This window comes from Ruegeria sp. F5 (assembly GCF_056533845.1).
Window position 1 is genome coordinate 1 of record NZ_JBQFOU010000010.1, and the last position, 55,109, is coordinate 55,109.

Below are 55,109 nucleotides of genomic sequence, written 5' to 3' on the forward strand. Positions count from 1 at the left end.
CAAAGGATACTGAACAGGCATCTCCCAACCCGCAAAATCAACCAGCTTGCCACCCAACTCAACATGCAAAGCGTAGAGAGGCGTGCGTTTCGGTGCGTCTGTCATGTCGGATACCTTCTTTTTCGTATCTAATGGTCGGAACGCGTACCCGTCAGTCTGCCCCAAGCCGCATAGAATGCAACGATTCAGCCCTGAATTTCGGCAATTCGCATCCGCCACAGCAGGTTTGCATACGGGTGTATGCACCTGAAATGTTCCTATAGGAAACTTTTTTCCGTTAGGCAACAAACTTCGTTTCAAAGCTGATTGATCGCGCCGAACCCCGCGAGACCCACCGTACGGGCTTCGCTTATGCCAAGGCAACCTGTTGGAAAATCTGTATTTTCGACCTGCCTTATCACACGGGGTTGCCCAGCGACGAAACGGCATGTTCCAGCGCATGGAGACCGGTGATCAGGTCCTCCTCGGCCGTATCCTCGGCGAAATCGTGGCTGATTCCGTTGATCGAGGGCACGAATAGCATCGCCACCGGCATCAGGCGCGATACATTGGTGGCATCATGCAGCGCGCCCGAGGGCATCATGCGCCACCGGTCCGGCGCCACGGCCTGCGCGCCCGCTTCCAGCGCGCCGCGCAGGGTCGGGTCCGTGCGGACAGGCTCCAGCCCCAGCATCTGGCCAAAGCTCAGCATCATGCCCATGCGGTCCGCGACCTCTTGCGCCGTGTCGCGGATGATCTGTTCCATCCGCAGCAGACGGTCGGCCTCAGCATCCCGCCACTGCATCGAGAACCGGGCGCGGCCCGGCACGATGGACGAGGCGTTGGGATGCAACTCCACATGCCCGACGGTCCAGACGGTTTGCGGGGTAACGACGTTCCGGAACCGCGTATTGATCTGAGCGTTGAACAGGGAAAGCGCCTGAAACGCATCGCGGCGCAAATGCATCGGTGTGGTTCCGGCGTGGTTCTGTTGCCCTTCGAAACAGATCACCATATCGCGGATGCCGACGATATCGGTCACAACGCCGATTACATCGCCTTCGGCATCCAGTGCCGGGCCCTGTTCGATATGCATCTCGATAAAACCGGTGAACTGAGCGGGATCGACGAAATCCTGCGTCAGGCCCTGCATCGAGGCGCGGGCCGCCGCCAGCGTTATGCCCGAATGATCGGTCAGCGCATCGGCTTTGGACAGGGGCAACCCGCCCGACCAGATCGCCGAGCCCGTGGTGACCCCGAACCGGCCTTCTTCGTCCTGAAAGCTGACAACCGATATGGGCCGGCCGCTGGCGCGCGCGACCTCGAGCGCTGCGATCACGCCCAACGCGCCATCCAGCCAGCCGCCCTCGGGCTGGCTGTCGGAATGCGAGCCCATCAGCAGGGATGGCCCTTGTGCCAGACCGAACAGGTTGCCGACCGGGTCGAAACGGGGCCGCAAACCGGCCTCCTCCATCCGTCCGGCCAGCCAGCGGCGGGCGGCGATATCGGCTTCGGAATAGGCCGGGCGCACCACGCCCTTGCCCACGCCCGATGCCCCGAAGGTGCGCAGCTTGTGCAGATCGGCCAGAAACCGTTTCTCATCAACCGCCATCGCGCCCCCGCTCGTTCCCCGATACGGGAACAATACGCCCGGCGCGCGGCCGCGCAAGCGCCCTGCGGTGAATATTGACGCGACCGGACAAACCCCTCTGGCCCCGGCCCGCAACCTGCCCTAAGACTTCGCCCCAAGAGGAACGCCATGTCATACATCACACTGGTCCGTCACGGACAGGCCAACACCGCCGCGCGGGACGAAAAGAATTACGACAAGCTCAGCGCGCTGGGGCATCAGCAGGCGCGCTGGCTGGGTGCGCATCTGCGCGATACCCGCACGCATCATCCCCGTGTATACTGCGGCACCCTGCAACGGCATATCGAGACCGCCGCCAGCATGGGCCTGCCCGAGCCGATACAGGACGCAAGGCTGAACGAAATCGAGTATTTCAACATCGCCAAACTGTTCGAGGACCAGCATGGCGAGGTTGTGCCCACCGACCGCGAGGGCTTTGTGGAACATCTGCCCAAGACCTTTGCCGCCTGGTCGCGGGGCGAGATCGAAAACACACCCGAAACCTTCGCCGAATTCGAAACCCGCGTGTCCGACGCCCTGCGCGACATCGGCACCGAGGGTGGGCCTGCAATCATCGTCACCTCCGGTGGCCTGATCTCGATGGTGGTGCGGCAGGCGATGGGGCTGGATATCCCGTCGATGGCGCGGGTGGCGCTTGCCATCATGAACACGTCGATGCATCGTCTGCACCCGATTGGCCCGCAGCTGAGCCCGGTTCTGTTCAACGCGGTGCCCCATCTGGAAGCACCCGACCGGCAATACGCGCAGACCCACCTGTAAGGAGGCCCCGATGCAGCTTTATTACGCCCCCCGCACGATCTCGGTTGCCGTTGCGATTGCGCTGGAAGAGGCCGGGCTGGACTATGAAGCGATCAAGCTGGATTTCGCCGGGGGTGAGCAGACCAAGCTCGCCTATAAGCAGATCAACCCAAAGGGCCGGGTTCCGGCGCTGGCCGTGGACGGCGGCATCCTGACCGAAACCGGCGCGCTGCTGGATTACATCGCAGCGATTGCGCCGCAGGCCGGGCTGGTGCCCGACGACCCGGTGATGGCGGCGCGGATGCGTGAGGTGATGTATTACCTCGCCTCGACCATGCATGTGAACCACGCCCACGGGTTGCGCGGGTACCGCTGGGCCAACAATGAAGCCAGCTGGCAGGACATGGCCGGAAAGGTTGCCGAGACGATGACCGCCTCCTGCGCCTATATCTGCTCGAACGGGCTGCGCGGGCCGTTTGTTCTGGGTGAGGCATTCTCGCTGGCCGACGCTTACCTGTATGTTGTCTGCAGTTGGCTGGAAGGCGATGGCGTCGATGTCTCGGCCTTTCCCAAGATCGTAACCTTCCGCGACGCGATGGAGGCGCGGGTTTCGGTTCAGGCGGTGCACACCGCCGGGATGCTCTGACAAAAGGATCACGCATGACACATCTCTGGGTCCGGGCCGAACAGCGCCCGAACGAGGAACGGGTCGGGCTGACCCCCGAAGGGGCTGCGGCCCTGATCGCCGCAGGCCTCCGCGTGACGGTCGAGGAAAGCTCGGTCCGCGCCATTCCGATGGACGGCTACCGGGACGCGGGCTGCGAGATCGCGCCTGAAAACACCTGGCCCGAGGCCCCGCTGGACGCGATCATCTTCGGCCTCAAGGAACTGCCCGAGGATGGCACGCCCCTGCCCCATCGCCACATCATGTTCGGCCATGCCTATAAAGGCCAGCATTCCGGCCGTGCTTTGTTGCAGCGGTTCAAGACCGGGGGCGGTACGCTCTATGATCTGGAATATCTGGTGGACGAAAATGACCGCCGGGTCGCCGCCTTTGGCTATTGGGCCGGATATGCGGGGGCTGCGGTCACTCTGAAAACATGGGCCGCGCAGCAACGCGGACAGGAATGCCCGCCGGTTGGGGTCTATTCCAGCAAAGACGCTCTGAACACCGAACTGGTTGCCGAACTGGACGCCACCGGTGCGGCGCGCGCCAACGCCATCGTCATCGGCGCCCTGGGCCGCGTGGGCACAGGGGCCGCAGACCTGTGCGAGGCGATGGGCGTCACCGTCACCAAATGGGACATGGCCGAGACCGCCAGCGGCGGCCCGTTCCCGGAAATCCTGACCCACGACCTGTTCCTGAACTGCATCTTTGCACGCCCCGGCACCCCGGTCTTTGTTCCACGCGAAGCCCTGACCGCCCCGCGCAAGCTGACCGCCATCGGCGATGTGGCCTGCGACCCGGACAGCGATTACAACCCGGTGCCGGTCTATGACCGCGCCACCACATGGGACGCCCCCGCCCTGCGTGTGGCCACCGACCCGGTGATGGACGTGATGGCCATCGACAACCTGCCCTCGATGCTGCCGGTCGAAAGCTCGCAGGATTACGCAGCGCAACTTCTGCCCTCGCTGCTGACCCTGACCGATCTGGACAGCGGCGTCTGGGGTCGGGCAGAAGCAATCTACAGAACACATATCGAAGGGATCTGAGCGATGACGATTCACTGGTGTGGCACCGGCCTGTCGGCCATTCCCGGCCTGCGCCGCCTGATCGAAAGCGGCCATAGCGTCACCGTCTGGAACCGGACCGTCGAAAAAGCCAAAGCCGAGGTCGGCGACCTGACCGATGATATCCGCGCCTTTGACATCGACGCCTTGGGCGCGGTGCTGGAAAAGGGCGACGTGATCGTGTCCATGCTGCCGGGCGACTGGCACGTGCCGCTGGCGGAACTGGCGATCTCGAAACAGGCCAATTTCGTCTCATCCTCGTACATCGCGCCCGAGATGCGCGCGCTGAACGAGGCCGCGCGCGAGGCCGGTGTGGCGCTGGTCAACGAGGTCGGGCTGGACCCCGGCATCGACCACCTGATGGCGCATGCGCTGGTCGCGGATTACCGCGCCTCGGGCGCGTTCGATCCGCAAAACCATCTGAGCTTCATCTCGTATTGCGGTGGCATCCCGAAAATCCCGAACCCGTTCCGCTACAAGTTCAGCTGGTCACCACTGGGCGTCTTGAAGGCGTTGCGCTCTCCGTCCCGGTCGATCCGCGACTATGCCCCGCTGGACGTTGCCCGCCCGTGGGACGCGATCAGCAGCTATATCGCCCCGCTGCCCGCACCAGAAAGCTTTGAGGTCTATCCCAACCGCGACTCGCTGCCCTTTATGGCCGAGTACCAGTTCGAGGATCACTGGACCGTCAAAGAGTTCGTCCGCGGCACCCTGCGCCTGAACGGCTGGGCGGATGCATGGTCGGACGTGTTCACCGCGATCGAAACCCTCTCGGGCGCGCAAGGCGACGCCCGCCTGAAAGAGATGTCGGATCAGTTCTGGGCCGAGAACGCCTATGACGAAGGCGAGCCCGACCGCGTGGTTCTGTGCGTGGGCCTGAACGCCGAGAAAGAAGGCGTCGAAGTCTGGCACAAAACCTATGTAATGGACGCCTGGGGCGACGAACGCGGCACGGCGATGGCGCGGCTGGTGTCGGTGCCGGTGTCACTGGCCGTCGAGGCCGTCCTGAACCGCGCCATCCCGGCAGGCGTCCACGCAGCCCCCAGCGATCCGAAACTGGTGCGGGAGTGGATGGGCGAGATCAACAAACTGGCGCAGCATTTGCAGGTGGTGGATCATCAGATTTGAAGCTTCATTAGCCCTTTTTTCAACAATCTAGCCAATAAAGAGGGCTAATCCTGAACCGCTTCAATCCCCCACCGGGTTGCGTTGTCGCGAATATAGATCGGATAAGCACGATCCAGATTCTCCAGGAGGATTTTGTCAAACCAGTTTGTACCACTCTCGGAAGAATCCTGCAGCATACAGGCGACCAAACGATCAAATTCTAAGAATTTCTCAATCTCACGGACAAGTTTACCTTCTTCAAGAATTCTCAGCCCAGCCGCATAGCCCTGCAAGACACCATTTGAAACGGAGACAAGATTGACTTCCCCGTCCAGTTTCTCGGAGAGAGCCGTCGAAAACTTATTGATCACCTGATCACAGGTTTCTTTGGACAAATCATGGGAATGCTCAGGAAATAGTTCCGGGCAGTCTGCACCGGCTGCGCGACAGGCCTCGAAAAACTTGCGCCGACTGTATGTATCATCAGGTCTCAACCGCAGCGCCGTTGCAAAGGCGGCAGCCGCATCCCTGTAGCTCTGGTTTCTTAGCTTTAGATAGCCCGAATAGCTCCAGGCCCAGGCACCAACGTCATGGTCATCGATCGCGTCAGCCACCAAATTTTCAAGGTCTTCCCACCGCCTCATGCGCTGAAACAGCTTGGCCTTGGTTTCAAGCGAGAAATCATAACCCGGCTGCAACTCCAACGCGGTGTCAATCGCTTCCAGAGCCGCCGGATACTTTTCGGCCCGAGCCAGAATTGTGGCTTTCCATTGCCACGGGACAGAACTCTCCGGGTCGGCGTTTATGGCCAGATCGGCCTGATGCAATGCTTCATCGGTCTGATCCAGCGTCATATAGACACGCATTTTGTGCCGGTAGATTAAGGACCGGGTTGATGGCTTGTGCGCTGTCCATTTCAGCAAAGTATCGCAGGCCGCAAGCTTGTCCTGCGGGTCGGCTGCGCGGAAGTTGCAGGTTTCGATCAGCTTTCGATGTTCATGGCCGACAAAAACCACGCCACAGACTATCAAAAGGATGAGTGCGGTTAGAATGCGGGCAAGTTTTGATCGGCGCTTCGGCGGGTTTGGCGGGGTATCGGAATTCATTAAATCAACCAAAAGTATAGTCGACCTAACCCTAGGGTGATTTATCAAAGGTTGTCCATGTCAACCACGTCATCCACCATTCCAAAGTACCGGTGATGCCAAAAGGCCACCCCAATTTATTGGAATGGCCTTTTTGGTAAGGGACAGATCTGAAACTTCCATTCAGGAATATCGCTGGATCGTATCCTCGATATCGTTGCGGTTGATGCCCAGTTCGGCCAGTTGGTTGTCGCTCAGGCCGTTGAGATACTGCGCGGCGCGGACGATGTCCGAGCTGATGGCGCGGATGCGCATGGCGCGGTCGAACAGCAGCAGGGCGCTGGCGGTCGGGGCGGGCGCGTTGGCGGGTGGGATCACGTCAAACATGTCAGGAACCTCACGTTGGGTGTTGGGGTCAGGGCGCACCGGGCGTCCGATCACTGCTGATACGGCTTGTTGTGATAGACGCTGTCATAGGCGCGCTGTTTGATCTCGTCCCGCGCCACACCGATATCCACCAGTTGCTGGTCGCTGAGCTGTTCCAGATCCCGCACGGTTTTGGCATAAATCCGACGGCGAAAATGTTCGACCCTGGTGTCGGCGTATCTGGCGAACAGACCGTCAAACAGGCCGGTCCGGGCTTCTGCTGTGTGTGTATAGGCCATGTCTTTCTCCTCCGAAACTTGGTTGCGCTGTCGTTCTGACATTCAATTAAGGAACCCCGCCTTAACGACACCAAAGCGGTTCATTAAGGTTTGTTCAGGTTCCAAATCCGGAGAGAGCGGGCCGATCCTGCAGCCCGGGCAGGGTCAGGGCGCTGCACAGGCCCTGCAGGCTTAGGCCGTTACATCAGATCGTTTTCGACATCCTCTGCCGAAATTCCCAGCGCATCCAGACCGTTTTCCAGATGGTCCGACAGATGCGGCGTACCGATCAGGTAATCGGCGCAGGGGGTCGAAGCCTCGGACCTGGCGGTGGCGATGGCCTCGGCCAGGTCTTCCGCGAAGAAGCTCTCGCGCCCGATCCACATGATGGCGACCAGCTCGGCCTGCTCATCCTCGCCCATACGGTCGATGAAGGCCCGCAGCTCGCCCTCGGCGCGGTTCAGTTCGCGGCCCATCATGGCGACCTGGGCGACTTTTCTTGCCGAGATTTCCAACATGTTTCAGCTCCTCGTGTTCGCGGTTCTGAGGGTATCACAACCATCCTCGGAGGGCGGAGTCTTTGATCTTACGCAAACCGGCGCAGGCGATGTGCGCACCCGTGACATCGGGCGGTCCGGCACCGGCGCCTTGCGGAACGGGCGGAAGGTGGCCTTTTTGGCCCAGAGTTTCAGCGCCTGCCAGACGATCAGGGCAAAGGTCCGGCGAGCGCCAAAAGGACGGCGCAACAGCGACCACAGGATCACGCGGTTGGTCAGGGGCCGGCGCGGCCCGGTCAGGGTGGCGATCAGGCCGCCCTTGTCGCGGCCATAATCGATCCAGACACCAACCCGGTCGGGGCGGAAATCGAAGCGGAAAGTATAGTCCCCTTCGATCTTCTGAAACGGCGACACATGCATCAGCTTGTCGGCCACCACCCGGTCCGACGGCCCGATGGCCGCAAAGCCGGGGTTGTGGCACAGATAGCTGTGGCGCGTGCCATAGGTGTTGGTGACCTCGGCTACCACGGTGTAAAGCTGATTGTTTCCGTCGAAACAGAACCAGAAACTGACCGGGTTGAACACATATCCCAGCACGCGCGGCTGGGTCAGCAGCAGGATCCGGGCGGGCTGGGCGACCCCCATTTCGTCAAACCGCGCGCGCAGCCATGCAGCGCCGTGGCCCTGACCCGGCGCGCCGCCATGATCGCGGGTGCGCCAGTTGGTGACATTCGCCCGGTCGAGGGAAAACAGCGCAGGCGTTGCCGGATCGGACTCGGGGTCAAACAGGATGTAGTCGACGGAATAGCGAAACGCATTCTCGATCGCGCCCTTGCGCCCGTGATAGGTGTGACCCGCAACATGGTCGATATGCTTCATTCCGCCGAACTTCCCGCTGCGCCGTAAACTGTTCAAACGGCGCTCTTTTCCGCAAACCACTCTATACACTGATACGAAAAATAGCCCGGATTGGATTTATTTGTCCCGACAAAGTGATCCGGCTTGGGTCGGCCCGCGTAAAGTGGTTATGTTTACCGAGATCGACTCCGTGACCTTGGACGAACCTGCGGCTGAAGCGGCCGCCCCTCAGCCTTGGCGCGCAAAGAAACGCATCAAGGGAAAGCCGGTGAACGGAACGAAGCAAAGTTGCGGCACCAGAACCGAGTGGGTGGACCATGTCAGGCGCATCCGGGACGCGCAGGATCAGGCGGCCTTTGCCGAGCTGTTCCAGCACTTCGCGCCGCGTATCAAGGCGTTTCTGATCAAATCGGGATCAGACGCCACGATGGCCGAGGAATGCGCGCAAGAGGTGATGGCGACCTTATGGCACAAGGCCCATCTGTTCGATCCGGCACGGGCAACGGTGGCCACCTGGGTGTTTACTATCGCTCGGAACAAGCGCATCGACGTTCTGCGCAAGCAACGCCGCCCCGAACCCGAAGAACTGGGCTGGGGACCCGAGGCGGAGCCCGACCAGGACGACGTGATCGCGCTGCAACAGGAAACCGCGCAGTTGCGCAGCGCCATTCTGGCCCTGCCCGAAGCGCAGAGAGAACTGATCGAGAAGGCGTATTTCGGGGATCTGAGTCACCGGGAAATTGCGTCTCAGACCGGGTTGCCGCTGGGAACGATCAAATCACGAATACGGCTGGCGCTGGACCGCTTGCGCCATGCGATGAACTGAGATGATGGAAATGAGCGAGACGATCAAACATCACCTGACGGGCGACCTGCTGATGGCCTATGCCGCGGGCAATCTGCCCGAAGCGTTTGACCTGATGGTCGCCACGCATCTGTCCCTGTGCGACCATTGCCGCGCGCGGGCGGAAAGCTTTGACGCCGTGGGCGGCCATGTTCTGGAGGAACAGGCCGATACCGTCGATATGAGTGACGCGTCGCTGGCCGCCACGATGGCCTTGATCGCCCAGGGCGCACCGACCCCCAGGCCCGCACGTCCGGGCTGCGCCGTCTTGCCGGTCCCGCTGCAGGATTACGTAGGCGGAACGGTCGACGATATCCGCTGGAAACCCATCGGCATGGGCGTGAAACAGGCGATCCTGCCGACCTCGAAAGAGGCAACGGCTCGCCTGCTGCTCATCCCCGCCGGTGTCGCCGTGCCCGATCACAGCCATAACGGCACGGAACTGACGATGGTGCTGCAGGGCGCGTTCTCGGATGAGGTCGATCACTTCGCCCGCGGCGATGTCGAGATTGCTGATGAAGATCTGCATCACACGCCCACGGCAGATATGTCCGGGGATTGCATCTGTCTGGCCGTTACCGACGCGCCGCTGAAATTCAGTAAGCTGATGCCGCGCCTGTTCCAGCCGTTCCTGCGAATCTGACGGCGCGGGACGTTCCGTGATATGCTGATGCGCAGTTTGGAACGGCAAGGCGTTGCGATGATCAGAGCATTGGCATTTTCAGTGGCACTGTCCGGATTTGCGCCCGTCGCGTCGGCACAGATGGTCGCGGAGGTGACGTTCGAGCCCGGCAATTTCGGGACGATGGTCAGCGGGACAATCACCGGAAACGAATATTTCGACTACAGGCTCGGGGCCAGTGCCGGGCAGGAGATGTTCGCCGAGCTTCAGGTCAGCGACACCAACGGCAACGGGGTAATCTACTTCAACATCCTGCCACCCGGCAGCGATGGCGAGGCGATCTATATCGGCTCGATCAACGGCAACACCGCCCGCATCGATCTGCCCGAGGACGGAGAGTATACAATCCGCGTCTACCTGATGGGCAATGACCGCGACACCGGCAAGACGGTCGGCTACACTCTGGACCTGTCGATCCAGTAGCCCTAAAGCGTTTTACCTGAGGTGGTTCTATCGAAATGCGCGTCCAACCAAACGAAGAGGCAGCATTTTTCGAGTCAAATCAAACGCAAAGCGCCCTACCCCTCGGATTTGCCCAGCGGCACCACGTTGTCGTGGTCGTCGGGGGCCAGTTCCTCGAAATCGAAATTGTCCAGCCGCTGCGCCCGGCGTCCCGCCTTATCGGCGCTGATCTTGATCTCGGAAATATCCTTGGCCGCCTGCCCGAAATGCCGGTCCAGATTTGCCACCCGGTCGCCCAGACGTTCCACATCCTTGTGCAGCATGCCCAGTTCCTTGCGGATCGCGCCCGCCTGTTCGCGCATCCGCGCATCTTTCAGGATAGCCCGCATCGTGTTCAGCGTTGCCATGCAGGTGGTCGGCGACACGATCCAGACCCGCGCCGCGAATCCGTCGCGCACCACATCCGGCAAACGCGCGTGCAGTTCTGCATAGATCGCTTCGGAGGGGACAAACATCAGCGCGCCATCGGCGGTTTCGCCGTCAAGGATGTATTTCTCGGAAATGGCCTTGATATGCACCTTCACCGCAGCCCCAAAGGCGCGCAGGCATCTTTCAACCTCTTCACGGGTCTGCGCCGCCGCCAGCGCTTCAAAATCCTCCAGCGGGAATTTGGCGTCGATCACGATGGGCCCCGGCGGATTCGGCAGGTGGATCAGGCAATCGGCCCGCTTGCCGTTCGACAGGGTCGCCTGCAGCGAATAGCTGTCGGCGGGCAGCGCCTTTGAGACGATGTCGTTCAGCTGAATCTCCCCAAACATGCCCCGCCGCTGCTTGTTCGACAGAATATCCTGCAAACTCAGCACATCCCCCGACAGTTTGGTGATATTGTCCTGCGCCTTGTCGATCGCCGCCAGACGTTCCTGCAACTGCGTCAGCGAGGTCGCGGTCTGTTTCGATGACCCGTGCAGGGTTTCCTTCATCCGCTCCTGCATTTCGGCCAGCGCCCGCGCCGATTTCATCGCGTTGTCCGCCAGCCGGTCATTCATCTGCTGCTGCACCGAAGACAGGCGCGATTCCACGGTCTGGATCACCTGCACCTGCGCATTGGCCTGCGTGTCCGAGACATGCTGCAACCCGCCGCGCAACTGCTCCTGCCCCTGCCCCAACTGCTGCACATGCTGGCCCAGATGCGCCATCTGCCGCGCCAGCGGTTCCGCCATCCGGGCCGAGCGCTGCGCGGCGCGCAGCGACAGGAACAACAGCAGCAGAATCAGGGCGACCACCCCGCCCGCGACAAGAATCACGGGGTCGTTCAATGCGTAAGGGGTGCCTGCTATCTCAATCATCACGACTCAGTTTGTTCTCGTTTTGTTTCAGCCTTCTTAACCCGCGCGCAGTATCAAATCAACTGCGCCCGAACAGCCGCTCGATATCGCTGAGCTTCAGTTCCACGTAAGTCGGCCGCCCGTGGTTGCACTGGCCGGAATGGAGCGTCGCCTCCATCTCGCGCAGTAGGGCGTTCATTTCCTCGGCCCGCATCCGGCGGCCCGACCGGACCGAACCGTGGCAGGCGACGCGGGACAAAATCGCTTCGATCCGCGCCTGCACGGTCTGGCTTTCGCCCTGATCGGCCAGTTCGTCGAGGATATCGAGGATCATCGCGCGGGCATCGACCTCACCCAGAATGGCGGGTGTTTCGCGCACGGCGATGGCGCCACCGCCGAACGGCTCCAGCGTCAGCCCAAGGCGCGACAGGTCGTCGGCCACCGCCATCAGGCGGGCGCAATCGCCCTCGGACAGTTCCACAATCTCGGGGATCAGCAACGCCTGCGCCGCGACACCGTTCTCGGCCATCTGGCGTTTCAGCTTCTCGTAGACCAACCGCTCATGCGCGGCGTGCTGATCGACGATCACCATGCCATCGGCGGTCTGGGCGATGATGTAATTCTCATGCACCTGTCCGCGCGCGGCGCCCAGAGGCACGTCCTGCGCTTCGGGGACCTCCACCGGCGCGACCGGTGCCGGTTCGACGACGCTGCCGCTGTAATCCTGAGCCAGTTCCGCAAACCCCGGGGCCTGCGCGCGAAAAGCCGCCTGACGCGCCGCAGGGGACGGGCGTTCCATCTGATACACCCGCGCCGGGGCCGGCCGCGCGGGCTCGGGCCGCATCGCCCCCAGGGTCGCATTAGAAACGGTCGAGGACGCCCGATGCCCCGCCTCGGCCAGCGCATGCCGCAGGGCCGAGACGATCAGCCCGCGCGCCACGCCGGGATCGCGGAACCGGACCTCGGATTTCGCAGGATGCACGTTCACATCCACCAGCGTCGGATCGCAATCGATGAACAGCGCCGCCGCCGGATGGCGGTCGCGGCTGAGGAAATCGAAATAGGCCGCCCGCAGCGCCCCGGTCAGCATCTTGTCGCGCACCGGACGGCCATTGACGAACAGGTACTGCGCCACCGCCGCACCGCGCGAATAGGTCGGCAGCGCGGCGTAACCATAAAGCCGTATCCCCTCGCGCGTGGCGTCGATCTGCAGGGCGTTTTCCGCAAATTCGCGCCCGATCACGCGGGCCAGACGGGCGTGCAGCGCGTCGAACAGATCGCCATTCTCGCGGTCGGCGCGGAAGGTCACGCGGCCTTCGCCCCCGCCGGACACGTCGCGCAGGGTGAAGGTGATCGCCGGTTCCGCCATCGCCAGACGTTTCACGGTGTCGGTGATTGCCTGCGCCTCGGCCCGGTCGGTGCGCATGAATTTCAGCCGCGCGGGCGTGGCGTAGAACAGATCGCGCAGTTCAACCACCGTACCGGCGCGCAAGGCGGCCGGTTTCACCGCCTCCATCTGCCCGCCTGCCACGCGGACCTGCGCCGCCTCACCCTCGGGCACCCGGCTGGTGATGGTCAGCCGCCCCACCGCACCCAGCGAGGGCAGCGCCTCGCCCCGGAAACCGAAGGTGTGGATGTTCAGCAGATCAGAGCCGTCGATCTTGGACGTGGCATGGCGCGACAGGGCCAGCGGCAGATCCTCGGCGGCAATGCCGCAGCCATCATCGGTCACGCGAATAAGGGTCTTGCCGCCATCAGCGATATCGATGGCAATGCGCGTGGCCCCCGCGTCTATCGCATTCTCCACCAGTTCCTTGACCGCCGAGGCCGGACGCTCGACCACCTCACCAGCGGCGATGCGGTTGATCGCGGCATCGTCGAGTTGCCGAATGACCGGGCGATTTTCGTGGATATAGGGGTTCGTCTGCGCCATACCGCTAGACCTAGCACATGCGCGCACGATTCTGCCACAGGTTTGAGCGGTGAGATTTCAGGCTGAGGGGGCGTCCGAACAGTCGCGGCGGGTCGCTTCTATCAGTTCCCGCATGATCACGACTGTCCGGACAAGCCGAAGTGAGTGGTGGTATTTCAGCTGTTAACGACTGTCTGTTTAACACGGGATTTAGCTTAAATCTTGTTAAGAAATCCGGCTGTGCAATCTGGGCAGAGTTTGGCCGATGGCCTGCGAAACCGGTTGGCAGGAAAACGCCGCTTCACGCAGACGTGCGCGCGCCCACCCGTGCCCTGCAAGGGCCAAACATCGCCGCCAGCGCAAGGATCAGGCCGGACATCGTGGCGATCATCCCGGCCGCGCTGACCGCATCCGCCCCGCCCAGCCATAACGGGCCATAGCCGGCCAGCACATAGCCCGACACGGCTGAGACGATGGCAAAGACGACACTCCATGCAATCTGGGCCTCCAGCCGGTTGGTCATCATCCGCGCCGCGGCGGGCGGGCAGATGAACATGGCGATCACGATGATCGACCCCACCGCATCGAACGCGGCCACGGCGGCGATGGCCGCCGTGATCACCAGCGCCAGACCCAGCGCGCCGGTGCGGATGCCGATGGTTTGGGCGAAACCCTCGTCAAAGGTCGAGATTTTCAGCGGCCGCCAGAACAGCCAGATGAACAGGATCACCCCAGCCAGTGTCAGCGCGATACGCGGCAGTTCCGGCGGCAGCCCCGCCAGCGCCTGCAGGTCCAGCAGCGAGGGCCAGCCGGTCGCATCCAGCCAGATCAGGCTTTCCAGATTGCCGTAAAGCGCGTGTTCGACGTCCAGATGCACGGCCGAGGTATCGGTCTGCTCCAACAGCAGCACGCCCGCCGCAAACATGGTGGTAAACACGACGCCCATCGCCGCACCGGGTTCGATCTGTCCCAGTCGCCGGATCGCCTCGATCAGCACCACGGCGACCACCGCCGCGCCTGCTGCGCCCAACATCATCGGCCAGGTCGAGATGGCTCCGGTCAGCAGAAAGGCCACCACGATTCCCGGCAGCACCACATGGCTGATCGCATCGCCGATCAGGGCCTGTTTGCGCAGCACCAGAAAATTGCCCGGCAGGGCGCAGGCGATGGCCGCGAATGTGCCGATCAGCAGGGGCGTCAGGGACAGGGGGACGAATTCCTCACCGCTCATGTCGGCACTCCCTGCGGGCCGCCGATCTGGCGGTCGATCTCGGCGATCTGGTCGCGCGTCAGCACGGTTTCGATATCGCGCAACCCGTCATAAAGCGCCGCCGTCGCCTCATGCGCCTGATCGGCGCGGATGATTTCCCAGCGTTTCTCGTCGCGCAGGGCCTTGGCGGCACGGGCCTTGCCGACCTCGGTCGCCACCCCATCGGCGCGCACCAGATCGGCGCGGCGCAGCAGGCGCAGGGTGAGCGGTTCGTAGATCTTCTGCCCCTGCGCCAGCGCCAGCAGGCCCTGCCGGATATGCACCCGGCGCTGGAACCGCAGGTGGCGCAGCACGGCGGCAAGCACGCCGCGCACCGGCGCAAACAGCAGCGACAGGACAAAGAAGCCAAAGCTGACCAGAACGATGATCGGCCCGGTCGGCAGGTTCGGGGCCGAGGCTGAAATCGCCGCGCCGATATAGCCAGCCAGCCCGCCTGCGAGGCCGGACAGCAGAACCACCCGCTCGGATCGTTCAGACCAGAACCGGGCGGTGACCGGAGGGATGATCAGCAAGGCAACGATCAGGATCAGGCCGACGATTTTCAGCCCCACCACCGTCACCGCCATCACCAGCCCCATCATCGCCAGATCGATCCGATGCACCGGCAACCCGCGCGCCGCCGCGTATTCGGGATCAAAAGCCACCATGGTCATCGGACGGCGGATCAGCAGCACCAGAAGCAAAGTTGCCCCGCCGCCAATGGCGATGATCAGCGCATCGGCAAACAGCATTCCGGCGGTCGAGCCCAGCAGGAACCCCTCGAGCCCGGCCTGACGGCCCACGCCCATGGTCTGGATCACGGTCAGCAACACGACGCCGAAGCCGAAAAAGACCGACAGGATCGCCCCGATCGCCGCATCCTCGGCCAGACGGGTGCGCCGGGTCAGCCAGTTCATGCACAGCAGCCCGACCCAGGCCGAGACCGCAGACCCCGCAAGCAGGCCCAGCAGGTTGCGCCCGTCGCCGCCCAGCGCCACTAGCAGCATGAAGGCCAGACAGACACCCGGCAGGGTCGCGTGGCTGATCGCATCGCTGACCAGCGCGCGTTTGCGCAGAAACAGGAAGGTGCCGGTCACCCCGGCAGAGACGCCCAGCAGGGTCGCACCAATGGCGACCAGCGTGGCGTTATAGCCAAGCTGCAGGCTCAGCGCGTCCCAAAGCATGATTTAGCCCAAGGCCTGCGAAATCTGGTCGATCTGTGCGGTGGCCAGCCGACCGCCATAGGCCGCCTGCAGGGTTTCGGCGGTGAAGGCCTGCGCCACGGGTCCTTCGGCCACTTTGCGGGTGTTGATCAGGAACACATGATCGAAATAGTCGGTGACGGTGGCCAGATCGTGATGCACCACAATAACGGTCTTGCCCGCCTGCTTCAGTGATTTCAGCACCGCGATGATGGCTTTTTCGGTGGCCGCATCGACGCCAGCAAAGGGTTCGTCCAGCAGATACAGGTCAGCGTCCTGCGCCAGCGCGCGGGCCAGAAACACCCGTTGCTGCTGACCACCGGACAACTGCCCGATCTGGCGATCCGCGAAATCGCGCATGCCGACGCGGTTCAGGCAATCCATCGCGCGGGCCATGTGCCGTGCGCGAATGCGCCCCAGCAGGCCCAGCTGACGGGACAGGCCCATCAGGACCACATCGATCACGCGGGTCGGAAAATCCCAATCCACGCTGGCGCGTTGCGGCACATAGGCGATGCGCGCGCGCTGCGCTTCAAGCGGTTTGCCATAGACCGTCACCTGACCGGACAGCGGCGACACGATCCCCAATGCGGCCTTGAGCAGGGTCGATTTCCCCGCCCCGTTCGGCCCGATGATCGCGGTCATCGCACCGGGCTGCACGGTCATATCCACCGAGAACACCGCTGGTTTCTGCCCGTACGACACGGTCAGACCGCGCACGCATAGCGGGCTGGTGTCCAGCCCTTGATCCTGCACCGAAACGCCCTTGTCCGAGACCAGATTCAGCATCGCTCAGAACCCCGCCGACAGTTTGCCGTCCATGCCGCGACCGGGCACATCCCCGTCCAGCGCACCGGCAATGACGGTGATGTTGTGATCCAGCATACCGATATAGGTGCCCTCGTACGTGCCCGGCTCGCCCATGGCGTCCGAGAACAGCTCACCGCCGACCTTGACCTCGTGCCCTTTGGCCGCCGCGCCTTCGATCAGCGCCCGGATCGACCGGTCCGAGACCGAGCTTTCCACGAAGACAGCGGTGATCTGGCGATCAACCAGCAGGTCGACCAGTTCTCCGATCCGGTTCAGACCGGCCTCGGACTGGGTCGAGATGCCCTGAATGCCCAGAACCTCAAACCCGAAACTGTCGCCGAAATAGCCGAACGCGTCATGCGCCGTGACCAGCACCTTGTTGTTGTCGGGGACCGAGGCCAGAACCTTATCCGCATAGCCCGTCAGCCGGTCGATATCGGCCAGATGCGCCTGTGCGTTGGCGGCAAAGGTCGCGGCTGCTCCGGGGCGGGTTTCTGTCAGCGCCGCCTGTACTTCCAGCACCACCTCGCGCCAAAGCTCCGGCGTCATCCACACATGCGGGTCGTATTTGTCTGCGTAATCGTCATGGGCGCGCAGCTTGGTGGTGTCGATGCCTTCGGCCACCGCAACAACCGTCCGTTTGCGGTCCAGATCATGGAAGAAACCTTCCATCTGCGCCTCAAGGTACAGGCCATGCCACAGGATCAGGTCCGCCCGGGTCATCGCCACGATATCGCTGCGGGTCTGACGATAGGCATGCGGGTCGACGCCGGGGCCCATCAGGCCCTTTACCTCAACCTGATCACCGCCCACCTGCCGCGCCGCATCCGCGATCATGCCGGTGGTTGCGACCACTTTCAGCGGTGCCTCGGCCCATGCGGCAACAGGCAAAGCTGCGGCAAATGCCAGCGCTGCAAGAAAACTGCGACGAATCATGGACAGCCCCATTTTGCTTTCCGTTTCCAGTTGAATATGAGAACCATTCGCAATTAAGTCAACGCTAATGCGAATTATTCGCAAGAAAGCGCTTGTTTTGCCCATTTGGGCAAAAAGCCTCTCACCCAGAGCACACACGCGGTCCCTGCTGCCGATCTCAGTGCCCGTCCGGCGACCGGAGAACGACCGGGACGCTGAAGCGAAAATCGGTCACTTTGGACTGAATCATAGACCATCCGTGCCGCTTGCTGCAGGCTGAGACCGAAGCAATTACATACCGGGGCCTAGCGAATAGGGTTCCCAGCCAACGGAGGCCCAAATGGATTTTTCAGGACAAACCGTCATCGTCATCGGCGGCACCAGCGGTATCAACCGGGGCATTGCCGAGGCGTTTGCGGCCTCGGGCGCGAAGCTGGCCGTTGCCAGCCGGTCGCAGGACAAGGTGGATGACACCGTCGCGGCGCTGAAAGCCGCCGGCGCGGCCGAGGCCATGGGGGCGGCTTTCGACGTACGCGATCCGGACGCGGTGGCCGCTGGCCTCGAACAATTCCACGACGCTTTCGGCGATTTCGACGTGCTTGTGTCCGGCGCGGCGGGCAACTTTCCGGCGCTGACATCCGAGATGTCGGTCAACGCGTTCAAGACCGTGGTGGATATCGATCTGATGGGCACGGTGCATGTGCTGAAAGGGGCCTATCCCTTTCTGAATCGGCCCGGTGCCAGCATCATCAACATCTCGGCCCCGCAGGCGTTTTTGCCCTACGAAGGGCAGGCCCATGTCTGCGCCGCCAAGGCGGGCGTGGATCAGATCACCCGGACGCTGTCGATGGAATGGGGGGTCGAGGGGATCCGCATGAACTCGGTCGTGCCCGGGTTCATCGAAGGGACCGAGGGCGCGCGGCGGCTGGCCCCGACCGAAAACGCCCATGAGGAATTGCGCCGCGATGTGCCCCTGGGGCGCTGGGGCACGCCACAGGATGTAGCCAATGCCTGCCTGTTCCTTTGCTCAGATCTGGCGAGCTATATCAGCGGCACGGTGCTGTCGGTGGACGGCGCGCTGTATCAGCGCGGGTCGGGCAAGTTCGGGCAGATGATGGGCCAGATGCTGCGTGGCATGAAAAAGGGCTGAGCAACGCGCTCAGCCCCTGATCGTTCAGTTGGTGGCTTCCAGCCCGACCGGCTTGCCGACAACGGTGAAATGCAACCCGTCCGGGTCCAGCAATTCGCTGGCGACGCGGTTGACCTCGTCCAGCGTCACGGCGTTGACCTGATCGTTGCGGGTGGCGATGTAGTCGATGGGCAGGTTCTCCATCTGCATTCCGACCATGATCCCGGCGATCTGGCCGTTGCCGTCGAACCGAAGCGGGTAGGCCCCCGTCAGATAGGTCTTGGCATCGTCCAGTTCCTTCTGCGTCACGCCCTCGGATGCGGCACGGGCCCATTCATCGCGGATCACCGCAACCGTATCGGCGATGCGATCATTGGCCGAGGAGACTGAGCCCAGATAGACCGAGGCCAGATCCTTGGGCACAAGGTAGGTCCCGATCCCGTAGGTCAGGCCGCGTTTTTCCCGCACCTCCTGCATCAGGCGGCTTTCGAAGCCACCACCGCCAAGGATGTGGTTCAGGACGAAGGCGGCAAAGAAATCCGGATCGTGGCGGTCGATCCCGGCCTGCCCGAACAGCGCCACGGATTGCGGCGTGTCGAATTCGACAATGCTGACACCGCCGGGGATGGTCACATCGGCTCGGTCCGGGATCGGCTTACCCACCTCGGGCAGATCGGCCAGCAGCGTGTCCAGCAAAGCACCCAGTTCTTCCGGCGTGATGTCGCCAACGGCCCCGACATAGAGACGGTCGCGGGCAAACACGCTGTCATAGGCTTCGACCACATCGTCACGTGTCAGGGCCGAGACGCTCTCGATCGTGCCCTTGCCTTCGGACCCATAGGGGTGATCGCCATAGGCCATCGCCGCGAAACTTTGCCCGGCAATGTCGTTGGGATCGGTCTGATCGGAGCGCAGGCCGGACAGAACCTGTGCCCTGACCCGGTCGACCGCATCCTGATCAAAGCGTGGTTCGTGGATCGTGGTGCGCAGCAGATCGATCACCTCGTCGCGGTTTTCGGTCAAAAAACGGGCCGAGATCGACACGGTATCGTCCGTCGCGCGATAGCTGAACGAGGCCGCCAGCGACTCAAGCTCGCGCGCATAGGTGCGGGCATCCATGTCGCCCGCGCCTTCTTCGATCAGGCCGCTCATCAGGTTGACCGCGCCGCGCTTGTCCGGATCGTCCAGCGAGGTGCCGCCGCGAAAGCGCAGTTCCAGCGCAGTGAAGGGGATCGAGTGATCCTCGACCAGCCAGGCGGTGATGCCGCCGGGCGAGGTGACCGGCTGAATCTCGATCTCGGCCCATGCGGGGATGGCGACGACGAAAGCAATAATAGTTGCGAAAATCCGGGTCATTGCGTCACCTCATCGTCGCGCATCAGCCAGCCGGTCACGGATGCTTCGGGTTGCAGCACCTCGCGGGCGGCGGCGATGATCTCATCCCCGGTCACGGCCTGCAGGATGTCGGGCCAGGCCTGCACATCCTCGACCGTCAGCCCGCTGGTCAGGGCGCGGCCATAGCGGTTGCCGATCCCGTCCACATTGTCGCGGGCATAGGTCTGAGACGCGCGCAACTGCATCTTGATCCGGTCGAGGTCTTCTTCGTTCACCCCGTCCACGATGAAATCGGCCACGGCCTTGTCCATCGCATCCTCCGCCTCTTGCAGGGAAACGCCTTCGGCGGGCACCACGATCAGGTCAAAGGTGGTGTCGTCCAGCGAAACACCCCGGTAGAACGCGCCGGCATAGACGGCTGTCTGCGCCTCGAACTGCAGCTTTTCGTTCAGATACGAGGTCGTGCCCCCGCCCAGAAGCTCGGCCAGCAGGAACAGCGCGGCGGCCTTTTCCTGCGCGCCTGCATCGCGTTCCGGGGCCAGATAGCTGCGTTGCACATAGGGCTGCGCCACGCGCGGGTCCTTGTAGGTCAGGCGGCGCTCGGCGGTCTGCGGCGGCTCTTGCGAACGGACGCGTTCGGGCAGGTCGGGATTGGCCGGGATCACGCCGTAATACTGATCGGCCAGCGTGCGGACCGCATCCGGGTCGACATCGCCGGTCACCACCAGAATGGCGTTGTTGGGGGAATAGTGGATTTCGTAGAAGGACAGCGCGTCCTCCATGTCCAGCGTCTCCATCTCGTGCTTCCAGCCGATGATCGGCACGCCGTAACGATGGTTCAGATACTGCGCCGCGTTCATCTGCTCGCCGAACAGGGCGCGGGGGCTGTTTTCGGTGCGCTGGTTGCGTTCTTCGAGGATCACGTCGCGTTCGGTGGCAATATCGTCCTCGGTCAGGCGCAGGTTGCGCATCCGGTCCGCTTCCATCTGCATCATCAGTTCCAGCCGGTCGGCGGCAACGCGCTGGAAATAGGCGGTGTAGTCATACGAGGTAAAGGCGTTGTCATTGCCGCCATTGGCCGCGACCGTTGCCGAGAACTCGCCCGGGGCCAGCGTGTCGGTGCCCTTGAACAGCAGATGCTCGAGAAAATGCGCCACGCCGGATGATCCGACGGGTTCGTCCGCCGATCCGGCGCGATACCAGACCATGTGCTGCACGACGGGGGCGCGGTGATCCTCGATCACCACGACATCCATGCCGTTATCCAGCGTAAAGGTTGTGACCGCTTCCTTGCCATCCTCGGCCAATACCGGGGTGGCGGCGATCAGGGCGGCAGACAATGCCAGAGCCCGAACCATGGGGCATCCTCCGTTTCGTTTCAGACCTTCAAACTACGGTGGTGCCAGCCGGGATCAAGAGAGATGACGGAAAGTTAAGAATTATTCATCCGGCGGCGAGGACGGTGTTTCCACACCGGCACGGCGGGCAGTCTCGGTTTCTGCGTAGGGGTCGATGGACTGACGTTCATAGACCTGTTCGTACCGGTCGACCGGGAACAGGCGCAGGCCGGTCCAGCGGCCACGGCGCTTGCGGAAGGCATCGTCATCGGCCTGCACCACCTCGCGCGTGTTTGCGGGCACGCCATAACGGCTTGAGGCGGTGACCAGCGCCGCGTCAGACGATGGAATCGCGGTATTGGGGTTCAGCGCCGCCTCGCTCCCGCCCAGTGCGACCACGGCATCGGCGTTGGGATTCGGGTCGGTCAGATTGCTGCCGCCCGGCGTCGGGGCGGGCAGGAACGCGTAATCCTGCGGCTGCGTCAACGGTTTGACCGGCAGCACCGCGAACTCATCCGGTCCGGCACCCGGAGGGTCGAAATCGCGCAGGCCGGGGTTGCTGCATCCCGTAACGGCGGCAGCAACTGTCAGAACAAATATGGCACGCGGCATCCGCATCGTCGTCTCCAGCCAGTTTGAAGCGCTTTTATCGCATATCATCCGGCGCGTCACGAGGGCTTTTTCGCATCGAACAGCACCAGCCCCACCGCACCGGCAAAGATGAACACATCCGCCAGGTTGAACACAAACGGGTTGTGGATGCCGCAACAGGACATGTTGAGGAAATCCAGCACAAACCCGTACAGCACACGGTCCACCACATTGCCCAGCGCCCCGCCGATCAGCAGCCCGCCGCAGATCAGCATGAGTTTCGTGGGGGCCGCGCGCAGCAGCCAGATCAGTACGCCCACCGAAATGACCAATGAAATCCCGATCAGCACCCAGCGCGCCGAGTCGCTGTCGCCCTGGAACAGGCCGAAATTGATGCCGCGATTCTCGCCGTATTTGAACACCAGCAGCGGCGGCAGCACGTCAATCTCGCCTTCGGCCACGCGCATGACGTGCACGACCAGATATTTGCTGATCTGGTCGATCGCAAACGCGGCCAGCGCCGCCCAAAGCAGAAGGCGCGTGCGCATCAGTGGCGGAAATGACGCATGCCGGTGAAGACCATCGCCAGTCCGGCCTCGTCGGCTGCGGCAATCACTTCGTCGTCACGCATTGAGCCGCCGGGCTGAATCACACAGGTCGCACCGGCCTGCGCCGCCTCCATCAGACCGTCGGGGAAGGGGAAGAACGCGTCCGAGGCCACGGCCGAGCCAATGGTCAGCGGTTCGGCCAAGCCCAGCACATCGGCCATGCGTTCGGCTTTCTTCGCCGCGATCAGGGCCGAGTCCACGCGGCTCATCTGCCCCGCACCGACGCCCACGGTCGCGCCGTCCTTGACATAGACGATGGCGTTCGACTTGACGTGTTTCGCCACTTTCCACGCAAACAGCAGGTCGCGCATCTGCTCGTCAGACGGGGCCTTCTTGGTGACGACCTTCAGGTCATCCATGCCGACAAAACCGTTATCCTTGTCCTGCACCAGCAGGCCGCCGGCCACCTGACGCACGGTCTTGCCACCGGCGGTCACGTCCGGCAGGCCCTCGGTGGTCAGCAGGCGCAGGTTCTTTTTGGCGGCAAAGATCGCCTTGGCCTCATCCGACGCGCCCGGAGCGATCACGACCTCGGTGAAAATCCCGGTGATCTCCTGCGCGGTTTCCGCATCCAGCGGCTGGTTCAGCGCCACGATGCCGCCGAAGGCCGAAGTGCGGTCGCAGTCGAACGCGGCCTTGTAAGCCTCCAGCAGCGTCGCGCCTGTGGCGACGCCGCAGGGGTTGGCGTGTTTGATGATGGCACAGGCCGCACCTTGCGCCGGATCGAATTCAGCCACCAGTTCGAACGCAGCATCGGTGTCGTTGATGTTGTTGTAGCTCAGTTCCTTGCCCTGATGCTGCACAGCGGTCGCCACGCCGGGGCGGTTCGTGCCGTCGGTATAGAACGCCGCCTGCTGATGGCTGTTCTCACCATAGCGCAGGGTCTGTTTCAGCTCACCGGCAAAGGCGCGGCGTTTGGGGGCCTCAAGCGCCAGCGCACCGGCCAGCCAGTTGGAGACGGCGGTGTCATAAGCGGCAGTGCGGGCATAGGCCTTTTGCGCCAGCTTGCGGCGGAATTTCGGGCAGGTCGCGCCGTTGTGCTGATCCATATCGCCCAGCAGTTTGTCGTAATCTTCGACGTCCACAACCACGTTGACAAAGGCATGGTTCTTGGCCGCCGCGCGGATCATTGCCGGGCCGCCGATGTCGATATTCTCGACACATTCATCGTAATCCGCACCCTTGGCCACGGTCGCCTCGAACGGGTAGAGGTTCACCACCAGCAGGTCGATCGCGCCGATGCCGTGTTCGGTCATCGCGGCGACATGGGTGTCATTGTCGCGCAGGGCCAGCAACCCGCCATGCACCATCGGGTGCAGGGTTTTGACCCGGCCATCCATCATCTCGGGGAAGCCGGTGACCTCGCTCACATCCTTCACCTCAAGCCCCGCCTCGCGCAGCGCCTTCGCCGTGCCGCCGGTCGACAGCAGTTCGACCCCGCGTTCAGCCAGCGCCTTGCCCAGCTCGGTCAGCCCGGTCTTGTCGGAAACGGAAAGCAACGCGCGGCGCACGGGGTGAAAGTCGGTCATGGGTCCAAAGGTCCTTTTGGCGTCAGTCGAATTCGGGCTCGTCCCGGTGCAGATCGCGCACGGCGTAGGCTGTATCCTGTGCCTTGCTCAGCGTCCACCCGATGCGCGTCGCATACTCCATTGCGCGGCCGGATAGAACGATCTGTTTTGTCGCGCGTGGCTTCAGACGCCCTTTTTCAAGGTAAACGCTTGGAGTGACCGACAATTTTCCCACGCCATCATGGCGGAAAACCCAGATCTCACCGCTTTTCAGCGCCATCGACACCGCCGCCCCGCCCAGATCAAGCGCCGCATCCACGTCGGGATGCAGGTGAAACCGGATATCGAACCCGATCCCGGACAGGCCAGAGGCATCCAACGCCCGGTCAAACTGCCGCTTCGCCTTGTCGGTTGCGGTCAGCAGAATATCCTCACCCGTCAGTTCCCGCCCGTCAAAGCGCAGTTCCAGCGTGCGGGCATGGGTCAGGCCAAAGACCCTTGCATAGCCGTCATGACCGGCCATCAGCCGCACACCCTCGAACGCATCCTCGAACTGAACCGGCACGTCCTGCGGCGCATCGACCAGTGCCTGCGTTTCCCGGCCCGGAATCGCACGCGCCAGCCGGGCGCTGGAATAGCCGTCCAGACACAGGGTCGAATGCGACGGCGTCGCCCGGCCCGCGCGCCGCCATTCCAGCCCGAAACTCCCCCCGGACCCGCAATTGACGATCAGAGGCCGCCGTCCCGAGGTCAGCTCGAACGCCAGGGTCGAGGCATGGGCGTTGTACGAGGCCGCGCCGGTCGGCGGCGCGCTGGCGTCCAGCACCACCGTGGTCCGGGCGGCGGACAGACGGGCATAGCCCATCGGCAACTCGGTCGCCGCCTTGTGTTTCACCCCGCTTTGGGCCAGCGCCTGTTCCAGCCGGCCTTCGATGCCGCGCCCGCCGCCGTGAAACCGCGCCAGCGCGCCATCGGCGTGGCGCAGGCTGCGCAGGGTCGGCGCGATGCGCTTGATGGCATTGGCCTGCGCCGCCGGGGTGCCGCGCCCCAGATCATGCAGCGCCGCCGAAGTCCAGCTGAGCAGGGTAAACACCTCAAGCAACTCTTCGGGGTTGCGGGTCGGAATGCCGCCCTGCGCATCCACCTGCCGGTCACATTCCCCGGCCAAGGCGCGCAGGGCGGGATCGGCCATATGTTCCAGCCCCTCCAGCGCCAGCCCGGATTGCACCAGACCTGTCAGAGCCTCGAATCGCGGCAGGCCCGGTGTCGCTGCCTGCCAGCGTTTCGACAGAAACCATGTCTGCTGCGCCAGCGAGCGGAAGAACAGCCGGCTTTGCGCCTCATCCGCCCCGCGCAGCAGGAACAGCGCGTGGTTGATCCAGCGCATCACCCGCCGTCCGGTCAGGTCGGGCACCCAGCCGGGGCCCTGGCCGCGGCCATGCGCCTCGATCCAGCCCCAGACCCAGCGCTGCGCCTTTTCCCGCGCGCGCATGTCGCCCACGGCGGCCAGATCGTCGAGCCAGGCAAAGCCGTGGCGGTCGTCGTCAAATCCGGCCGAGGGGGCCGTGACCTCCCACAATCCGGTGTCCTGCGCCTCGACCAGATAGCCGGCAAACAGCAGGTTCCCGGCGACCAGCTGGCGACCGCGCGCAAAAGACCCTACGGTGCGGGGTTCAGGCTGGGATACAAAGCCGCTGACCGCCTTCTGCCTCTGGCTCAGGCGCGCGTGGAACCGGTTCTGGAACCGCATCCACCGACTGGTCATGGTGTCCGACTGTGACATGACGCCCGTTACTCTGCCCCTTGCGCTCTGCTGGCGCCTGAGACCCAACGATAGACCGCCCCGATCGTCAAGTCATGGAAAAGCTTCGCTTAGGTGGATTTGCTCAGGCAGGCGATATAGAACCCGTCCATGCCGCCCGTGTCGGGCCAGTAATCGGGGCGCAGGCGCAAGCCGCCCTCTTCGGTGATCCAGCCGCTTTCGATCCCCGGCAGGTCCAGTGCCGAGCGGTCGATGCGCATGTCGGGATGCAGGCCCAAAGCCTCTTCGATCTGCACCTCGCCTTCGTCGGGCAGCAGCGAGCAGGTGCAATAAACCAGCCGCCCGCCGGGTTTAAGCAGGGTCCAGGCGTGGGCCAGCATCCGCGCCTGCAATTCGATCAGCCCGCCGAATTCCGAACCGTCCTTGGCAAAGGGCAGATCGGGGTGACGGCGGATGGTTCCGGTCGCCGAACAGGGGGCGTCCAGCAGGATGGCGTCATACTGGCCCTGATGGTCCAGCGCATCCGCAGCGATCACTTTGGCCTCAAGACCCGTGCGTTTCAGGTTCTCATGCACCCGCGCCAGTCGTGCTTCTGAAATATCCAGCGCTGTGACCTCAGCCCCGGCGGCGGCCAGTTGCAGCGTCTTGCCCCCCGGCGCAGCACAGAGGTCCAGTACCTTTTCCCCCGGTTTCGGATCCAGAACCCGCACCGGCAAGGCCGCCGCCGCGTCCTGCACCCACCAGTCCCCGGCCTTGTAGCCCGGCAGGGCCGAGACCTGCCCCGCGTCCTGCAGCCGGACCGAGCCCGTGGGCAAACTGTCTCCGCCCGGGGCCTTGCCCCCCGGCTTCACCGTCACGTCCAGCGGCGCTCCGGCAAAATGGGCCTGTTCCATGCCCTTCACCGCGTCCTCGCCCCAGGCCATGATCAGCGGATCGCGCAACCATTCCGGCAGGCGCGGCACCCGCATTTTGGGCCAGGCCTCGGGCCCATCGGCAGCAATCTTGCGCAGAACCGCGTTCACCAACCCCTTGAGCCGCCCGTGCTTGCGCGACCGCCCGACGATCCCGACCATCGAATTGACGACCCCATGCGCCGCCTCGCCCTGACACAGCTCAACCGTGCCCAGCCGCAGGGCGTTGTGCACCGTCAGCGCGGGCGTCTGCCGCAGGTGATCGGCCAGCAGCCGGTCGGCGCGTTCCAGCCCGCGCAGGGTTTCGACCGTCAGCCGTTGCGCCCGCGCGCGGTCTTCGGGAGCCAGACGATCCAACGCGCCCGCCGCCAGACATTCGGGCAGCAACCGCCCCTCGCCCAATATCTGATCCAGCAGATAGATTGCGCTGCGCCGCGCGGCTGTTGCGGAATTTGACATGATGCTGAGTGCCCCTGATGACCTTTGCCCGCATTGCCTTGGGCGGACGAGGGCGTATATCAAGGCGCTGAACGGAAAGGAACCCGATGTCATGAGTGACGAGCGCAAAGACCTGCCCCCTGCCGCCCAGCGCGCCCTGGCCGAGGCGGAAGAGCGTCGCAAGAAGGCCGAGGCGGAAGCCGGGGAACGGCCCAAGGAACTGGGCGGGCGCGACGGTCCCGATCCGGCCCGTTATGGCGATTGGGAGAAAAAGGGCATTGCCATCGACTTCTAGGCCTCGCCCCGCAGCGCCTGCAGAAAATCGTCAATCAACGCCCGCTGCCGTTTTGACCGCACCCGATCCTCGGGCCATGTCAGCCAATAGCCATCTTTCGTCTGCAGCTCGGGCAGGTCCAGCCTGCACAGCCGCCCCGTCTGCAGATTGCCCGCCGCCAAGGGCACCGAGCCCAGAGCGATCCCCATCCCCTGCCGCGCTGCCGTGATTGCGTGGCCAACGGAATCGAAGCTCAGCCGACCAGTCGGCAAATCCTCGACACCCGCAACCCGCGCCCAGTCCTGCCAGCCGGGGCGTTCGCCGCGCAGGTCAATCAGCGGCGCGCCCCACGCCACACCGGGCGCGGCCATCGGGGCCAGCACCTCGGGCGCGATCAGTTTCGCCTTGCGTCCGGGCCACGCGCCGCGGCCGTAGCGGAGTTGCAGCCATGTCCGCTCTTCCTCCAGTGACGAGCGGCGGGCCATCGAATCGGTCATCACCCGCACTTTGGGCCGCATCTCAAGGAACGCGGGCAAGGCAGGCAGAACCAGCGCATGAATTTGCGAGGACAGGCCCGCCACCCGCAATTCGCGAGGGGACTTTCCAAACAGGTCCTCGGTATTGCGTTCCAGCGCCTGCAGGCTGTCCTGCACCAGCGGCAGATAGCTCTCGCCCTCGATGGTCAGGGACACGCCGCGCGCCTCGCGCACGAACAGCGACCGTCCCAGCCATGCCTCGAGGTTGCCGATCCGCTGGCTGACCGCCGCCTGCGTCAGACCAAACTCGCGCGCGGCGGCGGAAAAGCCGCCCAGACGCCCCGCAGCCTCGAACACGCGCAGCCAGTCCAGTGGCGGCAATCCGATCTTTTTCTTAGCCATAAGATTTTCCAAGCCTCAGTCGCAATAAGGTTTAATTGTCGTAATGTCAGAAAGCACGTATCTCCTCAAGCAAAGTCCGCGCCAGACAGGAGACCCCGATGCTGCGCACCGTTCGTTTTGAACCTTCAATCATCACCGTTGAATTTGCCGGCGGCGCCCGGTCCCGCTTTCATGCGATCTGGCTGCGCGACAATGCGCTGGACCCGGAAACCCGCGCGCCCGGCAATGGCCAGCGCCTGATCACCATCGGCGATATCCCCGCCGATGTTTCGGTCAGCGCGGCGGATGTTGTGAATGGCGATTTGCAGGTCACGTTCCAGCCGGAAGACAAGACCGTCACCTTCCCCGCCCAATGGCTGGCCACGCATAGCTACGACCGAGTGCAAAGCGCCGCGTTCGGGCGCATCGCCCCCGGCATCACCACATGGGCGCAAGGTATCGACGCGCCCAGCGGGGATTGGGCACAGGTTCACGCGGACCCCGCCGCCAAGCGCAACTGGCTGGCTGCCGTCGCGGAATACGGTTTTGCCAGGTTGACCGGCGGCCCGACCGAGCCGGAATCGTTGCTGCAGGTGGCCGATCTGTTCGGCTATGTGCGCGAGACCAATTATGGCCCCTATTTCGAGGTGCGGACCGAGGTGAACCCCAACAACCTCGCCTTTACCGGGATGGGCTTGCAGGCCCATACCGACAACCCCTATCGCGATCCGGTGCCAACGCTGCAGATCCTCTATTGCCTTGAAAACAGCGCTGAGGGCGGGGAGTCCATTGTGGTCGACGGTTTCCGCGCCGCCGAGCGCCTGCGCGACCGGAACCCCGAAGGTTTCGCCCTGCTGGCGGGCTATCCGGCCCGGTTCGAATACATGGGCTCGGACGGGGTCTGCCTGCGCGCGCGCCGCCCGATGATCGAACTGTCACCCGATAGGGAACTGATCGGCATCCGCTTCAACAACCGCTCCTCGGCCCCGTTCATCGACGTGCCGTTCGACAAGATGGAGGCTTACTACGCCGCCTATCGCCAGTTGGGCGAGATCATCGACAACCCGGCCATGGGCGTGTCGTTCAAGCTGGAACCGGGCGAAAGCTTCATCGTCGACAACACCCGCGTCCTGCACGCCCGTCTGGGCTATTCCGGTTCCGGGTCCCGCTGGCTGCAGGGCTGCTACGCTGACAAGGACGGGCTGCTCTCCACACTGGCCGCGATGGAGATGGCGCAGCCGGAGGCGGCGGAATGAAACCGGACTTCTCAAGCCTCAACCGCGACAATATCGTGGCCTTCATCGGCGATATCTTCGACCGCCGCGGCGGCGAGGAATATCTGGGCGAACCCGTCACCATGGCCGAACACATGCTGCAAGGGGCCACCATCGCCGAACAGAACGGCATGCCCGAGGAAATCATCGTCGGCGCTCTGTTGCACGATATCGGCCATTTCACCTCGGAATTCGGCACCTACCATCCCGACGACACCGAGGATCGTCATCACGAGGATGCGGGGGCCGAAGTGCTGGAGCAGTTCTTCCCCTCGGTCATCACCGATTGCTGCCGCTATCACGTGGCGGCAAAACGGTATCTCTGCGCCACAAAGCCCGAGTATTTCAACCGCTTGTCCGCCGCATCGGTCCATACGCTGGAACTGCAGGGCGGGCCCATGAATGCCGAAGAGGTCGCCGCGTTCGAGGCCAACCCGAACCTGCAACAGATCATTCAGGTGCGCTATCTGGACGAGGCAGGCAAGCGCGCCGACATGGAAACCCCCGGCTTTGCCCATTTCGCCCCGATGGTGCAGCGCATGGTCGACAAACATATGGAGGTCGCATGAACGCCCCCGAATATATCTTTGAAGCCAGCACCAAGCCCTCGCTGCCCTGGCACGAGGTGCCGCTGATCCGCGCCACCGACGCCTCCGTCAAAGGCTATGGCTGTCTGGTCGATGACCCCGAGGGGTTCGAGATCGAGATCACCCGCTGGCCGCAACAGGGCTGGCGGCCCATCGACGAGGGCACCGGGGACGAAGGCGGCTGGGTCGAGGGCACTTTTCGCGGCAAATGGAAGGGCGATGTGCTGTATGGCGAGAACGAGGCGGTGGGTGGCCACTATGTTCTGGGCTGGTCCACCGACCCGCAGCAGGCGCAAACCGCCCGCCAAACCGCGCCCCGCGATCAGGTCCTGCTGTGGCACATGAACTATCACCCGGACGGAGGTCAGATGTTCTGGCCGCTGGACAACAAGCCCTTCATCATCCCCGCCGCCCTGCCCGGCGACAACCTGACGCCCGAGAAAGTAGTGGCCTTCTGGTGCGACGGCGCGCGCGGGCTCTATATTCATCCCGGCATCTGGCACGAGGGGATTTTCCCGGTCGAAGACACCCAGCGGTTCCTTGACCGTCAGGGCGCAGTTCATGCCCGCGTCAGTGCCGATATCGGCAAGGAATTCGGCGTCTACCTCGCCTGTCCCCTGCGCGCGGACAAGATCAGAGATCTGTGACGACACGCCCTGTGGGGCGTGTTTTCAGAAAGCCTTAACCTTTGCCGCAAACTTCTGCGATACTCTCCTTGCGCGTGTGCAAAGGAGGCGAAGATGGCATTGAACAGACGGAACGTTGTGCAGCTTGGAACGGCAGCCACCGCAAGTGCGCTGCTGCCCCGGATCGGCCTGAGCGCGACCAGCCAGAACGACGCGTTCGAGGCGCAGTTTGCCGTCACGCTCGATCGCCTGCGCACGGGTTTTGCCGTGCTTGGGTTCACCGAGGCCCCGCCCCTGCCGATCACCACCGGCGACGCGGGCTACAATGGCGGGCTGCGGCATGATTTCGATCAGGATGTTCTGGCCGAAAAGGCGTTCGTCATCCAGCCTCTGGCCCGCGTCGGCGATGTCGACGAGAAAACCCGCCCCGATGTCCTGCCCCTGTTTCACGAGGTCGGCTGCCATCCCGGCGGGGCGATCTCGGGCCGCGACACGACGCAGCTTATGGTGCGCCTTCTGACCGAGGATTTCGGCCTCGACCCGGCGCGCCTGGCCTTTGTCAGCGTGCCACAATCCGACGACATGCGTCCGGTTCTGGATGGTCTGGACCTGCCCTTTGCCGAAAAGGTCCTGCTGCGCGATGAAGCCGAGGCTCTGGCCGCCCGCGATGCCTCGGGCTTTTTCTTTCCCGACCCGTTTGGCGAGGATTACCTGATCACTATGGGCGTCTATTACCGCATCGGCGATCAGGCCGAGCCCGCGCCCACCGCCTATCCGCCCTCGGCCAACTGGACCGAGATCGGAGAGATCATCATCGGCGGCGAGGCCGCGCCCTTGGGCATCTCAATCGGAGCCGAACGGCTGACCTATGCGCTGACAAGGCAGTTTCCCACATGGGATCAGAGGCTGGGGGCGCTGTTTGCGCAGGTCGAACAGGACGGCGCGGAACCGCCGGGGGTGGCGGCGTTTCGCTAATGCGAATTGTATGTTTGCGAGGGGTACAAGGAAAAAGAATTGCTGACTCTATTATTATTAATGTTTGGATTTGTGGTTATCATGCCCCTGACATCATGGGCCGCGATGATTTTTCTGTCTTCGGTTTTTTCAGTCTTCAACTTCAAGGATGAGTTCATTGAGTTCTGGATCAGAACGCGCGGCACTCCGCCGTCACGCAGACGGCTGGTTCTGAGCGCCTATGGGGCGGCCAACCAATTTTTCATACATGAATTTTGCCACGATCTAAACGTGCCTAATGGGATACGGATCATCCCCAATGCCAACTATTTTCTTTTTTTCGCGCTAGGTTTCGCATCCATAATAGTAGCGTTGCTCTTTTGGGTCGCCGTGTTCTTTGCCTATGTTTTTGCCTACGTTCTTGTGCGCACTTACTTCTAACCGCCGCACCTACAACCCCAGCACATCCACCATATCATACTGACCCGGAGCCTTGCCCTGCCCCCACAGCGCCGCCTTCAGCGCGCCGCGGGCAAAGATGGCGCGGTCGGTGGCCAGATGGCGCAGGACGATGCGTTCTCCTGGGGCGGCAAACAGGACGTCATGTTCGCCGACAATGTCTCCGCCGCGAATGGCGTGAAAGCCGATATGGCCCCGCTGGCGCGCGCCGGTGATGCCGTCGCGGCCCCGGTCGGACACATCGGACAGATTGACGCCGCGCCCTTCGGCTGCGGCCTCGCCCAGCATCAGCGCGGTGCCCGAGGGGGCATCGACCTTGTGGTGGTGGTGCCCTTCGATCACTTCGATGTCGAAATCCTCATCCAGCGCGGCGGCAACCTTTTTGGTCAGTTGCACCAGTAGGTTGACGCCAAGGCTCATGTTTCCCGCCCGCACGATCACCGCATGGCGCGCGGCCGGTTCCAGCGCCGCGATCTGTTCGTCGCTCATGCCGGTGGTGCCGATCACGTGTACACAGCGCGCCTGTGCGGCCAAGGCGGCGAACTCCAGCGTCGCCTCGGGCGCGGTGAAGTCAATCACTGCCTGCGCCTGCGCGAAGGCCGCGAGCGGATCGTCGGTGACGGTGACACCCAGCGCGGGGCCGCCCATCGCCGTGCCCACATCCTGCCCGATCCAGTCATGGCCCGCGCGCTCGACCACACCGACCAGACGCGCCTGATCGCTGTCAGTCACGGTCTTGATCAGCATCTGCCCCATGCGGCCCGAAGCCCCTGTGATGACGATCCCCGGAATATGGGTCATGGCGGTGTTCCCTTGCTGCAAACTGCTCAAAGCCTCCTACCCGGTTCGCGCCCGCTTGGCAAAGCCCGCCTTTGGGCTTAGATCGGGGTTTATGGCAAAGAACAAATTCCACGATGGCCCCGGCCCGTCCCAACGGCAACTGCGTGTCGGCGAACTGATCCGCCGCACCCTGTCCGAGGTTCTGGCGCGCGGAGATGTCCACGACCCCGACCTGAACCGCATGTCGATCACCGTGGGTGAGGTGCGCACCTCGCCCGATCTGAAGATCGCCACCGCCTATGTGCTGCCGCTGGGCGGCAAAGGGCAGGAGGATGTGATCGAGCTGCTCGCCCGCAACAAGGGTGAGCTGCGGCGCATGGTCGGCAAGAAGGTCGGCCTGAAATTCTCGCCCGATCTGCGGTTTCGTCTGGATGACACGTTCGACCGTCTGGACGACACCCGCCGCATGTTCGAACAGGACGCGGTGCGCCGCGATCTGGACGAGTGATCCGAGCGTTTCTTGCCTGCGGCCTCGCCCTGTGGGCGGTGCAGGCTGGCGCGGTGACCTGCGAAAAGCTGACCCATCAGAACAAGCGCTATACCATCTGCGAAGTCGACGCCGCCGAGGATTTGCGCCTGTTCCTGAACGGCGACGATGGCGAGGTGCTGGGCCATTTCTCCTCGGTGAACGAGGCGCTCGAGCCCGAGGGCAAGCGCCTGGCCTTTGCGATGAACGCGGGCATGTATCACGACGACCGCTCGCCCGTGGGACATTATGTCGAGAACGGGCAAGAGCAGATGCGTGTCATTTCCAATCCCGGCCCCGGCAATTTCGGCCTGCTGCCCAACGGGGTGTTCTGCATCCGCGACGGTCGCGCCGATGTGTTCGAAACGCTGGATTACGTCGATCAGGCCCCCGAGTGCCGGTTCGCCACCCAATCCGGACCAATGCTGGTTATCGACGGGGAATTGCACCCGCGCTTCCTGCCCGACTCGACCTCGCTTTATGTGCGCAACGGTGTGGGCACCAGTGCCGATGGTACGCGCGCGGTGTTTGCGATTTCCGAGGATTACGTGACCTTCCACGAATTCGGCAGCCTGTTTCGCGATGTGCTGGACACCCCGAACGCGCTGTTCTTCGACGGTAACATCTCGCGCATGTATGACCGTGCCGGCAACCGGTCGGATCTGGGGTTTTCGCTGGGGCCGATTGTGGGTGTGGTCGAAGATACGCCAGCAAATTGACAGTGCTCGGGTGATCCGTTAACCCGCGCGCCTTGGCAAGATTCTGGGTGACACATGGGACGCAAACGCAAAGGTCGCGACATTTCCGGCTGGCTGGTGGTGGACAAGCCTGCGGGCATGACCTCTACGTCGGTGGTCAACAAGGTACGCTGGGCGATGGACGCCAAGAAAGCCGGCCATGCGGGCACACTGGACCCCGAGGCAACCGGCGTTCTGGCCGTGGCTTTGGGTGAGGCGACCAAGACCGTTCCCTACATCACCGACGCGTTGAAAGCCTACACCTTCACCGTGCGTCTGGGTCAGGCCACCAATACCGACGATGCCGAGGGCGAAGTGATTGCGCAAAGCGATGCGCGCCCCTCGGATGACGATATCAAAGCCGCCTTGTCCCCGTTTCTGGGTGAGATCATGCAGGTGCCGCCCAAGTTTTCCGCCGCAAAGATCGACGGCCAACGCGCCTATAAGCTGGCCCGCGATGGTGAGGATGTGGAACTTTCCGCCCGCCCCCTGTGGGTCGAGGAACTGGTGCTGGTCGACCGCCCCGACGACGACCATATCGTGCTGGAAATGACCTGTGGCAAGGGCGGCTACGTCCGCTCGATTGCCCGCGATCTGGGGGCGGCGCTGGGATGCCACGGGCATGTGAAAGAACTGCGCCGCATCTGGTCCGGCCCGTTCGAGGCCGAGGACGGGCTGTCCATCGAACAGATCGATGAAATGGCCAAGACCACCGCGCTGGACGACTATCTGCACCCGCTTGAAACCGGCCTGTCGGACCTGCCCGAGCTGAAATGCACCCCCGAAGGCGCCACCCGCCTGCGCAATGGCAATCCGGGCATGGTGCTGGCCTCGGACGTGGACTATGGCGATGAGGCCTGGGCCTCGCTGGACGGCAAGGCCATCGCAGTCGGCATCTACAAATCCGGCGAATTGCATCCCAGCCGGGTCTTTGTGGACCCCACCTGACCCGGGCGTCAGGCGGCTGGCCGCAATGCCTGCCCCAGCCTGAGCACTTCGGATACCAACAGGTCCAGATCCTCGGTCCGGGTGCGGTGGTTGTTGACCGCAACCCGCAGGCAGTGAGAGCCACGCACGGTTGTATCGGACACAACGGCAGTCCCTTCCTCCTGCAGGTGCAGCATGATTTCGGTGTTGATCTGGCGCAGGGCGTCATCGCTCAGACCACCGGGATCGTAGCGGAAACAGACGATGTTGATCGAGGTCGGAAACATCAGCTTCAACGCATCCTGCGCCTCGATCAAACCCGTCAGATACTGCGCTTTTTCGATGTCCTGATCGATGAGCCTGCCGAATTTCTGGACCCCATGCTCGCGCAGCGACATCCAGACCTTCAGCGCCCGGAACCCGCGCGTGGTCTGGATGCCGTAGTCGTGCAGAAACGCGGCCCCGGCAACGCCCCGCGACTGTGGTTCCAGATATTCCGGCGTCAGCGTAAATGTCCCGTGATGCGCATCATGATCGCGGACAAGGGCACAGCCGACCTCGAACGGGGCATGCAGCCATTTATGCGGGTCAAGCGCCACGGAATCCGCCCTTTCGATTCCGGCGACGCGCCAGCGGTTATCGGGCGCAATCGCGATCAACGCGCCAATGCAGCCATCGACATGGAACCAGAGCCCCTCGTTCCGGCAGAACGCACTGATTGCGTTCAGGTCATCAACCGCCCCGGTATTGACGGTTCCGGCGGTGGCGATGACGCAGGCGGGGTTCAGGCCGTCTTCGCGGTCCTGCGCGACCATCCGGGCCAGGGCATCCAGATCCATCGTCAGGTCGTCCCGCGTGGGCACCCGGCGCAGGGCGGTATTGCCAAGGCCAATCGTCTCAAGCGATTTCTGGTGGCAGCTGTGCATCTGCTCCGACCCGTAATAGCGCATCGGCCGCTCCATCGCGGCCACACCGTCCTGCCGCATGTCGATGCCGGACTGCACATTGCGCGCCACCGTCAGGCCAATCATGTTGGCAACGCTGCCGCCGCTGGTCAGCGTGCCGCTGGACCCTGCGGGCAGCCCGATCATTTCCCGCAGCCAGTCGACCACCTGCCGGTCGATCAGGGCCGCCGCGTGGTTGCCGCCACCCAGGTTCGAGCCCTGCACGGCGGCCAGAAAATCCGCCATTGCGCCGGTGAAATTGCCCGCGCCCATGTACCACGCCCAGAACCGGGGATGGATATTCCCCATCGGATAGGCCATCACGCGGGCATTGACGTCGTCCAGAACATCGCCCAGCGGCAAGCCCTGCTGCGGCGCGGGGGTTTCAAAGCCTGCGCGCACGTCCTGCGGCATGTCCTGCCAGATGGGCCGGTCGCGCACATCCCGCGTGTGGTCCAGCGCCATGTCCAGCATTTCATGCGCCAGTTTGCGCGTCTGCTCCCAATCGGCAGGGTCAAGTGTTTCGAAAGTCATTAAAAGCCCCCCAATGCACGTTCAAATGCCGGCAACCTAGCACATTTCGCCCGTCCGGACATCGGCCCTTGTCAACGGGTCCGAAACCGGACAAACCCGGATCATGATCACCCGTTCCCACACCAAGGGCGACGCGCCCTCGACCGCCGTGTATTCCGATTGCGAGCACTACCGCTACAGCCTGACCCGCATCTGGGACGCGGCCGGGCGCAAGGCGTTGTTTGTGATGCTGAACCCCTCGACCGCAACCGAGGTGCAGAATGACCCGACCGTCGAACGCTGCGAACGCCGCGCGCGGGCGCTGGGGTTCGGGGCGTTTCAGGTGACGAACATCTTTGCCTGGCGCGACACCGACCCGCGCAAGATGCGCGCCGCCGCCGATCCGGTGGGGCCTGCGAATGACGCGGCCATTCTGGACGGTGTCGCATGGGCCGATCAGGTCATCGCTGCATGGGGCACCCATGGCGCCCATCTCGACCGGGGCCCGGCGGTGGAATCCTTGCTGCGCGGCACTGGTCAGCCACTGTTCCATCTGGGTCTGACCAAGGACGGGCACCCAAAGCACCCGCTCTATATCGCCTATACCCAGCAGCCCGAGCGATGGTGACAAAAGGTTAACCACAGACTCAACCTGGCTTTGACCAGGGGCTTGATCACATGGGATATTTCCCCGGGGCAGTACGCTTTCGGAGGGTTCCCATGTTTCTGGCCGGATTGCTTGGACTGGCCGCCATCGGCGGCGCGGCATATGCGATGAGCGATGTGTTCGTCTCAGACGAAGACGCCGATGACAATATGCCAGAGGATGATACCGAGGCCCCGATGACCGAGGGCGAATATCTGGATATCGGCGAAAATGTCGACGAACCGGCGGACGCGGATGCGGCTGATGTCTCGACCGGAACGATCCTGTCGGAGTTCAACGGCGATTTGGTCATTGCCGGCAGCGACGGGACGGATGTGCTGACCGGGCAGGACGGTGTCGATCAGATCAACGGCTACGGGGGCGACGACTTTATCACCGGCGGCGGCGGCGACGATGTGTTGCACGGGGGCGGCGGGGAGGACACGATCTCTGGCGGACAGGGGGACGACGTTCTGCATGGCGACGCGGGTGATGACGCTCTGACAGGGGATGAGGGCGAGGATACTCTCTACGGCCATTTCGGCGAGGATCACCTGAACGGCGGTGCCGGCGACGATGCGCTCTATGGCGGCGCGGATGATGACACTCTGACCGGATGCAAGGGCGACGATGCGCTGCAGGGCGGCTTTGGCGATGACACCCTGTCCGGTGGCGAAGGCGAGGATGTTCTGTTTGGCGGCGACGGTGACGACTTGCTGCTTGCCAACGATAGCGACGGCGCGACCGATTTCCTGAACGGCGGCGCGGGTGACGACACCATTCTGGCTGGCGGCGGCGATGTTGTGGATGGCGGGCAAGGCGCGGATGAGATCGTGCTGGGCGCACAGCAGGAAGAAGTCACGGTCATGGGGTTTCAGCCCGGGCAGGACAAGCTGCTGGTGACATGGGAAGCCGAGGAGGACCCCGAGATTCAGATCAAAACCGACGCAGAAAACCCCAACCTGACCCATGTTCTGATCGACGGTCAAAGGGTGGCCAACCTGTTCGGGGCCGAAGGGATTGCAGCTGACGACATCCAACTGATAACCGAGGCGCAGCTGACGCAATACGGACAGGTGGGCTGAGCCCACAGAATCCCTTTGCCATTCACGCCAAAAGCGCCTATACGCGCCCATCCGCATCGGAATCGGTGCGGTTTTCTCCATGGGCCTGTGCTGGACGACATCCCGGCCTGCGCCATCAACCTCAACCTTTTCAAAGGAGACCCCGATGTCGATCACTGCCGCTGAAAAAGCACGCGTCATGAAAGAATTCGCAACCAAGGACGGCGACACCGGTTCGCCTGAAGTCCAGGTTGCCATCCTGACCTCGCGCATCACCACCCTGACCGAGCACTTCAAGACCCACAAGAAAGACAACCACGGTCGTCGCGGTCTGCTGAAAATGGTCGCCCAGCGCCGTAAACTGCTGGACTACCTGAAAGGCAAGGAAGAAGCGCGCTATCAGGACCTGATCAAAAAGCTGGGCATCCGCCGGTAAGAGCTTTTTCGTTCGTTTCAGACGCCCGCCAAACCGGCGGGCGTTTTTCGTTTTCGGAACCCGTTTCCCGCGCGTGGTTTGAATGCAAGCCTTCAAGTCCGTTCCACATCGCACCGCACCGGCAACCTGCTCTGCGCCATCCGGCGGCAACCTAAACAACGGTGTTCCGAACCAAAGACCAACCGATAAGACTGCCCCGTCACCCCGGCGGGAGAATCCTTGACTCGCATGGGGCAAATTGCGCCTCATGAACCATCCGATTTCTTGAAAGTGATTGATGAGGACATAAAAACGTGCTCGGCCACGAAATTCTGGAACTTCTGGGTGCCTCGTCACTGATCGTGATTATCCTGTCAGTGTTCTGGAAAGGCGACGATGCGGTCTCGCCCGAGTTCAGGGCCGACATTTCCGAATGGCTGCTGCGCCTGAAGGCCCCAAAGGCAAACAGCCCGGTCGGCACGGCGGTCATGGGGCTGTTTGTCCGGGTGTTCGGCCCCAGGCACTGGACCCTGCGATGTTTCCTCGCGTCTTGTCTGGTGTCCTGGCTGACCTTTGCCCTTTGCTATCTCTACTTCTTTGTCACGGAAGAGCGTTACTTTGCCTCGGACTTCGGGCTGAATGTCATCGGTACCGGTGGAGTTTTGACGTTTTTCCTGATCATCAACCCGGTCATCGACTACCTTTCCCTGTTTTGCACCCGGTTCATTATTCAGAAAATGGCCAGTGGGAAATTACCGGTTCTGGTCGCAATCATCGTCGATTTTTTGGCCTCATATTTTTCCTACCTGATCATATTCGGACTGACCGCTTTTGCGGTGCTGTCCTTCGATCCGGTTTACATGCGCAGTATCCTTGACGCCCTGAGCCAACACAATTTCGTCGAAGTACCGTCGCTTCTTCAAAATCAGGTTGGCGTTTTCATCGCCATCATCCTTGTCTCATCGTATGTTTCCAGCATGTGGCTTTGGGCTGCAGCGCTCGGGACTTTAGCGATACGCGTCTTGTCCCGAAGCACAAAACTGATTTCCACGCTTCAATATGTGCTGCCGGTCAATGAAAAACCCGTCAGAGCAATGGGCATTGTGGCGTTTATGCTCTGTCTGGTCACGATGATCGGTGTGTCGGTGGCGTCCTGGGTATCGCGATTTGTCTGACGCGTTCCTATGACAGGAGCGAACTGTCCCTGTAGAGCCGTCAAAGAAAAAACGCCCACCGCGGGGGTGGGCGTTTTCTGTTCATCAGGGTTGTTGGCTACATCTTAGCCTTCTCTGATTTCAGCGCCAGCCACAGGCAGTAGCACATGATCAGAACAACCAGCGTGAACGGGATGCCGGTGGATACCGCCGCGCCTTGCAGGGCGCTCAGCCCGCCGCCCAGCAGCAGCGCAATCGCCACGAGGCCTTCCAGCGTACACCAGAACACGCGCTGCACCACCGGCGCATCCATCTTGCCGCCTGCGGTGATCGTGTCGATCACCAGCGAGCCCGAATCCGACGAGGTGACGAAAAACACCACAATCAGGACCAGTGCGATCGGGGCCACGATGCTGTAAAGCGGCAGTTCTTTCAGGAAGCCGAACAACGCGCCTTCGGGGGCGTAGCTGTCGATCACCGTGGCACGTACACCTTCGGCTCCGCCTGCGTTCAGCATGTCGATGGCGGCACCACCAAAGGTCGACATCCACAGCGCGCAGACTGCGGTGGGGGCCAGCAGCGCACAGAGGACAAACTCACGCACCGTCCGGCCCTTGGAGATGCGGGCAATGAACATGCCGACAAAGGGCGACCACGCGATCCACCAGGCCCAGTAGAAGGTCGTCCAGCCATGGAAGTAACTGGTATCCTCGCGCCCGAACGGGTTGGACAGGGCTGGAAGATGCGTCACGTAATCCACCATGACGTTGAAGTACCGTGCGATGGCCGTGCCGACACCGGTGACGACGATCACGAAGATGAACAGGCCCACGGCCATGATCATGTTGATCTCGCTCAGCCGTTTGACGCCTGCATCCATGCCCATCAGGACCGAGCCCAACGCGATCAGCGTGATGCCGATGATCAGCAGGACAACCACGGTCGGGCTGGGTTCGATCCCGAACACTTCGTTCAGGCCAGCCGCAACCTGCTGCGCGCCCAGACCCAGCGATGTTGTCAGACCGAACAAGGTGGCAAATACCGCCAGCGTGTCGATGATATGACCCCACCAGCCCCAGACCCGTTCGCCCAGGATCGGGTAGAAGGCCGACCGCAGGGTCAGTGGAAGGTCAAGATTATAGGCAAAGATCGCAAGGCTCAGGCCGACAGCGGCGTAAACCGCCCAACCTTCAAGGCCCCAATGGTGGATCGTACCGACGACGCCTGCGTATTCATTTCCCGGCACTGCGATGTCGATGCCCAGCGGCACGGCGTTGCCGTCTTCGGCAAAGTTGTAATAGACCGGCTCCATCACGCCGAAGAACAACAGCCCGATGCCGATACCGGCGGCAAACATCATCGCGATCCATCCGGCATAGGAATAGTCCGGCTTGGCATCCTTGCCGCCAATCCTCACCTTGCCGACAGGCAGAACGATGAGCACCAGACAGAACAGGGTGATGGCATCGACCGAAAGCACGAGGAACCAGTCAAAGGTGCTGGTCAGCCAGGGTCTGAGCCACCCGAAGAATGTCGCCGCAGCCTCCTGATTGGCCAATGCGATCAGAACGAACGCAAAGATCAGGATACTGGAAATCAGAAAAACCGGGTTGTGAATATCAAGACCGAACGGCCTGACATTGTCCTGCCCCAACTCGTACTCGGTTTCAAAGTCATAGACGCGTGGATCGGGATCCAGCATTTTCTTGGTCTGAGCCATTCGAATGCCCCTCTGTTCGCCAGGTGCAAACGCCAAGGTATTCGGTCAACCGACGGACAGTGAGTGTTCTACCCCCTTGGCGTGTTTCCGTCTTTTCGACCGCGGGTTCAGTGGTAACAGCCTACACGGACATCAAAATTTCACAAAACGCATTCAATTTTGATAATGTTAGCGCACGAGATCAATACCGCAACCTGCAATACATTCCACGCCGGGTCCGCTCACCTCTTTCAAAAGGTCTGTCAAGTCGCTAAGCCTTCAATTCTGAATTCGAATTAAACCACTTCAGCAATTTTACCCCGCCCAACGTCACCGTATTCTTAGCCGAGTTGAGGATTTCAATGCGTTTTTTACTGTCTCTAGCGATGATGCTTTTAACGGCCTGCTCTGCGGACCTTCTATCACCCGAAGCACTGTCGTCCAAAGTCGCTCAAGCTTCGACCTCAGAATTGTGCGCTGCCTATTTTCAGACGCAGACCACGTCTCGCGGCAAACTAATGATCGAGGCGGAACTGGCCGAACGAGGAGTAAACCAGTGCATTTTGGGTAACTACGGTCAACTCAGCCTGTCGACTGCTGGAAAGACGGTTTACTCAAGGCCCACCGCAACCGGCTTGGACCGGTACGATTGCGGCGATTTTCCAAACGGTGCAGTGGCCCAGAAGTTCTTTTTGGCTTCCGGAGGCCCGCTCTCGGATCCACATAATCTTGATGGGGATGGCGACGGACTGGCCTGTGAGTGGCGCGCGCAAATCAGCAGGATTTCGACATATCGCCGACCCAAGCCCACCGTCAGGCGGACCTACTCCAAATGCTATACAGGTCCGCGCGGTGGAACCTACACGATAACGGCAAGCGGCAATAAGAACTACAACGGCTGTTAGACCGAACGCCTTCTACTGCCTTATCCCTTCCCTTCCCGCGCAATCTCATGTATGCGCGCGTTATCTTGAGACGTTGTGCCCTGACCCCGGCACTCGAATGGAAGATAAACTGGGGTCGGCGGCAATGGGGCCGCCATGCAAACCGGAGACCCGCAGGGGCGGGAGTGCTCCGTTCTAGGATACGCATATGTTTGATGTAACGAAGAAATCAATGCAGTGGGGCGAGGAAACGCTGACACTGGAAACCGGCAAGGTTGCCCGTCAGGCTGACGGCAGCGTGATTGCCACGCTGGGCGAAACCAGCGTCATGGCAAACGTGACCTTTGCGCGGGCGCAGAAACCCGGTCAGGACTTTTTTCCGCTGACCGTCCACTATCAGGAAAAATACTATGCCGCCGGTAAGGTTCCGGGCGGCTTTTTCAAGCGCGAGGCGCGCCCGACCGAGAAAGAGACGCTGACCGCGCGTCTGATCGACCGTCCGATCCGCCCGCTGTTCGTTGACGGTTTCAAGAACGAAGTTCTGGTGATGTGCACCGTGCTGTCCCACGATCTGGTCAACGATCCCGACATCGTTGCGATGATCGCGGCCTCGGCGGCCCTGACCATTTCCGGCGCGCCGTTCATGGGCCCGATTGCCGGTGCCCGCGTTGGTTTCGAGGATGGCGAATACGTCCTGAACCCGACCGTAGACGACATGCAGGACCTGCGCCTGAACCCCGAACAGCGTCTGGACCTGGTCGTGGCCGGCACCAAAGACGCCGTGATGATGGTGGAATCGGAAGCGTACGAACTGTCCGAGGCCGAAATGCTGGGCGCCGTGACCTTCGCGCATGAGCAGATTCAGCCGGTGATCGACCTGATCATCTCGCTGGCCGAAGAAGCCGCGAAAGAGCCGTTTGAATTCGAAGCGCCCGATTACTCGGAGCTTTCCGCTGCTGTTGCCGCTGCCGGTGAAGAGCAGATGCGCGCCGCCTTCGCGATCACCGACAAGCAAGAGCGCACCGCCGCTGTTGCCGCTGCCCGTGAAGCGATCAAGGAAGCGCTGACCGAAGAGCAGCTGGAAGACGGCAACCTCGGCTCGGCCATGAAAAAGCTGGAAGCCGGCATTCTGCGCGGCGACGTCGTCAAGGGTGGCAAGCGGATCGACGGTCGCTCGACCACCGATATCCGTTCGATCGTTGCCGAAACCTCGATGCTGCCGCGGACCCACGGGTCGGCCCTGTTCACCCGTGGTGAAACCCAGGCGCTGGCCGTGACCACGCTGGGCACCGGTGACGATGAACAGTTCATCGACGCGCTGCACGGTAACTTTAAATCGAACTTCCTGCTGCATTACAACTTCCCTCCGTATTCGGTTGGTGAAGTTGGCCGCGTTGGTGGCCCGGGCCGTCGTGAGATCGGCCACGGCAAGCTGGCATGGCGCGCCCTGCAGGCGGTTCTGCCTGCAGCAACCGACTTCCCCTACACGATCCGCATCGTGTCCGAGATCACGGAATCCAACGGATCAAGCTCGATGGCGTCGGTCTGCGGCGGTTCGCTGTCGATGATGGATGCCGGTGTTCCGCTGAAAGCACCGGTTGCCGGTGTGGCCATGGGTCTGATCCTGGAAGATGACGGCAACTATGCCATCCTGTCGGACATTCTGGGTGACGAAGACCACCTGGGCGACATGGACTTCAAGGTCGCGGGTACCGAAAACGGAATCACCTCGCTGCAGATGGACATCAAGGTTGCGGGCATCACGCCCGAGATCATGGAGAAAGCCCTGGCGCAAGCCAAGGACGGCCGGATGCACATTCTGGGCGAGATGGGCAAGGCGCTCTCCGAGACCAACGAATTCTCGGTCCACGCCCCGCGCATCGAGACCATGAACATCCCCACCGACAAGATCCGCGAAGTGATCGGCTCGGGCGGTAAGGTCATCCGCGAAATCGTCGAAGTGTCGGGTGCCAAGGTCGATATCAACGACGACGGCGTGATCAAGATCGCCTCGCCCGATGGTGAATCGATCAAGAAGGCCTACGAGATGATCCACTCGATCGTCGCCGAGCCGGAAGAGGGCCAGATCTACACCGGTAAAGTGGTCAAGATCGTCGACTTCGGTGCCTTCGTGAACTTCTTTGGCAAGCGCGACGGTCTGGTCCACGTGTCCCAGATCGAAAACCGCCGCCTGAACCATCCCTCGGACGTTCTGAAGGAAGGTCAGGAAGTGAAGGTCAAGCTGCTGGGCTTTGACGATCGTGGCAAGGTGCGCCTGTCGATGAAAGTCGTCGATCAGGAAACCGGCGAAGAGATCGTGCCCGAGAAGAAAGAAAAGAAAGAGGAAAGCGCAGAGTAATCTGTTCTTCTTTCGACTAACGAAAGCCCCCGTGGAAACGCCGGGGCTTTTTTGGTTTTCCACTTCTGGATCGATTGACCGCGCGGGTTACGAACAAACCAACGATGATAAGCCAGCAAAAATTATGGGCTAAAGCGGACGCCACTATCCGAACAGTTTCAACTTCTGGTAGCGATGTTCTTTCTTATCACCAATCCGGCTTATCCTAATGCAAGGAACCATGCGGACCCAGGTAAAGGCACCGGAGCTTTGTCAGTTGTTACGTTGGCGGTCGCCATGAAGCGAAAAGCCTCATTCGTGCTATCACGCAAACCCGGATTCGGATGCCTAGCACTTGGATCCCATTCAATTTGTTCGATGAAAGCAAACTGATACGCTCCGGAAAAACTGAAAGTCGTGTCGTTTCCTCCAAATGTATCTGGAGTCATATATATCTGCAGAACGGTTTCGACACCGTCAGTGGGAAATGTTCTTCCTGTTACTGGATCTGAACCGGAAGCATTAACAACTCCGAAGAAAATTTCAAATACGTCGAAATAGATTTGGTCATTGGATCCCATAAGATCGAAAATGCCAAACGAATTTCCAATCGAGGTCAGAAGTGGAGAGCTGGTCAGGTCAGTTCTGGAAATTCGAAAATCGTTCAGCATCGAAACCGCAAGAGGACCCGCAACGAAGTCCCCAACAAAGTTTCCACTACTGTCATAACCTTGCAAAAGGCCAGTCGTTCCCGGGTATTCATAGCGGGCGCTGTAAAAACTGGCTCCGTTTCGAATATCTGTCCCAACGGAAATGTCCGAAGGGATCGTAGCTTGAAACTGAAATTCAGAAGGGGAAACCACGTTGACTAGATCGTTACTGGACGCTGTATCTACAACCACCGGCCCGTTGGCAAAATAAGTGACAGTTCCAGCCACGGCAGTATTCGACAATGCCAGAACAGCACCCGCGACACTCAGAATAGAAATAACCGTTTTGCTCACAACGACTAAACTCCCGACATGAAAACTTGCTAACAATTTAAGAATACTAGGTGGGATCCGTCAAATCTGTCAAATCAAGTGGCCTACGTTGACCAAAAATTAACAAGCAGTTGGCGCAATTTATCCGACAGAACGCTTCTTGCGCTCTAAGAGAGATGACCTGCAAAAAAGATTCTGTCGGTGCCTTTCGAACCTTTTTGACTGCCGGTCAATGCGCCACCCCGGACGGCTCATATTTCCATCCCCGCCTGACGCGAGGTGGCAGTTTCACTGTCGGTGCCAAGGGTGAGGAGCGTCAGATCGAAAACTTCGACGACGCCCTCTTTGCGCTTCAGAAAATGGCTACGCCGCGCTGGCGTCGCCCCAATGACGCGGGAAACTGGGGGATCGTGTCGGGTCGGGAATGGCGGCGCATGGAGCGCAAAGACTTGTAGCGGAAACCGCCACACGCCATGCGGGAGGGTGGGAACCGGCTGGTTCTCACCTGTCCCACCGACCCCGGTTTCAACCGGGTTTTTTTATGTGCCCTGACTTCGCCACGCCCAAGTAAACCAATTCTTAACACTTATAGGTTGAGTTGACTCAAAATTTATTAAATCGTCTCATTTACCGGGATGCTGTTCGACCGTGGCCTCGATAACCGTCTTTGAAATCAGCGCTGACCCCTATTCCAACCGCTCCGTTGATGTTCAGAATGGCTATAACGTCGAGATCACCGACAATGACGCGCTTCTGCAAAAATCCGACAGCGACGGGAGCCAGCAAATTGATCTGAGCGGGCTGCCCAATGGGCTGGGCTCGACCCAGTCTTTCAGCACCTTCGAAAGCTACAGTGGCGAGGTCAACGGCACGCCGGTCACGTTCATCCTGATCCAGTTCTCGAACCCGCGCTATATCATCGTCACCTCGGGCGATGTTGCGCTGGGCGACACGATCTCCGACACCAGCTTTGAGGCCCCCAACGCCCCGACCACCGGGTACAATACGCTGCCCTCTTTCGTCTGCTTCACCTCGGCGTCGCTGATCCTGACGCCATCTGGGGACCGCCTGATCGAGACGCTGCGCCCCGGCGATCTTGCCGTCACCGCGGACGGCACTGCCCGTCCCGTACGCTGGATCGGCCGCAGTCACCTCTCGGTGCAGGAATTGCGGCACCAACCGCATCTGCGTCCCGTCCAGATCCAAGCAGGCAGCCTGAGCGCAAACAGTCCCAGCCGCGATCTTCTGATCTCACCCCAGCATCGGATCGCCGTCTCCTGCTCCCGGATGGAGTTGATGTATTCCGAACCGGTGATGCTGGCCCCGGCCAAAGGGCTGATCGACGGGCATTCGGTTGTGCAACTGACGCCCGATCAGGGGGTCGACTACATCCACATCCTGTTTGACCGGCACGAGTTGGTGAATGTGAACGGGGCCTGGTCTGAATCCTTCTACCCCGGCGCATGCACCCTCAACGCCATGGCCCCGGACACTCAACGCGAACTGTTCACGCTGTTTCCCGAGTTGATAGACGGCCCAAGAGCATACGGTCCGACGGCCCTGCCTGTCCTGAAAACATTTGAAGCCCGCATGCTGCGACCGGATTTGATTGCCCGGCCGGACCAAACCTGCCCGCACAAGGAAAGCGCCCGCGCCGCGTGACGGTTTGCACCTAAAAGCGCCGGTCCGGCATAAACCTTGGTCCAATTCCCCCGTTTTCAACCGAAATCCAATCGCACCGGCGCGGCGCCCCCACCACCTGGATCACATCGAACCGCACAAAACAGGAGATGTGACATGGAAAACCTCAAACTGCTGACACTCGCCGGTCTGATCGCAACCGCACCGGTTATCGCTTTGGCCAATGTCGGGATCGGCGAGACGCTGGGCACCACCGAGGCTGAAATCCGATCCGTGCTGGAAACGCAGGGATACACCGTCGAAGAGATCGAGTTCGAAGATGGCGAGATCGAGGTTGAATTCACCAAGGATGGCGTGGAAACTGAACTGGTTCTGAACGATGAAAGCGGCGTGGTGACGGCCATCGAAATCGAGCAGGACGACGACTGACCGCGCGACCCTGAAGGAGCCTCATGAAGATATCTCAGACGTCTTTACTGTGGCTCCTGCTGGTGGTGCAGGCCCTCTGCGCCGCCTTTTTTCTGACCGACGCGCTGATGGACTGGACCGGAGGCGACAGCGGCGGGTTCCGGCATCTGCATCAGTTTGAACTGCTCCTCGCGCTGGCCTTGATAGCGGGGCTGGGAACAACGATTGCGCTGATCAGGGCGCAGACCCGGCGGGTGAGCGACCTGCAGCGCCAGCTTGGTGTGGCCTGCGGTGCACTGGCGCAGATCATCGAGCATCAGTTTGACGAATGGCGGCTGAGCGCCGCCGAACGCAGTGTCGCCCTGCTGACCATAAAGGGCCTGTCCATCGCCGAAATCGCCCGGCTGCGGCAGACTAAAGACGGCACGATCAAAGCCCAAAGCGCCGCTGTCTACCGCAAGGCAGGGGTAACGGGCCGCCTGCAGCTTCTGAGCTTTTTCGTGGAAGAATTGTTGTCCGACCCCCTGCTGGACGCGGTAGCCCCACCCGAACGCTGACCGGCATTTTCAATCGCGAAACCATGCCCTCACACCGATCCAAAAACCTGTGACCTGAAGTGATGGCCGCACCCCTTTCCTTTGTCCCGGACGCCCCCAAGTCTCAATCAGGAACCCCACGGATCGAAGGACAAAAGCATGGTTAACCGTCTCACTCTGGCCGCCGCATCCCTGACCCTCGCGGCCTCTGCCGCCACAGCCCAAAGCCTGACCGACGGGGCCTATGTTCAGGGATTTATCGGTTACAGCCAGCTTCAGGACAGCGACTTTTCCGGATCGATCGGCGGTGCGAACCAGACCGTCGATACGGATTTCGATTCAGGCTTTGGCCTCGGCGTGGCAATCGGCCGGGAAATCCCGCAATGGTCGACCGAAAACATCGGCACACGGATCGAGCTGGAGCTATCCTACCGCGACAATGATGTGGATGGCGTCAGCTTTTCCGGCAATGGCCCGACCCCCGAAAACAATATCTTGGGTGACGTCACGCAAACCTCCTTGTTTGCCAATATTCTGTTTGATTTCAAACGCGACGGCCCGCTGACCCCTTATGCCGGGTTTGGTCTGGGGGTGACCTATTCGGATTTCGATATTTCCTACGGGCCCGGCGTGCTGCTGAATGACAACGACACCAATTTCGCCGCTCAGGCCATCGCCGGTGTCGCCTATGACATAAGCGCGAACACCGCGTTCACCATCGACGCCCGCTATGCCCGCGCCTTTGACGTCTCAACCGACCGGCTGGCCCCGAACGGCGCATCAACCGGGTCCGTCGAGGATGATCTGGATACGTTCAGCCTGAATTTCGGACTGCGCTACGACTTCTGATGCCACAGGGCGAAGTGTTTCTCTCCGGTTTCGCTTCCCCCGCCTGCCCCCGTGTTCTATGCACGGGGGCATGCGATCTTTCATCATCCATATGTCCTCCAGCACGGCCCGGCGTCCCAATGCCGAGCAACTGTGCAAAGACCTGCCAAATGCCGAACTGTTCGAGGCTGTGAACGGGCGTGACCCGGACCAGATCGCCGATACCCGCGTGCATCTTGGAACATTGCACCGCCCGCAATATCCGTTCGCGCTGCGGCCCGCCGAAATCGGCGTGTTCGAAAGCCACCGCCGCATCTGGCGCAAAATGGTGGACGAAAAGATCGACCTGGCGATCATTACCGAAGATGACCTGCGCATAGATCCCGCCCGCATGAATCGGGTTCTGACCATGCTGCAGCCCATCGCCACACCGGATCACTATATCCGGATTCCGGTCAAACAGCGGGAAATCGCCTCCAAAACCATTGCCGAACAGAACGGGCTGCGCCTGATCCTGCCGATGGTCATCGGCCTGCAATGCGTCTGCCAGATGGTCGGACGCCGCGCCGCCGAACGCCTGCTGAAAGCCACGGACGAGATCGACCGCCCGGTGGACACATTCCTGCAAATGCACTGGCTGACCGGTCAGCCGATCCACGCCCTGCTGGGCAGCGGCAACCGGGAAGTGGCCGGGGAAATCGGCGGCTCGACCATTCAGACGCGCCCGCCGCTCAGCGACAAGCTCACGCGCGAATTCAAACGCGCCGCATATCGGAGCAAACTGTACCTCTACCCCCAGCGCCCGCCTGCTTCATCTGGCTGAAAATATCCTCGGGGGGAATCGCGCCCCTGGGGCGCGATGGGGGGGCAGACAGCCCCCCTGACCCGGCCCGCCTTATGACGGGGCCTTGGTCTTGCGCAGATAGGGAAAGATCGTCTCGAACTCGCCGAATTTCTCTTTCGCCTCGTCATTCGACACCGCAGGCGGGATGATCACATCCTCGCCCGGCACCCAGTTCGCCGGGGTCGCGACGCCCTTGGCCGACATTTGCAGCCCGTCCAGCGCGCGCAGAATCTCAGCAAAGTTGCGGCCCACGGTCATCGGATAGGTCATCGACAGTTTCAACTGCTTGTCCGGCCCGATGATGAACACCGACCGCACGGTGGCGCTGTCCGCCGGCGTGCGGCCATCGGGCAGATAGGCCTCGGCGGGCAGCATGTCAAAAGCCTTGGACACCGCCAGACCGTCATCGGCAATGATCGGAAAACCGGGATTAGCGTTGCCATAGGCCTCGATATCCTTCTTCCATTTCTTGTGGTCCTCGACCCCGTCGACGGATACACCCATCACCTTGGTGCCCCGCGCCGCCCATTCGTCGTTCAACTGCGCGACGGCGGAAAACTCGGTGGTGCAGACCGGGGTGAAATCCTTGGGATGCGAGAACAGGATGGCCCAGCTGTCCCCGATCCAGTCGTGGAACTGAATGGTGCCCTGATCCGTTTCTGCGGTGAAATTCGGGACCGTGTCATTGATGCGCAAACCCATGGTGCATCTCCTCTGCTGATTTTAACCTGAGTCGGTTGCCGACAAGGTAAACACTTTGGGCCATTGTTAAAGCACCCCGGCGCGAAAGCCATCATCACTATTCCGCCGCTTCCCCCTCTTGCCCGCACGAAGGCCCGGTGACACATTGGCCGCAAAACCCGGAAGGAACACAGTAGGCGGGAGGAAACGCCGTGATCGACAAGCGCAATTTCTACATCAACGGCCAGTGGGTCGCCCCGGCATCGGCCCATGATTTCGAGGTCATCAACCCCTCGACCGAGGAGCCCTGCGCGGTCATCTCGCTCGGGACCGGGGCAGACACCAACGCCGCCGTCGCCGCCGCCAAGGCCGCCCTGCCCGGCTGGATGGCCACCCCGGTCGCGGACCGCATCGCAAGGGTCGAAAAGCTGGTCGGGATCTACCAGACCCGGTCCGAGGATCTGGCGCAGGCCATGTCGCTTGAGATGGGCGCGCCCATCGACATGGCGCGCAGCCAGCAATCCGGCGCAGGCGTCTATCACCTGAAAAACTTCATCCGCGCCGCCAAGGCGTTCCAGTTCGAGCGCCCTCTGGGCGATCACGCCCCCAATGACCGGATCATTTACGAGGCCGTGGGCGTGGCCGCGCTGATCACACCTTGGAACTGGCCGATGAACCAGATCACGCTCAAGGTCGGGGCGGCGGCGATAGCAGGCTGTACGATGGTTCTGAAACCCTCGGAACAAAGCCCGCTGAACGCGATGATCTTTGCCGAGATGATGGATGAGGCCGGATTCCCCGCCGGTGTGTTCAATCTGGTCAATGGCGATGGTGCGGGCGTCGGTTCGCAACTCTCGGGCCATCCGGATGTGGATATGGTCAGCTTCACCGGCTCGACCCGCGCAGGCACAGCGATTTCCAAGAATGCGGCGGATACGCTGAAGAAAGTGCATCTGGAGCTGGGCGGCAAGGGCGCAAATGTGGTCTTTGCGGATGCCGATGAAAAGGCCGTCAAACGCGGTGTGCTGCACATGATGAACAACACCGGCCAAAGCTGCAATGCCCCCAGCCGCATGCTGGTGCAGCGCCCGGTCTATGATCAGGCGGTGGAAACGGCGGCTGATGTTGCGAACAAGGTCGCGGTCGGGCCCGCCATGGACGAAGGCCGCCATATCGGCCCCGTGGTGAACGAGGTGCAATGGACCAAGATTCAGGACCTGATCCAGAAGGGCATCGACGAAGGCGCCCGTCTGGTTGCAGGCGGCACCGGGCGGCCCGAGGGGCTGAACAAGGGTTACTATGTGCGCCCCACCGTCTTTGCCGATGCCAACAACCAGATGACCATCGCACGCGAGGAGATCTTTGGCCCGGTCCTGACCATGATCCCCTTCGACACCGAGGAAGAGGCCATCGAGATCGCCAATGACACGCCTTACGGGCTGACCAACTATGTTCAGACGCAAGACGGCGACCGCGCCAACCGCATGGCGCGGGCCTTGCGGTCGGGCATGGTCGAGATGAACGGCCAGTCGCGCAGCGCGGGCTCGCCCTTTGGCGGGATGAAACACTCGGGCAATGGGCGCGAGGGCGGTGTCTGGGGGCTGGAAGATTTCCTTGAGGTCAAGGCTGTCGGCGGCTGGGCCGCGGAGTAGCTCAAGTCCGAAGTGATCCGGTTGTGAGGCACCCAAGGGTGCCTCGCTCATTTTCCTCAGGCATCCGCCTGAGCGGCCTCATAGGCCAGCATGGCACGTTTGACCGGCAGGCCCCAGTGATAGCCGCCCAGCCCCCCGGATTTGCGCAGCGCCCGGTGACACGGGATCAGCCAGCTGACCGGGTTGCGCCCAACCGCCGTCCCAACCGCGCGCACCGCTTGCGGCGACCCGACCCGCTGCGCGATCTCGGAATAGGTGGTGACCTGACCCGAAGGGATATGCATCAGCGCCTCCCAAACCTTGATCTGCAGGGGAGAGCCGATCAGGTACAGCGGTGTCGGCTCCAGCCGGTCACTGGCCGCACCGAAAGCGCTGAGAACCCAGGGACGCAGGCGCATCGGGTCCTCGACAAAATCCGCCTGCGGCCAGCGCGAGATCATATCCCCCATCGCCGCCTCTTCGCCGGTTTCGGCCCCGAAGGCGATGCCGCAGATGCCTTTGTCGGTACCCATGACCAGCGCCGGGCCAAAGGGACATTCGAACCAGCCCCAATAGATCACCAGCCCCGCCCCCTTGAGGGCATATTCGCCGGGGCTCATGGATTCCCATTTCAGGAACAGATCGTGCAGGCGGCCACTGCCCGAAAGACCCACGTTATGTGCGGTCTCGAGCGTGGTGAACCGCTCGCGCAGCAGCGCCTTGGCATGGCCCAGCGTCAGATATTGCTGGTACCGTTTCGGCGACACCCCGGTCCAGCGCGAGAACAGGCGCTGGAAATGCGCCGGGCTCATGTCCATCTGCCGGGCCAGCTCGTCGAGGCTGAGGCTCTCGCCACCCTGATCGATCAGGTCTATGGCCCGGCGCATGACGTTGTAATGGTATCCGCTTTCGGGGGTCTGGACATTCATCGGTCTCACCTCATGTCGTTTCCAAAACCATAGCGCGCGCGCCACGCCCCCGCGACCCGGAACTTGCGCATTGGCTTTGGGCTTGTGTCGCGGCCTAACGGTCGGCATTAAGGCGCGGATGGCAAAGCAACTCGATTACCACACGATCCGCGAGATCTTTACTCGTTTTCAGGCCGCCGACCCCGAACCCAAGGGCGAGCTGGAGCATGTGAACGTCTATACGCTGGTTGTCGCCGTGGCGCTGTCGGCGCAGGCGACCGATGCGGGCGTCAACAAGGCCACGCGCGAGTTGTTCAAGATCGCCGACACGCCGCAGAAGATGCTGGATCTGGGCGAAGAGGGGCTGACCCAGCATATCAAGACCATCGGCCTGTTCCGCCAGAAGGCGAAGAACGTGATCAAGCTCAGCCGCATTCTGGTCGACGACTATGGCGGCGAGGTGCCCAATTCCCGCGCCGCGCTGCAATCGCTGCCGGGGGTGGGGCGCAAGACGGCCAATGTGGTGCTGAACATGTGGTGGCGGCAACCGGCGCAGGCGGTCGACACCCATATCTTCCGCGTCGGCAACCGCACCGGCATCTGCCCCGGCAAGGACGTGGACGCCGTCGAACGCGCCATCGAAGACAATATCCCTGCCGATTTCCAACTGCACGCGCATCACTGGCTGATCCTGCATGGCCGCTATCACTGCAAGGCGCGTAAACCGCTCTGCGGCACCTGTATCATCCGTGATCTCTGTCAATTCGAGGACAAGAACCTATGAAAACCTACCAGCTTGTCGGCATCGGGAATGCCGTCGTGGACGTGATTTCCCAGGCCGATGACAGTTTCCTGGAACTGATGGGCATCGAGAAGGGCATCATGCAACTGATCGAGCAGGAGCGCGGCGAAGTGCTTTATGCCTCGATGGAGGGCCGGGTGCAGACGCCCGGGGGCTCGGTCGCCAATACAATAGCCGGGGCTGGGGCGCTGGGGCTTGAGGCGGCGTTTATCGGACGGGTGCATGATGATGCTCTGGGCCGGTTCTACGCCGATGCGATGAACGAAGACGGCGTCGATTTCGTGAACCCGCCGGTGCCCGGGGGCGAGTTGCCGACGTCGCGTTCGATGATCTTTGTCTCGCCCGATGGCGAGCGGTCGATGAACACCTATCTGGGGATTTCCTCGGAACTGTCTTCGGCCGATGTATCGTCGGATGTGGCGGGCAGCAGCCGGATCATGTTCCTTGAGGGCTATCTGTTCGACAAGGAAAAGGGCAAGGCGGCGTTTCTGGAAGCGGCGCGGACCTGCCATGCGGGCGGCGGCAAAGCCGGTATTGCAATCTCCGATCCGTTCTGCGTGGAACGCCACCGGGTCGATTTCCTGCTGCTGATCGAGAACGAACTGGATTTCGTGATCGGCAACGAGGCCGAGATCAAATCGCTGTTCGAGACCGACGATCTGGAAGAGGCGCTGGCCAAAACCGCCGCGATCTGCCCGCTGGTCGTCTGTACGCGGTCAGGCGACGGCGTGACCGTGCTGTCCGAGGGGCAGCGCATCGACGTGCCCGTCGAAAAGGTGGTGCCGGTGGATGCGACCGGCGCGGGCGATCAGTTCGCCGCCGGGTTCCTGTTCGGCATGGCGACAGGGCGGGATTACGAGACCTGCGCCAGAATCGGCAATGTCTGCGCCCGTGAGGTGATCAGCCATATCGGGCCAAGACCGGAAGCGAACATGC

Annotated in this window: 58 protein-coding genes (1 of these 58 running past the window's edge); 32 read left to right on the forward strand and 26 right to left on the reverse strand. The window is 62.0% G+C overall.

The genetic code is table 11. The annotated features are described in order from the left end of the window. Positions 1–397 precede the first annotated feature (397 nt). Positions 398–1,591 carry a Zn-dependent hydrolase gene (locus ACR0K1_RS15555; protein ID WP_480851235.1) on the reverse strand — a complete coding sequence of 398 codons (1,194 nt, stop codon included), beginning with the start codon at positions 1,589–1,591 and terminating at the stop codon, positions 398–400. A 147-nt stretch (positions 1,592–1,738) separates the two neighbouring features. Between ACR0K1_RS15555 and ACR0K1_RS15560 the strand changes: the two genes are divergently transcribed. From ACR0K1_RS15560 to ACR0K1_RS15575, 4 genes are read left to right on the forward strand one after another with little or no spacing between them, the layout of a single operon-like run. Further along, entirely contained in the window at positions 1,739–2,389 is a 651-nt protein-coding gene (locus ACR0K1_RS15560) for a histidine phosphatase family protein (RefSeq protein WP_480612169.1), read from the forward strand. A 10-nt stretch (positions 2,390–2,399) separates the two neighbouring features. Next, complete coding sequence (locus ACR0K1_RS15565; RefSeq protein ID WP_480851236.1) at positions 2,400–3,014, forward strand: glutathione S-transferase family protein; 615 nt, start codon at positions 2,400–2,402, stop codon at positions 3,012–3,014. Positions 3,015–3,028: 14 nt separating this feature from the next. Next, positions 3,029–4,084 carry a saccharopine dehydrogenase gene (locus ACR0K1_RS15570; RefSeq protein ID WP_480612167.1) on the forward strand — a complete coding sequence of 352 codons (1,056 nt, stop codon included), beginning with the start codon at positions 3,029–3,031 and terminating at the stop codon, positions 4,082–4,084. 3 nt (positions 4,085–4,087) lie between these two features. Continuing rightward, positions 4,088–5,230 carry a saccharopine dehydrogenase family protein gene (locus ACR0K1_RS15575; RefSeq protein WP_480851237.1) on the forward strand — a complete coding sequence of 381 codons (1,143 nt, stop codon included), beginning with the start codon at positions 4,088–4,090 and terminating at the stop codon, positions 5,228–5,230. Between the two features lie 44 nt (positions 5,231–5,274). Here the strand turns inward: ACR0K1_RS15575 and ACR0K1_RS15580 are convergent, their stop codons facing one another. The 5 genes from ACR0K1_RS15580 to ACR0K1_RS15600 form a co-directional block, all read right to left on the reverse strand. Then, the gene (locus ACR0K1_RS15580; RefSeq protein ID WP_480851238.1) at positions 5,275–6,327 is read right to left on the reverse strand and encodes a tetratricopeptide repeat protein; all 1,053 of its coding nucleotides are present in this window, start codon (positions 6,325–6,327) and stop codon (positions 5,275–5,277) included. A 150-nt stretch (positions 6,328–6,477) separates the two neighbouring features. After that, positions 6,478–6,681 (reverse strand): hypothetical protein, encoded by a 204-nt coding sequence (locus ACR0K1_RS15585; protein WP_480612164.1) that lies wholly within the window; start codon positions 6,679–6,681, stop codon positions 6,478–6,480. Between the two features lie 50 nt (positions 6,682–6,731). Next, on the reverse strand, positions 6,732–6,959 hold the full coding sequence (locus tag ACR0K1_RS15590; protein ID WP_480612163.1) for a DUF1127 domain-containing protein: 228 nt from the start codon (positions 6,957–6,959) through the stop codon (positions 6,732–6,734). A 179-nt stretch (positions 6,960–7,138) separates the two neighbouring features. Next, entirely contained in the window at positions 7,139–7,456 is a 318-nt protein-coding gene (locus tag ACR0K1_RS15595; RefSeq protein WP_480612162.1) for a DUF3775 domain-containing protein, read from the reverse strand. A 3-nt stretch (positions 7,457–7,459) separates the two neighbouring features. Beyond that, complete coding sequence (locus ACR0K1_RS15600; protein ID WP_480612161.1) at positions 7,460–8,314, reverse strand: DUF1365 domain-containing protein; 855 nt, start codon at positions 8,312–8,314, stop codon at positions 7,460–7,462. A 289-nt stretch (positions 8,315–8,603) separates the two neighbouring features. Between ACR0K1_RS15600 and ACR0K1_RS15605 the strand changes: the two genes are divergently transcribed. The 3 genes from ACR0K1_RS15605 to ACR0K1_RS15615 are packed head-to-tail and all read left to right on the forward strand — an operon-like array spanning position 8,604 to position 10,242. Beyond that, the gene (locus tag ACR0K1_RS15605) at positions 8,604–9,119 is read left to right on the forward strand and encodes a sigma-70 family RNA polymerase sigma factor (protein ID WP_480612408.1); all 516 of its coding nucleotides are present in this window, start codon (positions 8,604–8,606) and stop codon (positions 9,117–9,119) included. A gap of 10 nt (positions 9,120–9,129) precedes the next feature. Beyond that, positions 9,130–9,780: a ChrR family anti-sigma-E factor gene (locus ACR0K1_RS15610; RefSeq protein ID WP_480851239.1), complete on the forward strand. Its 651-nt coding sequence runs from the start codon at positions 9,130–9,132 to the stop codon at positions 9,778–9,780. A 21-nt stretch (positions 9,781–9,801) separates the two neighbouring features. After that, positions 9,802–10,242, forward strand: coding sequence for a hypothetical protein (locus tag ACR0K1_RS15615; protein WP_480851240.1), 441 nt, complete (start codon positions 9,802–9,804; stop codon positions 10,240–10,242). Positions 10,243–10,337: 95 nt separating this feature from the next. On the opposite strand, the gene ACR0K1_RS15620 is transcribed toward ACR0K1_RS15615, so the two are convergent. From ACR0K1_RS15620 to ACR0K1_RS15645, 6 genes are all read right to left on the reverse strand, one after another. Further along, positions 10,338–11,567, reverse strand: a complete 1,230-nt coding sequence (locus ACR0K1_RS15620) for a DNA recombination protein RmuC (protein WP_480612158.1) — start codon at positions 11,565–11,567, stop codon at positions 10,338–10,340. Positions 11,568–11,625: 58 nt separating this feature from the next. Continuing rightward, positions 11,626–13,479 carry a DNA mismatch repair endonuclease MutL gene (gene mutL, locus ACR0K1_RS15625; protein WP_480851241.1) on the reverse strand — a complete coding sequence of 618 codons (1,854 nt, stop codon included), beginning with the start codon at positions 13,477–13,479 and terminating at the stop codon, positions 11,626–11,628. 280 nt (positions 13,480–13,759) lie between these two features. Then, the gene (locus ACR0K1_RS15630) at positions 13,760–14,689 is read right to left on the reverse strand and encodes a metal ABC transporter permease (RefSeq protein WP_480612156.1); all 930 of its coding nucleotides are present in this window, start codon (positions 14,687–14,689) and stop codon (positions 13,760–13,762) included. Beyond that, positions 14,686–15,891 carry a metal ABC transporter permease gene (locus ACR0K1_RS15635; protein ID WP_480851242.1) on the reverse strand — a complete coding sequence of 402 codons (1,206 nt, stop codon included), beginning with the start codon at positions 15,889–15,891 and terminating at the stop codon, positions 14,686–14,688. Before ACR0K1_RS15635 ends, ACR0K1_RS15630 begins: the two co-directional genes overlap by 4 nt. A gap of 3 nt (positions 15,892–15,894) precedes the next feature. Then, entirely contained in the window at positions 15,895–16,698 is an 804-nt protein-coding gene (locus ACR0K1_RS15640; RefSeq protein ID WP_480612154.1) for a metal ABC transporter ATP-binding protein, read from the reverse strand. 3 nt (positions 16,699–16,701) lie between these two features. Further along, entirely contained in the window at positions 16,702–17,655 is a 954-nt protein-coding gene (locus ACR0K1_RS15645) for a metal ABC transporter solute-binding protein, Zn/Mn family (RefSeq protein WP_480851243.1), read from the reverse strand. A 319-nt stretch (positions 17,656–17,974) separates the two neighbouring features. Here ACR0K1_RS15645 and ACR0K1_RS15650 point away from each other — a divergent pair, with 319 nt between their 5' ends. Then, positions 17,975–18,784 (forward strand): SDR family oxidoreductase, encoded by an 810-nt coding sequence (locus tag ACR0K1_RS15650; RefSeq protein WP_480612152.1) that lies wholly within the window; start codon positions 17,975–17,977, stop codon positions 18,782–18,784. A 24-nt stretch (positions 18,785–18,808) separates the two neighbouring features. Here the strand turns inward: ACR0K1_RS15650 and ACR0K1_RS15655 are convergent, their stop codons facing one another. From ACR0K1_RS15655 to ACR0K1_RS15685, 7 genes are all read right to left on the reverse strand, one after another. After that, entirely contained in the window at positions 18,809–20,119 is a 1,311-nt protein-coding gene (locus tag ACR0K1_RS15655; RefSeq protein ID WP_480612151.1) for a M16 family metallopeptidase, read from the reverse strand. After that, positions 20,116–21,456, reverse strand: a complete 1,341-nt coding sequence (locus tag ACR0K1_RS15660; protein WP_480612150.1) for a M16 family metallopeptidase — start codon at positions 21,454–21,456, stop codon at positions 20,116–20,118. Before ACR0K1_RS15660 ends, ACR0K1_RS15655 begins: the two co-directional genes overlap by 4 nt. An 81-nt stretch (positions 21,457–21,537) precedes the next feature. Then, positions 21,538–22,053, reverse strand: a complete 516-nt coding sequence (locus ACR0K1_RS15665) for a DUF3035 domain-containing protein (protein ID WP_480612149.1) — start codon at positions 22,051–22,053, stop codon at positions 21,538–21,540. A 50-nt stretch (positions 22,054–22,103) separates the two neighbouring features. After that, positions 22,104–22,574 (reverse strand): signal peptidase II, encoded by a 471-nt coding sequence (lspA, locus tag ACR0K1_RS15670; RefSeq protein WP_480612148.1) that lies wholly within the window; start codon positions 22,572–22,574, stop codon positions 22,104–22,106. Next, complete coding sequence (purH, locus tag ACR0K1_RS15675; protein WP_480612147.1) at positions 22,574–24,163, reverse strand: bifunctional phosphoribosylaminoimidazolecarboxamide formyltransferase/IMP cyclohydrolase; 1,590 nt, start codon at positions 24,161–24,163, stop codon at positions 22,574–22,576. The genes lspA and purH overlap by 1 nt, the downstream gene beginning before the upstream one ends. A gap of 22 nt (positions 24,164–24,185) precedes the next feature. Then, entirely contained in the window at positions 24,186–25,925 is a 1,740-nt protein-coding gene (locus ACR0K1_RS15680; protein WP_480612146.1) for a heparinase II/III family protein, read from the reverse strand. Between the two features lie 89 nt (positions 25,926–26,014). Beyond that, entirely contained in the window at positions 26,015–27,274 is a 1,260-nt protein-coding gene (locus tag ACR0K1_RS15685; RefSeq protein ID WP_480851244.1) for an RsmB/NOP family class I SAM-dependent RNA methyltransferase, read from the reverse strand. A gap of 91 nt (positions 27,275–27,365) precedes the next feature. On the opposite strand from ACR0K1_RS15685, the gene ACR0K1_RS15690 reads away from it, so the two are divergent. Next, positions 27,366–27,548 (forward strand): DUF1674 domain-containing protein, encoded by a 183-nt coding sequence (locus tag ACR0K1_RS15690; RefSeq protein ID WP_480612406.1) that lies wholly within the window; start codon positions 27,366–27,368, stop codon positions 27,546–27,548. Here the strand turns inward: ACR0K1_RS15690 and ACR0K1_RS15695 are convergent. After that, positions 27,545–28,405 carry a LysR family transcriptional regulator gene (locus tag ACR0K1_RS15695; RefSeq protein ID WP_480612144.1) on the reverse strand — a complete coding sequence of 287 codons (861 nt, stop codon included), beginning with the start codon at positions 28,403–28,405 and terminating at the stop codon, positions 27,545–27,547. The genes ACR0K1_RS15690 and ACR0K1_RS15695 overlap by 4 nt on opposite strands. A gap of 98 nt (positions 28,406–28,503) precedes the next feature. On the opposite strand from ACR0K1_RS15695, the gene tmpA reads away from it, so the two are divergent. The 5 genes from tmpA to ACR0K1_RS15720 all read left to right on the forward strand — a co-directional run bounded on the left by tmpA (position 28,504) and on the right by ACR0K1_RS15720 (position 32,266). Further along, positions 28,504–29,640, forward strand: coding sequence for a 2-trimethylaminoethylphosphonate dioxygenase (gene tmpA / locus ACR0K1_RS15700; RefSeq protein WP_480851245.1), 1,137 nt, complete (start codon positions 28,504–28,506; stop codon positions 29,638–29,640). After that, the gene (gene tmpB, locus ACR0K1_RS15705; RefSeq protein WP_480612142.1) at positions 29,637–30,227 is read left to right on the forward strand and encodes a (R)-1-hydroxy-2-trimethylaminoethylphosphonate oxygenase; all 591 of its coding nucleotides are present in this window, start codon (positions 29,637–29,639) and stop codon (positions 30,225–30,227) included. The genes tmpA and tmpB overlap by 4 nt, the downstream gene beginning before the upstream one ends. Beyond that, positions 30,224–30,892, forward strand: coding sequence for an ureidoglycolate lyase (locus tag ACR0K1_RS15710; RefSeq protein ID WP_480612141.1), 669 nt, complete (start codon positions 30,224–30,226; stop codon positions 30,890–30,892). Before tmpB ends, ACR0K1_RS15710 begins: the two co-directional genes overlap by 4 nt. A gap of 93 nt (positions 30,893–30,985) precedes the next feature. Then, on the forward strand, positions 30,986–31,846 hold the full coding sequence (locus tag ACR0K1_RS15715; protein ID WP_480851246.1) for a hypothetical protein: 861 nt from the start codon (positions 30,986–30,988) through the stop codon (positions 31,844–31,846). Between the two features lie 81 nt (positions 31,847–31,927). Next, the gene (locus ACR0K1_RS15720; protein WP_480612139.1) at positions 31,928–32,266 is read left to right on the forward strand and encodes a hypothetical protein; all 339 of its coding nucleotides are present in this window, start codon (positions 31,928–31,930) and stop codon (positions 32,264–32,266) included. Positions 32,267–32,275: 9 nt separating this feature from the next. On the opposite strand, the gene dapB is transcribed toward ACR0K1_RS15720, so the two are convergent. Continuing rightward, the gene (gene dapB / locus ACR0K1_RS15725) at positions 32,276–33,085 is read right to left on the reverse strand and encodes a 4-hydroxy-tetrahydrodipicolinate reductase (protein WP_480612138.1); all 810 of its coding nucleotides are present in this window, start codon (positions 33,083–33,085) and stop codon (positions 32,276–32,278) included. Positions 33,086–33,176: 91 nt separating this feature from the next. Between dapB and rbfA the strand changes: the two genes are divergently transcribed. From rbfA to truB, 3 genes are read left to right on the forward strand one after another with little or no spacing between them, the layout of a single operon-like run. After that, complete coding sequence (gene rbfA / locus ACR0K1_RS15730) at positions 33,177–33,572, forward strand: 30S ribosome-binding factor RbfA (protein ID WP_010438628.1); 396 nt, start codon at positions 33,177–33,179, stop codon at positions 33,570–33,572. Continuing rightward, on the forward strand, positions 33,569–34,309 hold the full coding sequence (locus ACR0K1_RS15735; RefSeq protein WP_480851247.1) for a phosphodiester glycosidase family protein: 741 nt from the start codon (positions 33,569–33,571) through the stop codon (positions 34,307–34,309). The genes rbfA and ACR0K1_RS15735 overlap by 4 nt, the downstream gene beginning before the upstream one ends. 54 nt (positions 34,310–34,363) lie before the next feature. Continuing rightward, positions 34,364–35,275 carry a tRNA pseudouridine(55) synthase TruB gene (truB, locus tag ACR0K1_RS15740; protein ID WP_480612136.1) on the forward strand — a complete coding sequence of 304 codons (912 nt, stop codon included), beginning with the start codon at positions 34,364–34,366 and terminating at the stop codon, positions 35,273–35,275. An 8-nt stretch (positions 35,276–35,283) separates the two neighbouring features. On the opposite strand, the gene ACR0K1_RS15745 is transcribed toward truB, so the two are convergent. Next, positions 35,284–36,732, reverse strand: a complete 1,449-nt coding sequence (locus tag ACR0K1_RS15745) for a pyridoxal phosphate-dependent decarboxylase family protein (protein ID WP_480851248.1) — start codon at positions 36,730–36,732, stop codon at positions 35,284–35,286. A 103-nt stretch (positions 36,733–36,835) separates the two neighbouring features. On the opposite strand from ACR0K1_RS15745, the gene ACR0K1_RS15750 reads away from it, so the two are divergent. From ACR0K1_RS15750 to ACR0K1_RS15765, 4 genes are all read left to right on the forward strand, one after another. Further along, positions 36,836–37,339, forward strand: coding sequence for a DUF1643 domain-containing protein (locus ACR0K1_RS15750; RefSeq protein ID WP_480851249.1), 504 nt, complete (start codon positions 36,836–36,838; stop codon positions 37,337–37,339). A gap of 92 nt (positions 37,340–37,431) precedes the next feature. Next, a complete protein-coding gene (locus tag ACR0K1_RS15755; protein ID WP_480612133.1) occupies positions 37,432–38,442 on the forward strand; it encodes a calcium-binding protein in 1,011 nt (336 codons plus the stop codon). 145 nt (positions 38,443–38,587) lie between these two features. Continuing rightward, on the forward strand, positions 38,588–38,857 hold the full coding sequence (rpsO, locus tag ACR0K1_RS15760) for a 30S ribosomal protein S15 (RefSeq protein WP_008757925.1): 270 nt from the start codon (positions 38,588–38,590) through the stop codon (positions 38,855–38,857). A 293-nt stretch (positions 38,858–39,150) separates the two neighbouring features. Then, positions 39,151–40,011 carry a hypothetical protein gene (locus tag ACR0K1_RS15765; RefSeq protein ID WP_480612132.1) on the forward strand — a complete coding sequence of 287 codons (861 nt, stop codon included), beginning with the start codon at positions 39,151–39,153 and terminating at the stop codon, positions 40,009–40,011. A 97-nt stretch (positions 40,012–40,108) separates the two neighbouring features. Here ACR0K1_RS15765 and ACR0K1_RS15770 read toward each other — a convergent pair whose 3' ends face one another. After that, positions 40,109–41,710, reverse strand: coding sequence for a BCCT family transporter (locus tag ACR0K1_RS15770; RefSeq protein WP_480612131.1), 1,602 nt, complete (start codon positions 41,708–41,710; stop codon positions 40,109–40,111). Positions 41,711–42,051: 341 nt separating this feature from the next. Here ACR0K1_RS15770 and ACR0K1_RS15775 point away from each other — a divergent pair, with 341 nt between their 5' ends. Continuing rightward, on the forward strand, positions 42,052–42,594 hold the full coding sequence (locus tag ACR0K1_RS15775) for an excalibur calcium-binding domain-containing protein (RefSeq protein ID WP_480851250.1): 543 nt from the start codon (positions 42,052–42,054) through the stop codon (positions 42,592–42,594). A 187-nt stretch (positions 42,595–42,781) separates the two neighbouring features. After that, positions 42,782–44,932 (forward strand): polyribonucleotide nucleotidyltransferase, encoded by a 2,151-nt coding sequence (pnp, locus tag ACR0K1_RS15780; RefSeq protein WP_480612129.1) that lies wholly within the window; start codon positions 42,782–42,784, stop codon positions 44,930–44,932. A gap of 200 nt (positions 44,933–45,132) precedes the next feature. Here the strand turns inward: pnp and ACR0K1_RS15785 are convergent, their stop codons facing one another. Beyond that, positions 45,133–45,915, reverse strand: coding sequence for a hypothetical protein (locus tag ACR0K1_RS15785; protein ID WP_480851251.1), 783 nt, complete (start codon positions 45,913–45,915; stop codon positions 45,133–45,135). Positions 45,916–46,070: 155 nt separating this feature from the next. Between ACR0K1_RS15785 and ACR0K1_RS15790 the strand changes: the two genes are divergently transcribed. From ACR0K1_RS15790 to ACR0K1_RS15815, 6 genes are all read left to right on the forward strand, one after another. Then, positions 46,071–46,349, forward strand: coding sequence for a hypothetical protein (locus tag ACR0K1_RS15790; RefSeq protein ID WP_480612127.1), 279 nt, complete (start codon positions 46,071–46,073; stop codon positions 46,347–46,349). 193 nt (positions 46,350–46,542) lie between these two features. Next, entirely contained in the window at positions 46,543–47,556 is a 1,014-nt protein-coding gene (locus tag ACR0K1_RS15795; protein WP_480851252.1) for a Hint domain-containing protein, read from the forward strand. A 135-nt stretch (positions 47,557–47,691) separates the two neighbouring features. Beyond that, positions 47,692–47,964 (forward strand): PepSY domain-containing protein, encoded by a 273-nt coding sequence (locus ACR0K1_RS15800; protein WP_480612125.1) that lies wholly within the window; start codon positions 47,692–47,694, stop codon positions 47,962–47,964. Between the two features lie 23 nt (positions 47,965–47,987). Continuing rightward, entirely contained in the window at positions 47,988–48,500 is a 513-nt protein-coding gene (locus tag ACR0K1_RS15805; RefSeq protein ID WP_480851253.1) for a helix-turn-helix transcriptional regulator, read from the forward strand. A 138-nt stretch (positions 48,501–48,638) separates the two neighbouring features. Further along, positions 48,639–49,328 (forward strand): outer membrane protein, encoded by a 690-nt coding sequence (locus tag ACR0K1_RS15810; protein WP_480851254.1) that lies wholly within the window; start codon positions 48,639–48,641, stop codon positions 49,326–49,328. 70 nt (positions 49,329–49,398) lie between these two features. Beyond that, a complete protein-coding gene (locus tag ACR0K1_RS15815) occupies positions 49,399–50,130 on the forward strand; it encodes a glycosyltransferase family 25 protein (RefSeq protein ID WP_480851255.1) in 732 nt (243 codons plus the stop codon). Positions 50,131–50,202: 72 nt separating this feature from the next. Here the strand turns inward: ACR0K1_RS15815 and ACR0K1_RS15820 are convergent, their stop codons facing one another. Continuing rightward, complete coding sequence (locus ACR0K1_RS15820; protein ID WP_480612121.1) at positions 50,203–50,853, reverse strand: peroxiredoxin; 651 nt, start codon at positions 50,851–50,853, stop codon at positions 50,203–50,205. Between the two features lie 191 nt (positions 50,854–51,044). On the opposite strand from ACR0K1_RS15820, the gene ACR0K1_RS15825 reads away from it, so the two are divergent. After that, positions 51,045–52,484 (forward strand): aldehyde dehydrogenase family protein, encoded by a 1,440-nt coding sequence (locus tag ACR0K1_RS15825; RefSeq protein ID WP_480612120.1) that lies wholly within the window; start codon positions 51,045–51,047, stop codon positions 52,482–52,484. 56 nt (positions 52,485–52,540) lie between these two features. On the opposite strand, the gene ACR0K1_RS15830 is transcribed toward ACR0K1_RS15825, so the two are convergent. Continuing rightward, on the reverse strand, positions 52,541–53,392 hold the full coding sequence (locus tag ACR0K1_RS15830) for a methylated-DNA--[protein]-cysteine S-methyltransferase (RefSeq protein ID WP_480851256.1): 852 nt from the start codon (positions 53,390–53,392) through the stop codon (positions 52,541–52,543). A gap of 118 nt (positions 53,393–53,510) precedes the next feature. Between ACR0K1_RS15830 and nth the strand changes: the two genes are divergently transcribed. Together nth and ACR0K1_RS15840 are read left to right on the forward strand one after the other, a co-directional pair. Continuing rightward, positions 53,511–54,155, forward strand: a complete 645-nt coding sequence (gene nth / locus ACR0K1_RS15835) for an endonuclease III (RefSeq protein ID WP_480851257.1) — start codon at positions 53,511–53,513, stop codon at positions 54,153–54,155. Then, positions 54,152–55,109 carry the 5' portion of an adenosine kinase gene (locus ACR0K1_RS15840; protein WP_480851258.1) on the forward strand. 32 nt of this gene lie beyond the right edge of the window, so only the first 958 of its 990 coding nucleotides appear in the window; the start codon lies at positions 54,152–54,154; its stop codon lies off the right edge, out of view. Before nth ends, ACR0K1_RS15840 begins: the two co-directional genes overlap by 4 nt.

What these genes read in the sequence shown, in the direction of transcription:
- ACR0K1_RS15820 (WP_480612121.1), bottom strand. Translation starts at nt 50,853, where the DNA reads ATGGGTTTGCGCATCAATGACACGGTCCCGAATTTCACCGCAGAAACG.
- ACR0K1_RS15620 (WP_480612158.1), bottom strand. Translation starts at nt 11,567, where the DNA reads ATGATTGAGATAGCAGGCACCCCTTACGCATTGAACGACCCCGTGATT.
- ACR0K1_RS15805 (WP_480851253.1), top strand. Translation starts at nt 47,988, where the DNA reads ATGAAGATATCTCAGACGTCTTTACTGTGGCTCCTGCTGGTGGTGCAG.
- ACR0K1_RS15750 (WP_480851249.1), top strand. Translation starts at nt 36,836, where the DNA reads ATGATCACCCGTTCCCACACCAAGGGCGACGCGCCCTCGACCGCCGTG.
- ACR0K1_RS15615 (WP_480851240.1), top strand. Translation starts at nt 9,802, where the DNA reads ATGCTGATGCGCAGTTTGGAACGGCAAGGCGTTGCGATGATCAGAGCA.
- ACR0K1_RS15590 (WP_480612163.1), bottom strand. Translation starts at nt 6,959, where the DNA reads ATGGCCTATACACACACAGCAGAAGCCCGGACCGGCCTGTTTGACGGT.
- ACR0K1_RS15635 (WP_480851242.1), bottom strand. Translation starts at nt 15,891, where the DNA reads ATGCTTTGGGACGCGCTGAGCCTGCAGCTTGGCTATAACGCCACGCTG.
- ACR0K1_RS15775 (WP_480851250.1), top strand. Translation starts at nt 42,052, where the DNA reads ATGCGTTTTTTACTGTCTCTAGCGATGATGCTTTTAACGGCCTGCTCT.
- ACR0K1_RS15690 (WP_480612406.1), top strand. Translation starts at nt 27,366, where the DNA reads ATGAGTGACGAGCGCAAAGACCTGCCCCCTGCCGCCCAGCGCGCCCTG.
- ACR0K1_RS15575 (WP_480851237.1), top strand. Translation starts at nt 4,088, where the DNA reads ATGACGATTCACTGGTGTGGCACCGGCCTGTCGGCCATTCCCGGCCTG.
- tmpA (WP_480851245.1), top strand. Translation starts at nt 28,504, where the DNA reads ATGCTGCGCACCGTTCGTTTTGAACCTTCAATCATCACCGTTGAATTT.
- ACR0K1_RS15810 (WP_480851254.1), top strand. Translation starts at nt 48,639, where the DNA reads ATGGTTAACCGTCTCACTCTGGCCGCCGCATCCCTGACCCTCGCGGCC.
- ACR0K1_RS15630 (WP_480612156.1), bottom strand. Translation starts at nt 14,689, where the DNA reads ATGAGCGGTGAGGAATTCGTCCCCCTGTCCCTGACGCCCCTGCTGATC.
- purH (WP_480612147.1), bottom strand. Translation starts at nt 24,163, where the DNA reads ATGACCGACTTTCACCCCGTGCGCCGCGCGTTGCTTTCCGTTTCCGAC.
- dapB (WP_480612138.1), bottom strand. Translation starts at nt 33,085, where the DNA reads ATGACCCATATTCCGGGGATCGTCATCACAGGGGCTTCGGGCCGCATG.
- ACR0K1_RS15610 (WP_480851239.1), top strand. Translation starts at nt 9,130, where the DNA reads ATGAGCGAGACGATCAAACATCACCTGACGGGCGACCTGCTGATGGCC.
- truB (WP_480612136.1), top strand. Translation starts at nt 34,364, where the DNA reads ATGGGACGCAAACGCAAAGGTCGCGACATTTCCGGCTGGCTGGTGGTG.
- ACR0K1_RS15815 (WP_480851255.1), top strand. Translation starts at nt 49,399, where the DNA reads ATGCGATCTTTCATCATCCATATGTCCTCCAGCACGGCCCGGCGTCCC.
- rpsO (WP_008757925.1), top strand. Translation starts at nt 38,588, where the DNA reads ATGTCGATCACTGCCGCTGAAAAAGCACGCGTCATGAAAGAATTCGCA.
- ACR0K1_RS15565 (WP_480851236.1), top strand. Translation starts at nt 2,400, where the DNA reads ATGCAGCTTTATTACGCCCCCCGCACGATCTCGGTTGCCGTTGCGATT.
- ACR0K1_RS15640 (WP_480612154.1), bottom strand. Translation starts at nt 16,698, where the DNA reads ATGCTGAATCTGGTCTCGGACAAGGGCGTTTCGGTGCAGGATCAAGGG.
- ACR0K1_RS15800 (WP_480612125.1), top strand. Translation starts at nt 47,692, where the DNA reads ATGGAAAACCTCAAACTGCTGACACTCGCCGGTCTGATCGCAACCGCA.
- nth (WP_480851257.1), top strand. Translation starts at nt 53,511, where the DNA reads ATGGCAAAGCAACTCGATTACCACACGATCCGCGAGATCTTTACTCGT.
- ACR0K1_RS15680 (WP_480612146.1), bottom strand. Translation starts at nt 25,925, where the DNA reads ATGTCACAGTCGGACACCATGACCAGTCGGTGGATGCGGTTCCAGAAC.
- ACR0K1_RS15595 (WP_480612162.1), bottom strand. Translation starts at nt 7,456, where the DNA reads ATGTTGGAAATCTCGGCAAGAAAAGTCGCCCAGGTCGCCATGATGGGC.
- ACR0K1_RS15745 (WP_480851248.1), bottom strand. Translation starts at nt 36,732, where the DNA reads ATGACTTTCGAAACACTTGACCCTGCCGATTGGGAGCAGACGCGCAAA.
- ACR0K1_RS15710 (WP_480612141.1), top strand. Translation starts at nt 30,224, where the DNA reads ATGAACGCCCCCGAATATATCTTTGAAGCCAGCACCAAGCCCTCGCTG.
- tmpB (WP_480612142.1), top strand. Translation starts at nt 29,637, where the DNA reads ATGAAACCGGACTTCTCAAGCCTCAACCGCGACAATATCGTGGCCTTC.
- ACR0K1_RS15660 (WP_480612150.1), bottom strand. Translation starts at nt 21,456, where the DNA reads ATGGTTCGGGCTCTGGCATTGTCTGCCGCCCTGATCGCCGCCACCCCG.
- pnp (WP_480612129.1), top strand. Translation starts at nt 42,782, where the DNA reads ATGTTTGATGTAACGAAGAAATCAATGCAGTGGGGCGAGGAAACGCTG.
- ACR0K1_RS15555 (WP_480851235.1), bottom strand. Translation starts at nt 1,591, where the DNA reads ATGGCGGTTGATGAGAAACGGTTTCTGGCCGATCTGCACAAGCTGCGC.
- ACR0K1_RS15790 (WP_480612127.1), top strand. Translation starts at nt 46,071, where the DNA reads ATGACCTGCAAAAAAGATTCTGTCGGTGCCTTTCGAACCTTTTTGACT.
- ACR0K1_RS15755 (WP_480612133.1), top strand. Translation starts at nt 37,432, where the DNA reads ATGTTTCTGGCCGGATTGCTTGGACTGGCCGCCATCGGCGGCGCGGCA.
- ACR0K1_RS15570 (WP_480612167.1), top strand. Translation starts at nt 3,029, where the DNA reads ATGACACATCTCTGGGTCCGGGCCGAACAGCGCCCGAACGAGGAACGG.
- ACR0K1_RS15720 (WP_480612139.1), top strand. Translation starts at nt 31,928, where the DNA reads ATGCCCCTGACATCATGGGCCGCGATGATTTTTCTGTCTTCGGTTTTT.
- ACR0K1_RS15685 (WP_480851244.1), bottom strand. Translation starts at nt 27,274, where the DNA reads ATGTCAAATTCCGCAACAGCCGCGCGGCGCAGCGCAATCTATCTGCTG.
- ACR0K1_RS15770 (WP_480612131.1), bottom strand. Translation starts at nt 41,710, where the DNA reads ATGGCTCAGACCAAGAAAATGCTGGATCCCGATCCACGCGTCTATGAC.
- ACR0K1_RS15645 (WP_480851243.1), bottom strand. Translation starts at nt 17,655, where the DNA reads ATGATTCGTCGCAGTTTTCTTGCAGCGCTGGCATTTGCCGCAGCTTTG.
- ACR0K1_RS15585 (WP_480612164.1), bottom strand. Translation starts at nt 6,681, where the DNA reads ATGTTTGACGTGATCCCACCCGCCAACGCGCCCGCCCCGACCGCCAGC.
- lspA (WP_480612148.1), bottom strand. Translation starts at nt 22,574, where the DNA reads ATGCGCACGCGCCTTCTGCTTTGGGCGGCGCTGGCCGCGTTTGCGATC.
- mutL (WP_480851241.1), bottom strand. Translation starts at nt 13,479, where the DNA reads ATGGCGCAGACGAACCCCTATATCCACGAAAATCGCCCGGTCATTCGG.
- ACR0K1_RS15715 (WP_480851246.1), top strand. Translation starts at nt 30,986, where the DNA reads ATGGCATTGAACAGACGGAACGTTGTGCAGCTTGGAACGGCAGCCACC.
- ACR0K1_RS15655 (WP_480612151.1), bottom strand. Translation starts at nt 20,119, where the DNA reads ATGACCCGGATTTTCGCAACTATTATTGCTTTCGTCGTCGCCATCCCC.
- ACR0K1_RS15665 (WP_480612149.1), bottom strand. Translation starts at nt 22,053, where the DNA reads ATGCGGATGCCGCGTGCCATATTTGTTCTGACAGTTGCTGCCGCCGTT.
- rbfA (WP_010438628.1), top strand. Translation starts at nt 33,177, where the DNA reads ATGGCAAAGAACAAATTCCACGATGGCCCCGGCCCGTCCCAACGGCAA.
- ACR0K1_RS15600 (WP_480612161.1), bottom strand. Translation starts at nt 8,314, where the DNA reads ATGAAGCATATCGACCATGTTGCGGGTCACACCTATCACGGGCGCAAG.
- ACR0K1_RS15650 (WP_480612152.1), top strand. Translation starts at nt 17,975, where the DNA reads ATGGATTTTTCAGGACAAACCGTCATCGTCATCGGCGGCACCAGCGGT.
- ACR0K1_RS15695 (WP_480612144.1), bottom strand. Translation starts at nt 28,405, where the DNA reads ATGGCTAAGAAAAAGATCGGATTGCCGCCACTGGACTGGCTGCGCGTG.
- ACR0K1_RS15830 (WP_480851256.1), bottom strand. Translation starts at nt 53,392, where the DNA reads ATGAATGTCCAGACCCCCGAAAGCGGATACCATTACAACGTCATGCGC.
- ACR0K1_RS15560 (WP_480612169.1), top strand. Translation starts at nt 1,739, where the DNA reads ATGTCATACATCACACTGGTCCGTCACGGACAGGCCAACACCGCCGCG.